Annotated in this window: 52 protein-coding genes, 1 tRNA gene, 2 pseudogenes and 1 other annotated feature (2 of these 56 running past the window's edge); of the genes and pseudogenes, 47 read left to right on the top strand and 8 right to left on the bottom strand. The window is 37.6% G+C overall.

The annotated features are described in order from the left end of the window. The 6 genes from IGL30_RS09565 to IGL30_RS09540 form a co-directional block, all read left to right on the top strand. Nucleotides 1-111: the 3' end of a malolactic enzyme gene (locus IGL30_RS09565; RefSeq protein WP_088745795.1), read on the top strand. It extends 1,530 nt beyond the left edge of the window; the window shows 111 of its 1,641 coding nt (coding positions 1,531-1,641); the start codon falls outside the window, past its left edge; the stop codon is at nt 109-111. Between the two features lie 218 nt (nt 112-329). Continuing rightward, nucleotides 330-1,652: a 2-hydroxycarboxylate transporter family protein gene (locus tag IGL30_RS09560; RefSeq protein ID WP_088745794.1), complete on the top strand. Its 1,323-nt coding sequence runs from the start codon at nt 330-332 to the stop codon at nt 1,650-1,652. A gap of 305 nt (nt 1,653-1,957) precedes the next feature. Continuing rightward, a complete protein-coding gene (locus IGL30_RS09555) occupies nt 1,958-2,353 on the top strand; it encodes a DUF1310 family protein (RefSeq protein WP_010718664.1) in 396 nt (131 codons plus the stop codon). 73 nt (nt 2,354-2,426) lie between these two features. Continuing rightward, nucleotides 2,427-3,569 (top strand): Mbeg1-like protein, encoded by a 1,143-nt coding sequence (locus tag IGL30_RS09550; RefSeq protein WP_260221345.1) that lies wholly within the window; start codon nt 2,427-2,429, stop codon nt 3,567-3,569. A gap of 16 nt (nt 3,570-3,585) precedes the next feature. Further along, nucleotides 3,586-3,903 (top strand): hypothetical protein, encoded by a 318-nt coding sequence (locus tag IGL30_RS09545; protein ID WP_088745793.1) that lies wholly within the window; start codon nt 3,586-3,588, stop codon nt 3,901-3,903. 23 nt (nt 3,904-3,926) lie between these two features. Further along, nucleotides 3,927-4,175: a hypothetical protein gene (locus tag IGL30_RS09540; RefSeq protein ID WP_088745792.1), complete on the top strand. Its 249-nt coding sequence runs from the start codon at nt 3,927-3,929 to the stop codon at nt 4,173-4,175. Nucleotides 4,176-4,356: 181 nt separating this feature from the next. Here IGL30_RS09540 and IGL30_RS09535 read toward each other — a convergent pair whose 3' ends face one another. Then, complete coding sequence (locus IGL30_RS09535; RefSeq protein ID WP_010738030.1) at nt 4,357-5,751, bottom strand: PLP-dependent aminotransferase family protein; 1,395 nt, start codon at nt 5,749-5,751, stop codon at nt 4,357-4,359. Between the two features lie 91 nt (nt 5,752-5,842). On the opposite strand from IGL30_RS09535, the gene IGL30_RS09530 reads away from it, so the two are divergent. The 8 genes from IGL30_RS09530 to IGL30_RS09495 all read left to right on the top strand — a co-directional run bounded on the left by IGL30_RS09530 (nt 5,843) and on the right by IGL30_RS09495 (nt 17,898). Next, the gene (locus IGL30_RS09530; RefSeq protein WP_123874620.1) at nt 5,843-6,808 is read left to right on the top strand and encodes an ornithine cyclodeaminase family protein; all 966 of its coding nucleotides are present in this window, start codon (nt 5,843-5,845) and stop codon (nt 6,806-6,808) included. Between the two features lies 1 nt (nt 6,809). Then, complete coding sequence (locus tag IGL30_RS09525) at nt 6,810-7,601, top strand: PhzF family phenazine biosynthesis protein (protein WP_123874621.1); 792 nt, start codon at nt 6,810-6,812, stop codon at nt 7,599-7,601. Nucleotides 7,602-7,909: 308 nt separating this feature from the next. Further along, nucleotides 7,910-9,016: an alpha-hydroxy-acid oxidizing protein gene (locus tag IGL30_RS09520; RefSeq protein ID WP_375371681.1), complete on the top strand. Its 1,107-nt coding sequence runs from the start codon at nt 7,910-7,912 to the stop codon at nt 9,014-9,016. 837 nt (nt 9,017-9,853) lie between these two features. Next, a complete protein-coding gene (locus tag IGL30_RS09515) occupies nt 9,854-10,924 on the top strand; it encodes an ABC transporter permease (RefSeq protein WP_123874622.1) in 1,071 nt (356 codons plus the stop codon). Between the two features lie 12 nt (nt 10,925-10,936). Then, a complete protein-coding gene (locus IGL30_RS09510; RefSeq protein WP_010718656.1) occupies nt 10,937-11,608 on the top strand; it encodes an ABC transporter ATP-binding protein in 672 nt (223 codons plus the stop codon). Nucleotides 11,609-11,629: 21 nt separating this feature from the next. Beyond that, a complete protein-coding gene (locus tag IGL30_RS09505) occupies nt 11,630-12,202 on the top strand; it encodes a TetR/AcrR family transcriptional regulator (protein ID WP_081128120.1) in 573 nt (190 codons plus the stop codon). A gap of 281 nt (nt 12,203-12,483) precedes the next feature. Then, nucleotides 12,484-15,129: a hypothetical protein gene (locus IGL30_RS09500; protein ID WP_430618196.1), complete on the top strand. Its 2,646-nt coding sequence runs from the start codon at nt 12,484-12,486 to the stop codon at nt 15,127-15,129. Between the two features lie 456 nt (nt 15,130-15,585). After that, the gene (locus tag IGL30_RS09495; protein ID WP_123874624.1) at nt 15,586-17,898 is read left to right on the top strand and encodes a glycosyl hydrolase family 18 protein; all 2,313 of its coding nucleotides are present in this window, start codon (nt 15,586-15,588) and stop codon (nt 17,896-17,898) included. A 266-nt stretch (nt 17,899-18,164) separates the two neighbouring features. Here IGL30_RS09495 and rnhC read toward each other — a convergent pair whose 3' ends face one another. Further along, nucleotides 18,165-19,079 (bottom strand): ribonuclease HIII, encoded by a 915-nt coding sequence (rnhC, locus tag IGL30_RS09490; protein WP_010718652.1) that lies wholly within the window; start codon nt 19,077-19,079, stop codon nt 18,165-18,167. A gap of 221 nt (nt 19,080-19,300) precedes the next feature. On the opposite strand from rnhC, the gene zapA reads away from it, so the two are divergent. The 7 genes from zapA (at nt 19,301) to IGL30_RS09455 (ending at nt 27,664) form a co-directional block, all read left to right on the top strand. Next, nucleotides 19,301-19,738 carry a cell division protein ZapA gene (gene zapA, locus IGL30_RS09485; protein ID WP_010718651.1) on the top strand — a complete coding sequence of 146 codons (438 nt, stop codon included), beginning with the start codon at nt 19,301-19,303 and terminating at the stop codon, nt 19,736-19,738. A 21-nt stretch (nt 19,739-19,759) separates the two neighbouring features. Further along, complete coding sequence (locus IGL30_RS09480) at nt 19,760-20,308, top strand: CvpA family protein (RefSeq protein WP_010718650.1); 549 nt, start codon at nt 19,760-19,762, stop codon at nt 20,306-20,308. Between the two features lie 130 nt (nt 20,309-20,438). After that, a complete protein-coding gene (locus tag IGL30_RS09475; RefSeq protein WP_123874625.1) occupies nt 20,439-22,799 on the top strand; it encodes an endonuclease MutS2 in 2,361 nt (786 codons plus the stop codon). Between the two features lie 85 nt (nt 22,800-22,884). Next, the gene (gene trxA, locus IGL30_RS09470; protein ID WP_088745699.1) at nt 22,885-23,199 is read left to right on the top strand and encodes a thioredoxin; all 315 of its coding nucleotides are present in this window, start codon (nt 22,885-22,887) and stop codon (nt 23,197-23,199) included. Between the two features lie 195 nt (nt 23,200-23,394). Continuing rightward, the gene (uvrC, locus tag IGL30_RS09465; RefSeq protein WP_053765715.1) at nt 23,395-25,173 is read left to right on the top strand and encodes an excinuclease ABC subunit UvrC; all 1,779 of its coding nucleotides are present in this window, start codon (nt 23,395-23,397) and stop codon (nt 25,171-25,173) included. 336 nt (nt 25,174-25,509) lie between these two features. After that, the gene (locus IGL30_RS09460) at nt 25,510-26,409 is read left to right on the top strand and encodes an ABC transporter ATP-binding protein (protein WP_010718646.1); all 900 of its coding nucleotides are present in this window, start codon (nt 25,510-25,512) and stop codon (nt 26,407-26,409) included. Then, nucleotides 26,402-27,664, top strand: a complete 1,263-nt coding sequence (locus tag IGL30_RS09455; protein WP_010738019.1) for an ABC transporter permease — start codon at nt 26,402-26,404, stop codon at nt 27,662-27,664. Before IGL30_RS09460 ends, IGL30_RS09455 begins: the two co-directional genes overlap by 8 nt. Nucleotides 27,665-27,810: 146 nt before the next feature. On the opposite strand, the gene IGL30_RS09450 is transcribed toward IGL30_RS09455, so the two are convergent. Then, nucleotides 27,811-28,530, bottom strand: a complete 720-nt coding sequence (locus IGL30_RS09450) for a gamma-glutamyl-gamma-aminobutyrate hydrolase family protein (protein WP_088745698.1) — start codon at nt 28,528-28,530, stop codon at nt 27,811-27,813. A 215-nt stretch (nt 28,531-28,745) separates the two neighbouring features. Continuing rightward, nucleotides 28,746-28,794: a sequence feature (sodium ion sensor (DUF1646 type); this cis-regulatory element may regulate processes involved in with the transportation of sodium ions), on the top strand. A gap of 107 nt (nt 28,795-28,901) precedes the next feature. Between IGL30_RS09450 and IGL30_RS09445 the strand changes: the two genes are divergently transcribed. The 10 genes from IGL30_RS09445 to IGL30_RS09400 all read left to right on the top strand — a co-directional run bounded on the left by IGL30_RS09445 (nt 28,902) and on the right by IGL30_RS09400 (nt 39,119). Then, the gene (locus IGL30_RS09445; RefSeq protein WP_192924300.1) at nt 28,902-29,255 is read left to right on the top strand and encodes an ATPase V; all 354 of its coding nucleotides are present in this window, start codon (nt 28,902-28,904) and stop codon (nt 29,253-29,255) included. Beyond that, nucleotides 29,242-31,236: a V-type ATP synthase subunit I gene (locus tag IGL30_RS09440; RefSeq protein WP_123874626.1), complete on the top strand. Its 1,995-nt coding sequence runs from the start codon at nt 29,242-29,244 to the stop codon at nt 31,234-31,236. The genes IGL30_RS09445 and IGL30_RS09440 overlap by 14 nt, the downstream gene beginning before the upstream one ends. A gap of 23 nt (nt 31,237-31,259) precedes the next feature. Next, nucleotides 31,260-31,730 (top strand): V-type ATP synthase subunit K, encoded by a 471-nt coding sequence (locus tag IGL30_RS09435; RefSeq protein ID WP_010738015.1) that lies wholly within the window; start codon nt 31,260-31,262, stop codon nt 31,728-31,730. 27 nt (nt 31,731-31,757) lie between these two features. After that, nucleotides 31,758-32,342 (top strand): V-type sodium ATPase subunit E, encoded by a 585-nt coding sequence (gene ntpE, locus IGL30_RS09430; protein WP_088745697.1) that lies wholly within the window; start codon nt 31,758-31,760, stop codon nt 32,340-32,342. A 14-nt stretch (nt 32,343-32,356) separates the two neighbouring features. Continuing rightward, nucleotides 32,357-33,343 (top strand): V-type ATPase subunit, encoded by a 987-nt coding sequence (locus tag IGL30_RS09425; RefSeq protein WP_088745696.1) that lies wholly within the window; start codon nt 32,357-32,359, stop codon nt 33,341-33,343. Continuing rightward, nucleotides 33,333-33,644 (top strand): V-type ATP synthase subunit F, encoded by a 312-nt coding sequence (locus IGL30_RS09420; protein WP_088745695.1) that lies wholly within the window; start codon nt 33,333-33,335, stop codon nt 33,642-33,644. The genes IGL30_RS09425 and IGL30_RS09420 overlap by 11 nt, the downstream gene beginning before the upstream one ends. A gap of 20 nt (nt 33,645-33,664) precedes the next feature. Next, the gene (locus IGL30_RS09415) at nt 33,665-35,446 is read left to right on the top strand and encodes a V-type ATP synthase subunit A (protein ID WP_088745694.1); all 1,782 of its coding nucleotides are present in this window, start codon (nt 33,665-33,667) and stop codon (nt 35,444-35,446) included. Further along, complete coding sequence (locus IGL30_RS09410) at nt 35,439-36,815, top strand: V-type ATP synthase subunit B (protein ID WP_430618194.1); 1,377 nt, start codon at nt 35,439-35,441, stop codon at nt 36,813-36,815. Before IGL30_RS09415 ends, IGL30_RS09410 begins: the two co-directional genes overlap by 8 nt. A 7-nt stretch (nt 36,816-36,822) precedes the next feature. Beyond that, the gene (locus tag IGL30_RS09405) at nt 36,823-37,455 is read left to right on the top strand and encodes a V-type ATP synthase subunit D (protein ID WP_088745693.1); all 633 of its coding nucleotides are present in this window, start codon (nt 36,823-36,825) and stop codon (nt 37,453-37,455) included. A gap of 317 nt (nt 37,456-37,772) precedes the next feature. Further along, on the top strand, nt 37,773-39,119 hold the full coding sequence (locus IGL30_RS09400; RefSeq protein ID WP_088745692.1) for a TrkH family potassium uptake protein: 1,347 nt from the start codon (nt 37,773-37,775) through the stop codon (nt 39,117-39,119). 86 nt (nt 39,120-39,205) lie between these two features. Here the strand turns inward: IGL30_RS09400 and gloA are convergent, their stop codons facing one another. Beyond that, nucleotides 39,206-39,577, bottom strand: coding sequence for a lactoylglutathione lyase (gene gloA / locus IGL30_RS09395; protein WP_010718633.1), 372 nt, complete (start codon nt 39,575-39,577; stop codon nt 39,206-39,208). A gap of 128 nt (nt 39,578-39,705) precedes the next feature. Between gloA and IGL30_RS09390 the strand changes: the two genes are divergently transcribed. Further along, nucleotides 39,706-40,143, top strand: a complete 438-nt coding sequence (locus IGL30_RS09390) for an NUDIX hydrolase (protein WP_034699102.1) — start codon at nt 39,706-39,708, stop codon at nt 40,141-40,143. Between the two features lie 90 nt (nt 40,144-40,233). On the opposite strand, the gene yidA is transcribed toward IGL30_RS09390, so the two are convergent. The 3 genes from yidA to IGL30_RS09375 are packed head-to-tail and all read right to left on the bottom strand — an operon-like array spanning nt 40,234 to nt 43,255. Beyond that, entirely contained in the window at nt 40,234-41,046 is an 813-nt protein-coding gene (gene yidA, locus IGL30_RS09385; RefSeq protein ID WP_010718630.1) for a sugar-phosphatase, read from the bottom strand. 24 nt (nt 41,047-41,070) lie between these two features. Continuing rightward, nucleotides 41,071-42,441, bottom strand: coding sequence for an HD domain-containing protein (locus IGL30_RS09380; RefSeq protein ID WP_123874627.1), 1,371 nt, complete (start codon nt 42,439-42,441; stop codon nt 41,071-41,073). After that, nucleotides 42,425-43,255, bottom strand: a complete 831-nt coding sequence (locus tag IGL30_RS09375) for a lipoate--protein ligase family protein (protein WP_123874628.1) — start codon at nt 43,253-43,255, stop codon at nt 42,425-42,427. Before IGL30_RS09375 ends, IGL30_RS09380 begins: the two co-directional genes overlap by 17 nt. 370 nt (nt 43,256-43,625) lie before the next feature. On the opposite strand from IGL30_RS09375, the gene IGL30_RS09370 reads away from it, so the two are divergent. The 11 genes and pseudogenes from IGL30_RS09370 (at nt 43,626) to IGL30_RS09320 (ending at nt 53,349) form a co-directional block, all read left to right on the top strand. Then, entirely contained in the window at nt 43,626-44,063 is a 438-nt protein-coding gene (locus IGL30_RS09370) for a DUF1934 domain-containing protein (protein ID WP_088745292.1), read from the top strand. A 75-nt stretch (nt 44,064-44,138) separates the two neighbouring features. Beyond that, entirely contained in the window at nt 44,139-44,750 is a 612-nt protein-coding gene (rpoE, locus tag IGL30_RS09365; protein ID WP_010718626.1) for a DNA-directed RNA polymerase subunit delta, read from the top strand. A 134-nt stretch (nt 44,751-44,884) separates the two neighbouring features. Then, nucleotides 44,885-45,397 carry an RNA polymerase sigma factor gene (locus tag IGL30_RS09360; protein WP_088745291.1) on the top strand — a complete coding sequence of 171 codons (513 nt, stop codon included), beginning with the start codon at nt 44,885-44,887 and terminating at the stop codon, nt 45,395-45,397. 27 nt (nt 45,398-45,424) lie between these two features. After that, nucleotides 45,425-46,318, top strand: coding sequence for an RsiV family protein (locus IGL30_RS09355; RefSeq protein WP_123874629.1), 894 nt, complete (start codon nt 45,425-45,427; stop codon nt 46,316-46,318). A 585-nt stretch (nt 46,319-46,903) separates the two neighbouring features. Next, nucleotides 46,904-47,629 (top strand): GntR family transcriptional regulator, LSA1692 subfamily, encoded by a 726-nt coding sequence (locus tag IGL30_RS09350; protein ID WP_010738003.1) that lies wholly within the window; start codon nt 46,904-46,906, stop codon nt 47,627-47,629. A gap of 19 nt (nt 47,630-47,648) precedes the next feature. Next, entirely contained in the window at nt 47,649-48,932 is a 1,284-nt protein-coding gene (locus IGL30_RS09345; protein ID WP_375371714.1) for a Sapep family Mn(2+)-dependent dipeptidase, read from the top strand. Nucleotides 48,933-49,076: 144 nt separating this feature from the next. Then, nucleotides 49,077-50,024 (top strand): N(4)-(beta-N-acetylglucosaminyl)-L-asparaginase, encoded by a 948-nt coding sequence (locus tag IGL30_RS09340; RefSeq protein ID WP_123874631.1) that lies wholly within the window; start codon nt 49,077-49,079, stop codon nt 50,022-50,024. 61 nt (nt 50,025-50,085) lie between these two features. Continuing rightward, nucleotides 50,086-50,415 carry a PTS sugar transporter subunit IIB gene (locus tag IGL30_RS09335; RefSeq protein ID WP_010718620.1) on the top strand — a complete coding sequence of 110 codons (330 nt, stop codon included), beginning with the start codon at nt 50,086-50,088 and terminating at the stop codon, nt 50,413-50,415. Nucleotides 50,416-50,467: 52 nt separating this feature from the next. Further along, nucleotides 50,468-51,823: pseudogene (gene celB, locus IGL30_RS09330) on the top strand (PTS cellobiose transporter subunit IIC). 14 nt (nt 51,824-51,837) lie between these two features. Beyond that, nucleotides 51,838-52,355: pseudogene (locus IGL30_RS09325) on the top strand (GrdB-related putative oxidoreductase). A 514-nt stretch (nt 52,356-52,869) separates the two neighbouring features. Next, nucleotides 52,870-53,349: a hypothetical protein gene (locus IGL30_RS09320; protein ID WP_317751704.1), complete on the top strand. Its 480-nt coding sequence runs from the start codon at nt 52,870-52,872 to the stop codon at nt 53,347-53,349. Nucleotides 53,350-53,563: 214 nt separating this feature from the next. Here IGL30_RS09320 and IGL30_RS09315 read toward each other — a convergent pair. Then, nucleotides 53,564-53,635: transfer RNA gene (locus tag IGL30_RS09315), tRNA-Arg, on the bottom strand. Between the two features lie 59 nt (nt 53,636-53,694). Between IGL30_RS09315 and rpoN the strand changes: the two genes are divergently transcribed. The 4 genes from rpoN to IGL30_RS09295 all read left to right on the top strand — a co-directional run. Further along, on the top strand, nt 53,695-55,026 hold the full coding sequence (rpoN, locus tag IGL30_RS09310) for an RNA polymerase factor sigma-54 (protein ID WP_034699130.1): 1,332 nt from the start codon (nt 53,695-53,697) through the stop codon (nt 55,024-55,026). Nucleotides 55,027-55,178: 152 nt separating this feature from the next. Further along, nucleotides 55,179-56,270, top strand: a complete 1,092-nt coding sequence (locus IGL30_RS09305; protein WP_430618191.1) for a sugar-binding transcriptional regulator — start codon at nt 55,179-55,181, stop codon at nt 56,268-56,270. Between the two features lie 40 nt (nt 56,271-56,310). Further along, nucleotides 56,311-57,312, top strand: a complete 1,002-nt coding sequence (gap, locus tag IGL30_RS09300) for a type I glyceraldehyde-3-phosphate dehydrogenase (RefSeq protein ID WP_010718614.1) — start codon at nt 56,311-56,313, stop codon at nt 57,310-57,312. A gap of 110 nt (nt 57,313-57,422) precedes the next feature. Beyond that, on the top strand, nt 57,423-57,671 hold the beginning of the coding sequence (locus IGL30_RS09295; protein WP_088745286.1) for a phosphoglycerate kinase. The gene runs 942 nt beyond the window's last position; only the first 249 of its 1,191 coding nucleotides appear in the window; the start codon lies at nt 57,423-57,425; its stop codon lies off the right edge, out of view.

Genomic DNA, 57,671 nt, shown 5'->3' with positions numbered 1-57,671 from the left:
GTAGCGAAATCTGTTGTTTCTCAAAAATTGAATCGTGAAGAAATCACTGATATCAAAGCAGCAGTGGAATCTGCTAAATGGGTACCAGAATACCAAGAGTTAGACAAATAAGCTTGACCAAATTTCTAAAACAAAGTGAATGAAGGATTAGTTGAGCACAATCATACACAGAGTACGTTAATCGGTGAAAGGAAAGCAGCTGATTAGATGCAACGAGGTGAAAAATGGGAGTCACCTGATGAAGAAGCTATAAAAATCAGATATTGAACTATTTTTCAACGTACCTCAGCCTTTCACCGTGCTTTTTTATTCAGAAAGGATCTGTATGAATGACACAAAGAGAAGAATCAACTACAAAAGTTGAAGAAAAAACAAAAGAAGGATTTTGGACAACTAAGATTACTGGAGTAAGTCTTCCTATCTATTTTGTTATGGTATTAGTCCTGATCGTTGCAATGGCACTTGGAAAATTACCAACGAATATGATTGGTCCGATCGCTGTTCTAGTGATATTCGGGAATTTATTTCATTTTATTGGTACAAAAATCCCAATCGTTAGAAGTTATCTAGGTGGAGGTTCCGTATTTGCGATCTTTGCCTCAGCTGCAATTGCGACTTTTGGTATATTACCAGAATACGTGGTGAAAGCTACTGAAAATTTTGTAAGTAACATGGGTTTCTTAGATTTTTATATCGCAGCTTTAATCACTGGGAGTATTTTAGGGATGAATCGTAATTTACTAATGAAAGCATCGGTACGTTTCATTCCAGTAGCACTTATTTCAATGATTGTCTCGTTTTTTGCTGTTGGTCTAGTTGGAATGTTAATTGGTAATGGGTTTGGACGTTCCGTACTGTATATCTCTTTACCAGCAATGGCTGGAGGAGTTGGAGCTGGCGCAGTTCCATTATCTACGATTTATGCGAACGTCTTAGGAACGAATGCTTCCTCTATTATTTCTCAATTACTCCCAGCTACAGCAATGACTAATGTCTTAGCCATCATTGGAGCAGCTTTGGTTGCTCGTGCAGGAAAATCAATGCCTAAATTGAATGGTGAAGGCAAACTTATGGTAAAAGGCGATCTTGGTGACGGTAAACCACGGAATGTGAAACCATCGATCCCTCAATTAGGTGTAGGTCTAATGGTGTCATTGACATTCTTTATTTTAGGACAAATCGGCAACTACTTTGTGCCAAAAATCCATGCGTATGCGTTCATGATTATCATTGTCGTGATTTGTAAAATTACAAATCTCTTACCTGATTATTATGAGGATGCAGCAATTATGTTCAATAATCTGATCGTTAAGAATTTAACAGCAGCTGTCCTTGCAGGAATAGGGATTGCGCTATTGAATCTAAATGTCTTAGCTTCAGCGTTAACTTGGCAATTCGTTGTTTTATGTTTGACAAGTGTTGTAGCAATCTCGCTCACTTCAGGATTCGTGGGCCGTTTATTCGGTTTGTACCCAGTTGAATCAACCATTACAGCTGGATTGTGTAACAACTCAATGGGTGGTACAGGGAACGTAGCAGTATTATCTGCGGCTAATCGAATGGAACTAATTGCTTTTGCGCAAATGGGAAATCGTTTAGGCGGTGCAATCGTCTTGATCATTTCAGGATTTTTGATGCAACTATTTTCTTAAGAAACGAAGACAATAATTTTTTTCCTACTTTAATCGATAAGAAAAACATAGATCTGGAACAATGTTTGTTCCAAATCTATGTTTTTTTGTTTACATTCTTCTAATTGAGCAGGAACTACCCATGATGAAAGTCATGAGTGTTCTTGGATAATCCATCAAACCAAAAGCATGAATCGTAAAAGAAACCAGATCAACAAAAAAATTGGGTTTATCTGACAAAAATCTTCAAGTACTTGCGTATCTCTATTATGAAAAGAGAATGACGAACGTGTTGGTCAAATAGATAGAAAACAGGAAGAGGATTTATGAAAAAACAAAAAATGTTGTATCGTTTAATGAAAATTTTAGGGATAGCAGTAATCATAATCGGAGGGATTGTGTACATGAAACAAAAGCAGCTTAATGAAGAAATGGTCAATATGATTAAGAGTGACCGAGTAGCGCAACTGATCGAATCTGAGTTAAAACGGTTAGATCCCAAAGCATTAGCAGCTGAAGGAATCGTCCATTCGTATGAAATTGATTACGAAAGTATTGAACCTAATCGTTTAGGAGGAATCAACGTTGAATTGATCATTAATCAAGATAAAGAGTTAACATTAGGATTGGTAGTCAATGAGCGCAGGAACCAATTAGTGAATGATGGATTAGTTCTCTCAGAAAAACTAGATAGGCTGATTGAGAGAGCGGATCAGTCATGAGTATGACTGATGAAGAGAGAATAAAAATGATAAGCCAAAGTTATATGAATCTCGAAGTGAACAAAAAATTTCAGTGAATCGTCAAACATATGGTTATGTATCAAAGATAATAGATAACAAAAAAAGTGGAGAAAAAAGTTTTATCATTACCGACGGAAATCCAAAAGTGCAAAAGCCAAAAGAAGTGAAACAGATAACTATCCTTTATCAAGGCTCGATAGGGATCAATAAAATACTGGTAAATCCTGGAGATGTATGGCGAGATTGGGGAGTAAACAATTTTCCTACGGCTGTCCAAGTGATCAATGCAGGAGGAGCAACTGCGATGCCGCAATTAAAGTCTGCTGCCCATACATTACAAGAAACCATGCAAATGTATCCCAATGCCAAAGTTTCAGTATATGGCCATTCTTTAGGTTCAATGAATGGACAATATGCTATTTCAGATTTGCCGACTGCTTTTCATGATCGGCTAGAGGGGGTATATCTCTACCAAGGCCCCAACATTTACAGTATTTTAAATCCCAGACAACAAGCAGCGGCAGATAAATTAACGAATGAAGGAAAGATTTTCAACTTTATTGACACAAGAGATTTAGTACCGATCGGGTATTCACTGACAAAAAAACAAGTGGGCACAGTAATTGAAGTAACATCTAAAAAAGTGAAGTTGGGCAAACAGCATATGTTGGGCGGTTATTTATTTGATCAAGATGGGAATCTAGTGACACAATCTAAAGGGATTATCCAATTAGCAAAACATCAAACAAACCAAGAGTTGGATCGGCTCGCTGAGATTCATCATCAATTTAGTCACAGCGGTAAAGGAATTTCTTCTTCACAAGAGATTTTTTTAGATGCGATGCAAGCGAGAAGGATTACCTTGGGATACAAACAAGCGATTCAATCTGAGATAGACACAGTGGTCAAGTGGCTAAACAAGGAGATTGAACAGGCTAATCTTCTTTGGAGCCAAACGAAACGGGATACGAACCGCTGGGGTGAACATTTGAATGATACCGAAAAAATGGCTATTCTGGCAGAAAATCAGGTGACAGAGTACACACTAGTCCGTCAGCCAGTGGCTACCTATGAACAACAACTAACCCTATTGCAAAAGGTCCAATGTGAATTAGATACGCTGCTGAAACAGATAGTAACCACCATTGAAGAACAGGTGAGGACAGATAAAACATTGTCCCAATATCTTTCATAAAATGGAGGGGTTATGGATGAAAAAAGGTGAAGGACAGTCTCAACCTATGGAAAAACAGTTATATTCAGAAAAAAAACAATTAGAAAATCAACTCGACCAACTAAAGAAAGAAAAAAGTAAATTTGATCATTACTTAGATCACTTAGCAGACCAGTTCCATGATTTTTTGTTTTTTGATGTTTCCCCCCACAGAAAACAGTTCTATCATCTGTTAAATGATAGTAAAGAAGAGGCGGAAGGGATTTTTCGCAGAGAGAAAAGAATGATCGAATGTCGCATTGAATGTCCATTAGTAGAGAAGTATTCTGCTTTAGAGAAAGAATCTAACAACTAATAAAAACGAAACGGAAGAAAAACATGTTTGAAGAATTACAAAGAACATTGGAGAAACAACTCATACGGCTTATTGTTGCAACACCAAGTCATGCCACATCGCAAAATAGAAAAAAGTTAACTAAGCTAACGCTTCAACAGAAGAAACAAACGTTGAAACAGCTGACTACAAGTTATGCAAGTCATTTAAGTCACGTTTCTAAAGGAACATGGGTCAAGACAGCTATCCAAGTGATCGAAAGAACGGCGAATCAATTTGAATGGCTTACTTAAGGAAGTAAAAAAGTTGAGCATGAAGTTGTGCTAAACTTTTTTACTACGAGTAAATGATCGATTCAATGATGAACCCCAATAACAAGAGAGGACGTTCTAAATCAAAGGAGTGATGGATCTTCTTTTGTTTGCCAGTGATTGAATGATTTTTTGAGTACACCTAAGAATAGAAACTAAAAAATCATAAATAAGCATCGATTTCTTCTTTAATGATCCGTAATCCTTTCTTTAAAATCTCCAAATGATTGGATGATAAGGCGATTCGGATAAAAGGATCAGCTTGTTGTTGACTAGTGAAGCGATTCGAGTGATAAATTCTTATCCCTTTGTTCAAAAAATGTTGTTCTACATCTAAGGGAGAAATATCGGCTCGGATCGGAATATTTCGATAATAAGGATAAGGATTCGAAGGACGAGGTAAATCAAAATACGCATCAAAGCAGTCATTTGCTTCGGCTGTTCGTTTTAATTTTGTTGTTAAGATTTTCTGGACTGTTTCTGGTGAGTGCAAGATTTGAGTGATGATTTCTGCATCTAAACCAGATGTTTTGACGTTTATATTAAAGATTGCACGTTCAATTCGTTCTCTTAAACGTTCTGGGAATACAAGATAGGCTACACGAAGACCTGAACAAATGAATTTGGTCATTCCTGACAAGTAAATGGTTTGGTCAGGTAGCAGCTGTTGAAACGGTGGCAAAACTTGTTGTTGAAAATGGGTCGTTAAAAAAGAATGAATATCGTCTTCAATAACTAATAACTTTTCTTTGGAAATAATAGCTTTCAATTCATTACGCCGTTGGAGAGACAGTTGAAAACCGATGGGGTTATTACAAGAAGGCATCAGATAAATCCCTTTTATTTTCTTTTTATGACACTCTTGTAGCAATAATTCAGGTTTCATTCCTTCTTGGTCGAAATCGATCGGAACTACTTCTAAGTGATACAAATGCGCTAACTCAATAAAATTGGAATAGGTATATCGATCAATAGCGATTCGATCTCCAGGAGAAAAAAAGGCGGCAAGTGTCACAGCAAGACCATTTTGAACACCAGAAACGATTGCGGTATGATGAATCGTTGTTTGAACCCCTTGAGTCTGTAACCATTCGACTGCCGTCTTTAATTGAAAATTGGTTCCCATAGGGTCACGATAATTCAATAAACCCACGATATTGGGGTTGAGACTGACTGAATGGATAAAAGGCAGGACAAGATGGTTGCAGTCTTCAAAAGAACTAACTAATCCAAAATCAATCACATGCTCAGCTACTTGATTAGTTGAAATCGTGATTGAAGTAAAAGCATTAGGGGAAACGAACGTACCACTTCCAATATTGGTGTACAAGAGACCTTTCTCAATACCATATTTATAGGCCTGACCGACAGTTGTAAAATTGATATCTAAATAGTCGGCTAATTCTCTCTGAGAAGGAAGTTGGGTATTTTTTTGTAACTTACTTGTAAGAATATCTTCTTCTAGCTGTTGGATCAGAGATTTATAGATGGGGCGTGTTAATTTTGTTTTATCAGGTCGCCAAGTGATCGGATAATCTTCATAAGAATTTATGGGCATTTTATTCACCTCTAAAATTGTATTCCATACAATTATATTATTGAATGTATATAATTCAATGATAATATATGGATGTGAAGGGGAGATTTTTATGAGAAAAATCGATTTTGAAGAAGCAGTATCACGATTAGATTTTCAAGAGGCAATTGAAGTAATGCGTCAGTGTTTTAGCGATTATGGCGAAGGAAAAATTAGTCAAAATACACGTATGGTAGAGATTTTGCCAGATGGTAAAAACAAAAATGTTTTTGCGATGATGCCTGCTTATCTTGGTAAAGATCGTTATTTTGGTGCAAAAATCATTACTGCATTTCCTGATAATCATTTACAAGGACTATCTTCACATTTGGGGGAAATTCTATTATTTGATTCTAAAAACGGTGTACCTGTAGCGCTAATCAACGCGAATGCAGTCACTTGGATTCGTACCGCTGCAGTTTCCGCTTTAGCCACTGATATATTGGCGAAAAAAGAAGCGGCATCATTAGCTTTAATCGGGGCTGGACAACAAGCAAGCTCGCATTTGAATGCGATCTGTGCTGTACGTTCAATCAATAAAGTATCTGTCTATGACTTGAGTAAAGAAAGAAGTCAACAATTTATTGAGGAAATGCAAACAGAATACCCAGAAATTGAATTTTCAAGTGGAGAAACACTTGCAGAAACAGTGGAACAAGCTGAGATCATTTGTACGCTAACACCTAGTAAAGAGGCGTTTTTGAAAAAAGAATGGCTTACTCCTGGTACGCATATCAATGCTATTGGTACGTTTACACCAGATACACGTGAAATCACTAGTGAGTTGATGAAAAGCAGTGCCATCTATGTCGATGATTATGAAGCTGCAATGAAAGAAAGTGGCGATCTACTGATTCCGATTGCTGAAGGAGAATTATCAGAATCAGCGATCTCAGGCTCGTTAAGTGAATTGGTTTCAGGAAAAAGATTATTAAAAGACCAACAAGAAATAATCACGATTTTTGATGCCGTTGGCTTAGCGATTGAAGATCTATGTTGTGCAGAATATATTTATCAAAAAGTTAAGGAGTCTGAATAAAATGAAGTTAAGTTATTATGTTGTTGATGCATTCACACAAGAAGTGTTTAAAGGGAATCCAGCAGCAGTTTATGTTTTAGAGAAGTGGTTACCAGATACAGTGATGCAAAAAATTGCTATTGAGAATAACTTATCTGAAACAGCATTTACTGTCAAAAAGGAGGAACACTATGAGTTACGTTGGTTTACTCCGGATCGTGAAATCGACTTATGTGGACATGCTACTTTAGCAACAGCGTTTGTTTTGTTCAATTATTATGGGGTAGAGGAAGAAATAATCAAATTTACTAGTCAAAGTGGCGAACTTCTTGTGACAAAACAACAAGAAACTTACTATATAGATTTTCCAAGTATCATGCCTAAAAAAGTAGCAATTTTACCTGAATACGAAAAAGCGATCGGTGCAAAAATCAAAGCTGCTTATTTAGCGCGAGATTTATTTTTTGAACTGACAGATGAAGAAACCGTAAAACAGTTGCAACCAAACTTTTCAGCTATTAAAAATTTTGATTTGGGCGTTGGCGTGATCGTGTCCGCACGTGGTCAGAAGGAAGATTTTGTTTCTCGTACATTTTTCCCGAAATTAACGATCAATGAAGATCCCGTTTGCGGTTCTGCTCATTCCAATCTTATTCCTTATTGGGCAAATAAATTAAGTAAGAAAAAAATGATTGCCCATCAGCTTTCACCAAGAGGTGGCTACCTTGATTGTGAGTTACGAGGGGAGCGGATCGTGATTGGTGGAGAAGCAGTGCTATTCGCTCAAGGAGAAGCTTATATTCCAGAAAAATAAGCATCGCAAATGAAGCAGGAGTTCCCTCTGACAATCTATACCTTTTTCTTCCAGGGCGTTTTCCAGAGGATAGAAGTAAGCCTGTTTTTAGAGATACTAGAAGAGGCTGAGGCAGGTTTTGGCTTAGTCTCTTCTTTTCAACCATAATATTGAAGCTTTCCTAGAAAATCTTTCTATTATTTTACTACTACTTTACTGCTAGAGTTCAAACAGATTATTTGCCTGTATCATTTTTGAGAGGTACGATAATAATGCAAACGCTATCATAAAATTCATGGTTCTTAATTCGAGAGAAAGAAGGCTTTATTATGGAAAAAGTTTATCAAGCTGGTACACATGAAGGGATGATTGATTTCATCAATATGGAAGATCTGGAATTAGCAGCTACTCAAGTAATCCCTAGTGGTGGATATGGCTATATCAGTAGTGGTGCAGGGGATTTGTTTACTTATCGAGAAAATCAAAAAGCCTTTAATCATCAATTGGTTATCCCTCATGTTTTGAAAGATGTGGAATTACCTGATACAACGACCTATTTTTCTGATGAAACATTAGCCGCACCAATCATTATGGCACCAGTAGCAGCGCATGGATTAGCCCATGAACAAGCTGAAAAAGCTTCGGCTAAAGGAGTATCAGAATTTGGAACGATCTATACAGCTAGTTCTTACGCTTCTTGTACCCTGGAAGAAATTAGAGCAGCTGGTGGTTCTGAAGCTCCTCAATGGTTTCAGTTTTATATGAGTAAGGACGATGGGATCAACTTGGATATCTTGGAAATGGCAAAAAGAAACGGAGCAAAGGCGGTTGTTTTAACAGCTGATGCAACAGTTGGCGGAAATCGTGAAACAGATCGGCGAAATGGTTTTACTTTTCCGTTGCCCATGCCAATCGTTCAAGCTTACCAATCGGGAGTCGGTCAAACGATGGATGCAGTCTATAAATCGTCTAAACAAAAATTAAGTCCAAAAGATATCGAATTTATTACGACCCATTCAGAGTTGCCGGTTTATGTCAAAGGGGTACAATCAGAAGATGATGTGTATCGTTCTCTTGATGCTGGTGCACAAGGGATTTGGGTCTCCAATCATGGTGGTAGACAGTTAGATGGTGGTCCAGCTTCTTTTGATTCATTACGCTATGTAGCTGAAGCTGTGGATAAACGTGTACCGATCGTATTTGATAGCGGTGTTAGACGAGGGCAACATGTCTTTAAAGCGATTGCTTCAGGAGCTGATTTAGTTGCCATTGGTAGACCAGCCATTTATGGACTTTCTTTAGGTGGAAGTACAGGAATCAAACAAGTATTTGATTTTTTCAAAACAGAACTTGAGATGGTCATGCAATTAGCTGGAACTCAAACTGTTGAAGACATCAAAAACACAAAATTGAGAGAAAATCGTTTCATGTGTTAAGACAAAAAATCGGTTTATCAATAGGGATTAATTAGCAAAATAGCTTGAACAGATAGTGACTTTGGATAGCATTTTTGAATGATCGTGCTTATTTTAGGAAAGAATATTTCAACAAGATATTAACCAGTTTTATAGCGATAATCAAACGAAGTTGAGACAAAAGTGTTCAGCAACAAGAAATAAGAAGAAATTTCCGAAAATTGACAAGAAACACAAAAACTAGTTTTTGATGTTGATTGTTACCTACTTGGTGCTTCTCAAATTTTCCGAAGATGCTACTTTTGTCTCACCGTGAACAAGAGGTCGTGAAAAGAGTGTTTTGACCTGAGCGCTCACCAAGTAAAAACTGCGACGAGTAATCGCAGGAGCATTAAGGATGGAAATCTCGAAACAGCTTCCCATGTTTTGAGATTTTTTGACTTATCGCCGAAGGTCAGCTCTTTGAACACCGTGAATCAGAGGTCGTGAAAACATCGGGTAGCTCTGATGACAATAAGAAAGAATTTTTTGAAACAGCTCCTCATGTTTTGAAAAATTCAGGCTTATTTCAAGGAGCTGATGTTTGAACACCGTTTAGCAAGAGGCTGTGAAAGAAGCGTTTAGCTCCGAGCGAATAAGAGAGGATTTTTTTAAATAGCTCCTCATATTTTAGAAAATCCCCTCTTATTGTTGAGGAGTTGCTTCTTGAACGCCGTTTATCCGTTTTTAGAGATACTAGAAGAGACTGAGACAACTTTTGTCTCAGTCCCGTTTTTTTGTGAGCAGATTATTCCTCTAAAAATTTATCAAGTGATAAACTTGTATTATTGTTTGATAAACTTTTAAAGGAGGAGTTAGATGTTTTTAGCATTAAATGAAATCATACATTCAAAATTACGCTATGCGTTGGTTGCTGGGGTGATGTTTTTAATTGCATATTTGGTCTTTTTTTTAACCGGTTTAGCGTATGGACTGGCACAAGATAACCGAACGGCTGTCGATAAGTGGGAGGCAGACTATATTGTACTGTCAAAAGATGCCAATACGAACTTAGGGATGTCAATGATCACGAAAAAGACAGCGCAAGAAGTAAAAGGGGATAAGGTGGCTTACTTAGCACAAACACCAGGGGTCGTAACCAGTAAAGACAACGATGAGGCAGGAAAAATCAATGTGAGTTTTTTTGGTATTGATCCAGAACAATTTATCATGCCTAATATTGTTGAAGGTAAGGCCTTTGTTGGGAACGATGAAGCAGTGGGTGATATTAGCTTAAAAGAAGAGTATGGTTTAGGAATTGGCGATACAGTTAAACTTTCTGGTAGTGACAAAACCTTTCGATTAACTGGATTTACCAAAAATGCGAAGTTCAATGTATCGCCAGTTTTATATACAACACTTGATGCTTACCAAGAAATTCGTTTTGAAAAAACAGATACAAGTGAGAATGCTCGAATCAACGCGGTGGTTGTTAGAGGGCAGATAGATGATTTACCAAATGATCTTGAAAAAATCAGCATTTCTAAATTTATCAATGAATTACCTGGCTATAGTGCGCAAGTACTCACTTTTGGTTTTATGATCGGCTTTTTGATCGTGATTGCAGCGATTGTAATCGGAATTTTCATTTATGTGTTGACCATGCAAAAAATCAATATTTTTGGTGTTTTGAAGGCGCAAGGAATGACAGGAGGGTTTATCGCTCGCTCAGTAGTGGCCCAAACTTTCTTACTCTCATTCTTTGGGATCGGTCTTGGTTTGTTGGGAACAGTGGGGACCTCGTTCCTTTTACCAGATACCGTACCTTTTCAAAGTAATTGGTTATTTTTCGGAGTTATCAGTGTTTTGATGTTAGTGGTCGCCATTTTAGGTGCGCTGTTTTCGGTACGAGCAATTGTAAAAATCGATCCGTTGAAGGCAATTGGTTAGGAGATGAAAAAAATGAAAGCAATCGAATTTAAAGATGTCGAAAAGAATTTCAAAGATGGTGATCAAATCGTCCACGCACTGAAAAAAACCAATGTTAGTGTAGATAAAGGCGAATTTGTTGCGATCATCGGTCCTTCTGGTTCAGGAAAAAGTACTTTCTTGACCATTGCAGGTGGCTTACAAACGCCTAGTAAAGGGTCTGTTTTGATCAATGGGCAAGAATTTAGTGCTCAACCTGAGAATCAGCGGGTAAAATTACGTTTTAAGGAAATCGGATTTATTTTACAAGCGTCTAATTTGGTTCCATTTTTATCGGTCAAAAAGCAATTGATATTAGTGGATAAAGTCAAACATGAGAATCGTCAGAAAGAAGCGAATGAACTATTTGAACAGTTAGGTGTTGCCGAATTGGTCAACAAATATCCAGAAGAATTATCAGGAGGAGAACGGCAAAGAGTCGCCATTGCTAGAGCGCTTTACAACGATCCGTCCATTATCTTAGCAGATGAACCAACAGCCAGTTTAGATTCAGAAAAAGCAAGAGAAGTCGTAGATATTTTAGCGAAAGAATCGAAAGAAAAAAATAAAGCCATCATTATGGTCACCCATGATACACGCCTGATTGACAAATGTGATAAAGTGTTTATGATGGAAGACGGTGTTTTTCAAGAAAAAACAGAATAAGCATAAAAAGAAGGTGTGTATGTGGTTCATCGCTATAACAAAGACACGCAAAAAAAGATTTTACATGAAGCCAATCATTTGTTTATGTCAAAAGGCTATCTCGGCACGTCTACTCGTGAAATTGCTAAGAACGCCGGGATTACCCAACCCAATCTTTATCATTATTTTAGTGACAAAGAAAAACTTTACCAGGCAGTTCTGGAACAACATTTGAAAACAGTAGGGGACGATTTGAGGAAGATCGCCGCAACGAGTGCCGATGATTTTCAACAAACGTTGACTAAGATGGCTGAATATCTTATCGAAACCCATCTCATTGATTTGTTTATGATGCTGCATGATTTGAAGCTCAATCTTTCAGCTGAAACAAGAAATCATTTGTTTTGTTTATGGAAAAAGAATTATCGGGAACCTTTTGAAAAGATTTTTGCCAATCATCAACAACTATTACGAAAAAACGTCACACAGGAACTGGCAGCGAAACATTTTTTCCTTTTGCTAGCCCCTTATATTACTGAATCTGGTCATTCAGAGGAACAGCCTTTTGATGTGGCGACTTTGATCGATCTTTACTTAAATGGGGTTATTGTTTAGCTTGAGACGAATAACGGTTGTGTAAGCTCCGTTCGATTGGATGGATCTGATGCTTTGGAGACACTATTTGTTGTCTCCAAAACATCAGATCCATTTCAAAGAACGAACACTTGCACGCCGTTTTTTTGTGTTAATGTTGCCGATGGGATTCATTCGTTAGTTGAAGCGGCTTTTCTATTAGGGGATTTCAATAAATTTTTTTTTTTGAAAAAAAAGGAATGTTTCTCCCTATTTTCCACTTTATACTTAAGCTCAATGAATAAACGAGAAGGGAAAGAGAAATGAAAAGAACTTTGTTCTATTTAGATAGGGATAGTTATGTTTGCTATTTATTAGAGAAAATCAAAGAGATAGATGAAAAACGAAGTATCGAACACCATTTATTAGTGGAAGGTGCAAATCGAAAGTCTATAGATACAGTCAGTCAAATCAAGAAGATGGATTTCTTACCAATATTTAAGGATAAAACCCAGCAAGAGATAGTTAACGAAGCCACTCAATACTGTCAATCGCTGCTAAATGTTTTTAATAGTGCGATAGGAAAAAAAGCTATTACAAATTATCTTGTGCTACATGACCTGAGTCCAGAATTGACTAAAGAAATTGTTGAAGGACTAGTTTTTAAGGGAACTGTGAACAAACATGGATTTTTTAAAAAGATAGAAAAGAAAAAACAATTACATAAAAAGTTCAATGAAACATTGGTCAAATATGGCACAAATGAAGGGATAAAAGCAATTGAAAATCAACTCATTTTAAATGAACTTCCTCGATCTGAATACAACAAAATAAGTGCAACAATTGGAGAATTTTTGTTTCCTACATGGGAGAATTCCAGATACTCTAAACAAATTACTTTGACGGCCAAAAGATGTAATGTTTTTTTAGAGGATTTCGGTGAGACAGAAGGATTATTAGCTGTTCAATATTATTTATTGTTGCAAAATACAACAGCAGACAGAGCGAAGGATATACTTAATGAAGTTCAATTACCCAAGACAATCAATCAAAAAGAGTATAAAGACCTTCTCGTTACAACGCTCTATTATAATAATATGGGGGCAACAGAAGTAGAAAATCGGCTAGTTCTACAAGGAGTAGATCGTAAATTTTTCAATCGGATAGGAGAAATTTTAAACATCAATTTATTGCCTTCCTTGAAAGATGAACCTTTATCAAAGGAGGAGAAAATAACTAAAGCAGTCAAATATTGCCAAAGTTTTTTAAATTACTGGTATCCAAACAAAGTAAATGGAGTTAAATCAGTCAATAATTACCTTATGTTGGAAGATTTCCCTCCTGCAATCAATATCGAAGTCATAGAGCGAATAAAAGATTCTATGAATGATGAGGATCGAAAAAATTTTCATTTTTGTTTAACTAGATATATAAAATATAGCCAATTTGTTCGAGAATTAGGATCAGAAATGGGCAGAAAAAAATTCGAGAATTATTTTATTTTAACTTATCCTAGTTTACAACAGCTTCATCAAATGAATGAATACATCGATCAATCAATATTCCCAATGATAGATATGACTAAAAGAGGGGCAATTAGCACATTAGTTGATCGGTGCAATTCTTTTTTAGAAGACTTAGGACCAAAAAGAGGCTTTGTAGCGATTCAAAAATACTTATTGTTACAAAATACAGCGCCCAAGTATGTTGATAAAATTTTTAGAGATCTAAGGTTTCCTAAAACTATCAATAAATTTTATTTACAGAAACAATTCGAGGAAGTGTACAAGTGCCAATCGATGTTGATAGGATCTGAGGGAACTGTTGGAAAGAAAAAATGTGAGGAATATCTTGTTTTACGAGGAATGAATCGAACGCAGATCGATCAATTGAGTAAGATACTAAATGTCACCTTGCTTCCTTCTTTGAAGATGAAGTCGTCTCAAAAACTCATTGACGAAGTAGTCCAACGTTGTGAACATTTTGAGCCATTGGCAACACGGAATTATCTCGTGCTTCAAGAGCTGCCTCCAGATGTTCTTGAGGAAATTTTTACAAAAATCCCTTCAAAAGTAAATGTTGTTCTTGATAATAGTTATTTGACTATCAAAGAAGAAGTAAGACTTGTTAAGGAGTGCCAAGCATCTTTTAATAAATTAGGGCTCATTGAGTGGAAAAAATCAAGTGAAAATGCCCTTGCCTTAAGGGGAGCGAATCAAGAATTAGTCACGTTGATCAATAACCATGTAAATGAAGAGTTATTCCCCAAAGCTGGACGTTTATCTGGACAGTTGAATCGTTGTCAATCTTTTTTAAAGGATTTAGGTAATGGAAAAGGAATGAAGGCTATTGTTCATTTTCTATTATTTACAGAGAGACCACTAAAGGAAACACTCCATGTGATTGATGCGTTTGATTTTCCTTTGCCCGTTTCTTCAGATGCATTAAAGGTGAGCATCATTGAGAAGTATTGTGATCATATCGTACAAAAAAAGGATGATTGGCTCTGGCAAAGGAAAGAAATAGAAAATACATTGATTTCCATAGGTGCAAGTAGAAGAATCAGTAATCGATTAAGTGATCGTTATGAGATTCCATTATTTCAACCGATTTTTGATGGCAAACTCTCAGCAGATGAGATCAACAAAGGGAAAAGGGACATAAGGAAACGTTGTGATGAGTTAATCAAAGAGAACCGATCCAAGGGGGGACATATACATGCGCTGGTCAATTACTTTTTCTTACAAAAAATGCCAGTCAAAATTGCAAAAGAAACCATCAAAAAGCTAAAGTTAGAGACCAACACTAAAGACGAGGTAAAAAGAGTCGTGTTAGCTAATTATTATACTTATCTTGGAGAAAAAAAACCACTAGCTGAACATTTAAAATTGGCTAAACGATACTTACTTACATTAAATTGTTTTAGAGAGCAGGAATCACAGATTAAATATGATCGTCAATTTCGTTGAAAAAGTTTTCAGTTAAATGTTAATGATGAAACGAAAAGAATCAGGAAGATCCAACTCTAAGAGGATACATTCAAAAATGAACAAATCATACATAAAAAGATTCGCAGCATTTTGTCCAATTTATTTTGGTGGAATGCTTTTTTTGTTCTTTTATAAATATAAAAATAAAAAATAAAAGTTATTTTAAATAAAGCAGTAAAAAAAGATGGAAAAGAGATAAGAGAATAGGGATATTTATTAGTTATTTTAGATAACTATAAATATATAAATGTTAATATGCAATACAAAAATATCAAATCATTTTATGCTTTGATAAGATAATGTTAACCTTATTTTGTAAGGGTTATCATTTTTTTGTTTTTTAGGAGGTTGGTTTATTAAAAATAACTGATTTATTTTATGGATAATAAGTTTTATTAGGGGAGTTCGTATAGGAAAAGAGGGGAAGGGTTAAAAATGAAAAAGTTTAAAAAAATTAGTTTGGCAGCAATGTTATTTTCTTCTGTTATTTCTCTGACAACGCCATTATTCAGCCACAAAGAACATGTGCATGCTGAAGAAGCACAGGAAATTACAAAAAAAGCGTCTTATCGTAATGTGATGTATTATGGTGATTGGTCGATTTGGGGAGGAGAACAAGAATTTTATCCTAAAGATATTGCCGCAGACCAATTGACGCATTTAAATTATGCCTTTTTAGATTTTGATAGTAATGGTGAGTTGAAATTTACAGATAAAGAAGCCGCTGTAGGTGTACCAGCAGGTGAAGCAGAAGTCGGATGGGGAAATGCTGCTTCTGGTTTGTTGAATGCGCTTCAAAATTTGCGTGGACAAAATAAAAACTTAAAAATTGGCGTGTCATTAGGTGGTTGGTCAAAATCGGGTGATTTTTCTGAAGTTGCAGCTAGTCCTGCGAAACGAAAAAAATTAGTGGAAAACATTACTAAATTCTTAAAATATACCAATATGGATTTCGTTGATATTGATTGGGAATATCCAGCAGATGTTCGTGAGCCTGATCGTGTCGACAACAAAAATGATGAAGGAACACCTAACGCAAAACCAGAGGATAAAGAAAATTATATTTTACTATTAAAAGATATTCGAGCGGCGATCGATAAACAAGGAGTGGAATTAGGTAAGACTTATGAACTTTCCGTAGCATTACCTGCATCTCAAGGAATGTTGGACAAGGGAATTGACATCAAACAACTATTTGAAGTAGTTGACTTTGCGAATATGATGACTTATGACATGAATGGTGCTTGGAGTGCAACAAGTGGTCATCATACTGCACTTTATGGTAATCCTAACGACCCGAACTATGCAAATGGGTTGTCCGTTGATCAGACCGTTCGCTTTTTGAAAGAACATGGGGCTCCTTCAGAAAAAATCGTTATTGGTGCAGCTTTCTATACTCGTGGGTGGAATGAAGTAGCTAAAGGGACAGACCAAAATACTCCTGGATTATTCCAACCTGCTGAAAAAAGCAATAAAGATGCAGACCAAACGCCGACATATGGTGCGGACAATGAACATTCTCTGGCACTTGGGGATGGTGGCCGAGCAGGTGGAGTTTGGTCCTACCGAAACATTGATGAATTAAAAACTAAAATCCCGACTCTAAAAGAATATTGGGATGATACAGCCAAAGCACCATTTTTATACAGCGAAGTTTCAAAAGAGTTCTTTACCTATGACAATGTAAAATCAATTAATTACAAAACGCAATATGTGAAAGAGCATGAATTAGGCGGTGTAATCTCTTGGATGCAGTCGCAAGATAAGCCAACAACGAGTACGAAAAGAGATGAACTGACCAAAGCAATCAAAAATGGGTTGTTTGGTACAGAAAAACTTCCAGAGCATAAAATTGTATCAAGTGATCTAAATGTCGAGGTAGGGATTTCTACTTATTCTGAAAACAGTTCAAAAGGGTATGAATTAGTCATCAAAAATAAAGAAACACTAAATGAAAATTCGGACGTTTTATCAGCTATTGAATCTTCTCACAAGACAATTAAATTACCACGATACACTTTAGCGTTGAATTCAAATGAGATTCTTAGTAGTGGTGATTACAAAGCAGGCGAGGTTTCAACCTCAAATGGAACGGTGACGATCGATTTAAGTGGGGTTTATGAAGGAAAAGAGCTTAAACCAGGGGAGACATATACGTTTAGATTAAAATCAAATGCAACTGATGTATCCGTTGATCATATTGCTTCTATAAATCTAGCACAAAGAATTACAAAAGCCGGTATAGATATCTCGCAACAAACGATTTATGGAGAGGATTCAACTAATCCAACACCAACGCCAACACCAGATCCAGAAGATAAAGAAGCACCATCTATTCCGACTGATCTGACAGCTTCAAATGTGACAGAGACAAGCGTGACGTTGAATTGGACCGCTTCGACGGATAATAAAGGAGTAGCAGGTTATTATGTTTATCGTGACGGACAACAAGTTGGTCAAACAGCTACTACCAATTATATTGACAAATATTTAATGGCTGGTTCAACGTACATTTATACTGTAAAAGCGTTTGATCATTCTGGTAATGTTTCAGAACACAGTCAACCTTTGAGTATAACAACATTAGCGAATGCCTCTTCATCAAAATATGAAGCATGGAGTGCTACAAATATTTACAAAGCTGGTGATAAGGTGTCTCATAAAGGGCAAAACTATCAAGCGAAATGGTGGACAAGCGGGGAAGAACCAGGTACTGAACAATGGGGACCTTGGGAGTTGATTGATTAAATTGCTGGTTATTAATGGGTAAAACATACTAAGTTTTAACGTTTGGGACTAATTAATTGGCTCCCATCGCAGTGGAAAAAAGTTCTATTCTACTGTGATGGGAGTTTTTATGCTATCTAAAAGATCAGGCTATGCTCTTAAGGTCAAATGACCAATTGGATAGCCTGTTTTAAGAGGTCTTATGACCGTTGCTTCAACACTTCATTCCTATAGAATGACTTCTGAAACAACGTTTATTATCTTTAGAATAAAGCGTTAAAGGGATATCATAAACTCATTTTTTTTGCTTTTTCAGTATTCGCAAAATGCAATTTTGCATAATTTGCTAACAAATCAACGCCACCTTGTTCAATGATTTTTGCAGCTATTCGATCCGACTTTGTTCCAGCGCCAGAAGGTAACTCTAGACCGATCTCTGCTGATTCTTTAGCTAATTCTTCTAGAAAACTTGCTCGGCTGATGATCGATGCCGCAGCTACCGCTAAGTGGTATTGTTCTCCTTTAGTCACAAAATAGAGTTTTTCTTGTACTTGATTTTTTTCCAAACGGACATACTTTTTATAATTGCTTTCTGGTGTAAACTGATCGATCAAGATTGCCTCTGGTTTGACAGGAGCAATTTTTTTCAGCAGTAGATGGATCGCTTGATTATGCAAAGCAACTTTCATACGCACAGCATTGTATTTCGGTTGAATCTCGTTATATTTTTTAGGCTCGAGTACTAAAAGTTGATAAGGGATCGTCTTCTTCAAGATACTAGCCAATTGAATGATTTGAGGATCTTTTAATTCTTTTGAATCACGAACGCCTAGTTTTTTTAGTTGTGTTAGTTGCTCCTTGGCCACGTAAGCAGCACAAACTGTCAATGGACCGAAGTAACTCCCATTTCCCACTTCATCACTTCCTAATACAGATAAAGATTCGATGTTCTTAGGCAAAGATGCAGCTGTTTTTCCAGCTTTGGGTTTTGCTGAAGCTGCCTTTCCCCATTGACTTGCTTCTTTTTCGGCATTTGCACCTTGGAACATGACTTTTCCTGAGGTGTATGCAGTGATGGTCGTGCCATTTTTTTTAGCAGCAAATACGGTATAAGGAATTTTTTTAGGTAAAAGATAAGAAAGATAAGCTTGTTTCATTTTTTCCATTTGGGCAGTCGTTACTTTGATGATAATATTACTCATTATGTACCTCCAGTTTAGTTAAATTAATAAATTTAGATGCTTGTTAGATGAAAGATCCCTCAATAGTTCCTTGTCGTTCAGTTGGGGACGAGACATAGCATTTTTTCAAAGTTTATCATATAATGATAAGGTAAATATAAGAAAATTTGTGTACAACTGTTAAATCATTAATTTCATGGTACACTAGATAATAATTTTATCAATAGGGGGAAATGATTCGGATGGCGCACGAAAAAACACGCTATAAAGCAGTGATTGCCGACCAAACTTACACGATTATTGGACGTGAAACAAAGCACCATATGGATATCGTGACAAATTTGATCAATGAACAACTAAAAGAATTGAAGGATTTGTCTCCGCAAATCGATAATGAACAAGCAGCGATCTTAATGGCTGTCAATGCGCTCTCGGATCAATTGAAGAAGCAAGAAAGAAATCTCGAACTTGAAAAAGAAGTAGCAGATTTAAAGAAAAAAATGATCAAATTTGTGGAAATGGAAAATCGAATCAAAAGAATTGAAGCGATTGAAAACGAAGCACGAGAAGTGTTGAAAGAAAACGGACAGGCAGATCGAGAAATCAAGAATCATGTGGAAGCCCAACAAATTTTAAATGAAAAAAGAAAAGGTCAAATCAAACAAAAATCTTCAAATTGATGAAAGAGAAAGGAACAAGACATGTTAAGTCTTTTGATTTTATTTATCTTGCTGCTTGCATTTTTTTCAGGTGCGCGACGAGGATTCTCTATGCAGGTCGTTTATACGATCGGTTATATCTTGTCTTTTATGGCAGCACAGCACTTTTATAAGGATCTAGCAAGTCGTCTGGAATTATATATTCCTTATCCTGCGGTAACATCTAATTCCCAAATGGTCTTTTTTGATCAGACATTTTCTTTCAGATTAGATGAAGCTTTTTATGCAGGAGTCGCCTTTTTGCTGATTTTATTTATCGGAGGATTGCTTACTCGTTTTATCGGGATTTTTGTTCATAGCTTGACCTATATTCCGATCCTAAAACAAGTCGATTGGCTTGCGGGAGGCATCTTATCTTTAATCGTTGCCTATGTCACGATATTTTTGCTCTTGAGTTTATTGACTTTTGTGCCAGTAGATATCGTTCAAAAACAATTTAGTGGAAATAGTCTTGCACGCTTTATCGTAGAGCAGACACCATTTCTAACCAATAAAATCCATGATTTATGGATAACGAATGTGATAAACTAATCAAAAATTTTTTGTAAAAGTGTAACAGTAAGTAGTGAAAGAAAAAAAACGAAGTTGTGACAGGACAGCAAAGACCAATGAGTCAATGCGAAATGTGACAACTTCTTTTAGTGAAAGTTAGGGTGATAACGTGAATAATCGAATCCTAGAAACATTAGAATTTGAAAAAGTGAAACAGCTTGTTCGTCAGTTTGTGGTAACCGCGCAAGGAACAGAAGAACTCGCAAAGTTAGTGCCGATCAACCAACAAGAGAAATTAACAGATTGGTTAGCAGAAACAGAAGATGGCTTAAAAGTTCAAAGGTTACGTGGGGGAATCCCTATTCCTAAGTTAGAAAATATTCGGCCACATATGAAACGAATTGAGATCGGTGCTGATTTAAATGGACTCGAATTAGCGCAAGTTGCACGTGTTTTATCGACTACAAGTGAATTAAAACGATTCTTTGCTGATTTAGCAGATAGCGAAATTGAATTTTTACGTCTTTATTTCTGGGCAGAACAATTGGTGACGATCCCCGAATTGAATCGACGTTTAAAAGAGTCGATCGATGAAGATGGGCGAGTAACAGATGATGCTTCCCCTGAATTAAAAATCATTCGTCAAAATATTCGTCGAAGTGAACAAACGGTGAGAGAACAACTAGATGGCATTGTTCGGGGGAAAAACGCCAAATACTTAAGTGATACGATCATTACCATGCGAAATGATCGCTATGTGATTCCTGTCAAGCAAGAATACCGGGGTGTCTTTGGTGGGGTAGTCCATGATCAAAGTGCTTCTGGGCAAACATTATTCGTTGAACCAAAGCAAATCGTTGAATTAAATAATCGCTTGAGACAGTATCAAATTGCAGAGCGTAATGAGATCCAACGTATTTTAAGTGAACTTTCTGCTGAACTGGTTCCTCATCGACATGAAATCATTCATAACGCATACGTGATCGGTAAACTAGATTTGATGAACGCCAAAGCACGTTTTGGGAAAGAACTGAAAGCCATCGTTCCTGCAATCAGTGTAGAAAATCATGTCATTTTAAAACAAGCAAGACATCCGTTGATTGATCAAGAAAAAGTGGTGGCTAATGATATCAGTATTGGGAAAGAGTACCAAGCGATCGTGATTACTGGTCCAAATACTGGAGGAAAGACGATCACTTTAAAAACTTTAGGATTGTTACAATTGATGGGGCAATCGGGTTTACCGATCCCTGTAGATGAAGAAAGTCAAATCGGTATTTTTGAGGAAGTATTTGCTGACATCGGTGATGAACAATCCATCGAGCAAAGTCTCTCAACATTTTCTTCCCATATGACAAACACCGTCGATATCTTGGCACATGTGAATGAAAAAAGTTTAGTCTTGTTTGATGAATTAGGCGCAGGAACAGATCCCCAAGAAGGGGCAGCTTTAGCGATTGCTATTTTAGACGATCTTGGAAAAAAATCGGCTTATGTGATGGCTACGACACACTATCCAGAACTAAAAGTTTATGGATACAATCGGGCGAATACAATCAATGCAAGTATGGAATTTGACGTTGATACACTTAGTCCAACGTATCGTCTGTTGATTGGTGTACCAGGGCGAAGTAACGCATTTGAAATTTCTAGCCGCTTAGGATTAGATCAATCAGTCATCAATGAAGCCAAACAGTTAATTAATGACGAAAGCCAAGATTTAAATGAAATGATCGCTGATTTAGAAAATCGACGAAAAATGGCTGAAACGGAGTATTTAGAAATGCGCCATTACGTTGATGAAGCACAAGAGTTATATGAAAATTTAAAAGAGGCGTATCGTTATTTCTTTGAAGAACGAGAAAAAGAAATCGAAAAAGCCAAGAAAAAAGCGAATGAATTAGTTTCTGAAGCACAAGAAAATGCGGAAAAAATCATTGCAGATATTCGTAAAATGCAACAACAAGTAGGCCAAGGAAATGTAAAAGAGCACCAATTGATTGATGCGAAAACCAAATTGGCAAACTTACATCAAGAAGAACAACTGAAAAAAAATAAAGTGTTGAAAAAAGCCAAAGAACAAAAAACATTGAAACCAGGCGACGAAGTTTTAGTGACAACTTATGGTCAAAGAGGAACCTTGTTACGTAAAAACGGGGAGCAATGGCAAGTGGAAATCGGGATTTTAAAAATGAATGTTTCTGAAAGTGAATTAACGCCCGTTGCACCACAAAAGGAACCAAAACAGCGGGTCATTCATGCTGTACGTTCTGAATCAGCTAGTCACGTGTCGAACCAACTAGATCTTCGTGGCAAACGCTATGAAGAAGCGTTGAGTGAGGTTGACCAATACCTTGATTCAGCGATCCTTGCTGGCTATCCCCAAGTAACGATCGTACATGGAAAAGGGACCGGAGCTTTGCGTCAAGGAATCACCGACTACTTGAAAAATCATCGAAGTGTCAAAAGTTTTGAATTTGCTCCTGCTAACCAAGGCGGTAATGGGGCGACGATCGTTAAATTTAAATAAAACTTACTAAATGTAAGCAGAAGGCTCGTCTCGAATCAAGAAAGGTGCTATAATGACTCTAGACTAAAAAATGGAGGTCTTTGATATGTCACAAGTAGTTACAGATACGACATTTAAGGAAGAAACAGATAAAGGCTTAGTATTAATCGACTTTTGGGCAACTTGGTGTGGACCTTGTCGCATGCAAGCACCAATTTTAGATCAGCTGTCAGAAGAATACGATGAAGATGAATTCCGAATCGTAAAAATGGATGTAGATGAAAACCCACAAACGCCTCAACAATTTGGGATTATGAGTATTCCAACATTATTGTTGAAAAAAGATGGGCAAGTCGTTGAAAAAGCGGTTGGTGTACATTCGAAAGAGCAATTACGTCAAATGATCGATCAATATTTATAAACATCTGGAATGTTACTGAGATATCAATCAATGGATTGATATCTCGGTTTTTTTGTCCTTAGCACAAATTTCAGTAAAACCTTTCTCTAGTTTATCTAAACCCTCAAACAAGTCTAGGAAACAAATGAGCCGATTACGATTCTTTTTGACAGACATGTTATAATTAATTCAATGAAATTTGAAAGGAAGTATTTCATGAACGAACGTATCAAAAATAAATTAGCCTTACTTCCTGATCAACCTGGCTGCTACTTGATGAAAGATAAAAATGGCACCATCATCTATGTTGGGAAAGCAAAGATTCTCAAAAATAGAGTCCGTTCCTACTTTACAGGTAGTCATAATACCAAAACCGAACGATTAGTTAGTGAGATCGAAGACTTTGAATATATCGTTACAGAATCCAATATCGAAGCTTTACTTTTAGAAATCAATTTGATCAAGAAAAATGATCCTAAATACAATATCATGTTGAAAGATGATAAAACGTATCCTTTTTTGAAAATCACAAACGAAAAGTACCCACGCTTAGTTATTACACGTAAAGTGTTAAAAGACAAAGCAGTTTATTTTGGACCATATCCAGATGTTGGCGCAGCCAACGAGACCAAAAAAATCCTTGATCGGTTGTTTCCGTTACGCAAGTGTAAACCTAGCCAAACGAAAGAACCGTGTTTGTATTATCACTTAGGACAATGCCTTTGTCCTTATTATTTTGATGTTGATCCACAAGTTTACACGAAAATCGTTGATGAAGTTAAAAGCTTTTTAAATGGTGGCTATGAAAAAGTTGAATCAGAAATCCACCAAAAAATGGTTCAAGCTGCTGAAAAGATGGAATTTGAAAAAGCGGCAGAATACCGCGATCAGATACGAGCCATTGAAACGATTATGACTCGTCAAAAAATGACCAATACAGATCTGGTGGATCGAGATGTTTTTGGTTATGCCATTGACAAAGGCTGGATGTGTGTCCAAGTATTCTTTGTCAGACAGGGGAAATTGATTGAACGGGATGTGTCGATGTTTCCTTTTTATAATGAAGCAGAAGAGGATTTTCTGACTTATATCGGGCAGTTTTATCAAGAAAATGAACATTTTATTCCTAAAGAAGTCTTGATTCCTAACACGATCGATCAACCGAGTGTGGAGGCATTGTTGTCCACAAAAGTTTTACAACCCAAACGTGGTGAAAAGAAAAAATTAGTAGAACTTGCGAATAAAAATGCTACGGTTGCATTGAATGAACGATTTGATTTGATTGCTAGAAAGCAAGAACGAACGATTGGGGCAGTGGAACGTTTAGGGAATGCCATGAATATTCCTACACCTGTTCGGATTGAATCCTTCGATAATTCGAATATCATGGGAACCAATCCAGTAGCGGCAATGGTGGTATTCATCGATGGAAAGCCAGCAAAAAAAGAATACCGCAAATATAAAATCAAAACGGTCACAGGACCAGATGATTATGCTTCGATGCGAGAAGTGATCTATCGAAGATATTCTCGTGTCATTCGAGAAGGGCTTCCTTTACCTGATTTGATTTTGATCGATGGTGGGAAAGGGCAAGTGGATGTCGCCAAAGATGTTTTAGAAAATCAACTTGGGATCGACATACCAGTGGCTGGTATGGCTAAAAATGATAAGCATAAAACGAATGAACTCCTTTTTGGAAATGAACTTTCGGTGGTTCCATTGGAAAGAAATTCACCCGAGTTCTTTTTACTTCAACGGGTCCAAGATGAGGTCCATCGGTTTGCGATCACATTCCATAGACAACTACGAAGTAAAAACAGTTTTGCTTCTAAGCTGGATGAAATTGAAGGATTAGGACCGAAAAGAAAAAAATTACTTCTTAAAGAATTTAAATCGTTAAAAAATGTTACGGCAGCAACGATGGAAGAGCTCCAACAAATTGGGCTACCAAAAAATGTTGCTCAAAATGTTTTTGATAAATTGCATGAGAACTAGCATAGGACACTTTACAAACCACGTAAAGTGTCCTATGATTTTTTGTATAACAAATGATGTAGAATTCGTTTTAGTTCGACGAGGCGGGAAGCGCTATGATGACTATTGGAAATGATTATAGCCAACCTAGATTGAATAAATGTCAAAATGGTCGTTGTTTCAATGAAAAAGTGGGAAAGAATGGTTTTCTTTTTAAACTATACATTTTTCAATAAACTTTGAACCTTTAATTGATAAAGAATCTCTGGACTATTTCATTTTTTGCATTTGTATGCGATTTAAGTTGTCTGAACTATCTGAATATGGTAGAAGAAATGGAGACGAAGGAGTGAGACGATGTTAGAAGTGAAAGATTTGGTTAAGACGTTTGGAGACTATACCGCTGTTGATCATGTGTCTTTTCAAATACCTGATGGAAAGATTATGGGGCTGATCGGACAAAACGGGGCAGGAAAAACCACAACTTTTCGATTGATCTTAGATTTTTTGACACAGGATCAAGGAGAAGTTTTATGGAATGGACAACCTTTGGGAGAAAAAGACTATGACATTATTGGCTATCTTCCTGAAGAACGTGGGTTGTATCCGAAAGTAACGATTCAAGAGCAATTGTTGTATTTTGCTGAATTGAGAGGCAAAAAAAGAAAAGAGATCGAACCAAAAATCGATTTTTGGATGGAAAAGTTCCAAGTAAAAGGAAAGAAAACCGATAAAGTAAAATCATTGTCTAAAGGAAATCAACAAAAAGTTCAATTGATTGCTACGTTGATCCATGAACCTAAATTAATCATATTGGATGAGCCGTTTAGTGGGCTTGACCCAGTCAATGCAGAATTGCTGAAAGACGGGATCATTGAGTTAAAAGAACATGGATCATGTGTTATTTTCTCCAGTCACAATATGGATAATGTTGAAAAAATCTGTGATCATTTAATTATGTTGCGTAATGGAAAAATGGTGTTAAGTGGGAAAGTCCATGAAATCAGAAATTCTTTTGGACGTACAAAGTTATTCTTAGAATCTGGCTTGTCCCAGCAGGAAGTTGCAATGATCGAAGGAGTCGAAAAAGTCGTCACTCATGAAGATCAAACGCTTGAAATCACTTTAAACGATCCTGATGTAGGAAAAGAAATCTTTACCCGAGCAACACAATTTGGCTATATTCCAATGTTCAATCAACAACCGCCTACCTTAGAAGAGATATTCAAAATGAAAGCAGGTGAGATTGATGCGTAAATTTTGGATCATTACAAAAGATGTCTATTTAAAAAATGTCAAATCCATCTCTTTCTTGATTATGATCTTAGTGCCATTCATTATGATAGGGATCGTTTATTTAGCAGGCAATTTTGCTCAGCAAAACAGTGAGATTAATAAAATTGGTGTATTGTCCGAAAATCAACAAGTAACGCAACAGCTTGAACAAGTAAAAACCGATGAGTTCAGCTTTCAAGCGGTTGATTCGCAAACACAAGCTCAAAAAGAATTAGCCGATGAAAAAATTGATGCCTATTTAGTCGTCACAGTCGAAAACGATCAGCTAAAAGGTCAACTTTACAGTGAAAATTCGTTAGGACAAAGTACACAATTGTTGATCCAACAGCAATTAACTGGGTTGCAATCACTATTGCGAGCTAGCCAACTGGGACTTTCTCCTGAAGAAGTAGCTAGTCTTAGTCAACCAGCAAGTTTGACTAGACAAAAAGTAAGTTTTGATAGTAATAACAAAATGAAAGTTGGAGAAGATAATTCTGGCGTACAATATGCGATTAGTTATGCAGCAACCATTATCTTATTTATCATTATCCTGACTTATTCACAAATCATCGCGCAAGAAATTGCTTCTGAAAAGGGAACTCGAATCATGGAAGTCATTTTATCAAGTACGACAGCTCAAAAACATTTTTATGGTAAATTGACTGGTGTCTTGTTAGTTGCTTTAACGCAGATGGCTCTATACGGTGTGATCTTGACTGTGGGATTCCAACAATTTAAACATATGGATTTTGTAAAAAGTATCATAGAGAATATTTCACTAGATAAGATCATCGGTCCATTTTTATGGTACGCATTGTTGTTTATGTTCTTTGGTATCTTGATCTTCTCCGTTTTAGCGGCATTATGTGGATCATTAGTCAACAAAGCAGAAGATACAGCAAAAGCGATTTTACCAGTTACTTATCTTTCTTTAGGTGGCTATATGCTTGGGTTGATCTTAGGCGCATCTGATCCCAACAATATCGTGATTCGGATCACGTCCTATATTCCGTTCCTTTCTTCTTATATTATGCCGATTCGATTGGCGAATGAGACAGTGGGAATGACTAGTGTATTGATTTCACTTGTAGTGTTAATCATTGTCACATTCCTGCTAATGTTCTTCTCAGCGAATATGTATAAATCAAATGTTCTTGTTTATAGTGAAGGTGGCTTATGGAGTTCGTTGAAACAGTCACTTTCAATTATGAGAAATGAACGTAAAAAATCCTAACCGACTGACTATTAAAAGTAGTATCGGCACAAGAAAATGGTAAATGAAAAACTAAATGCTGGCGTTATTTCGGTTGATCTACGAAATAACGCCAGCATTTTTTAGGATATTCTAAAGGGAAAAATCGTTGTTCAATCCCTTAAGGACTAAAATTCTTGAACAAAAAAATCAAATAATCCTTGATCAGTGGGATTGCTTGAATGTGTCAGCTCTGGATGCCATTGTACACCAAATAATCGAACATCCTTATCGAGACTTTCAATCCCTTCCACTAGACCATCAGGTGAAAAGGCTGTGGCTTTTAATGAAGGTGCCAGCTCTTTCAACGCCTGATGATGATAAGAGTTTACCAAATAAGTATCAGGTAGTAGCTGATGTAATAGAGTGTCAGGTAAAATCTCTACTTCATGAGTAGCAAATTGTGGGGCGGTTGGATGCTGTTCATGTTTGACTGACCACTTAGGATAAGTGGTTAAATCTTGATACAAACTACCCCCAAGCACGACATTTAAGAGTTGCATTCCACGACAAACAGCAAAAATTGGTTTGTTTTGCTTCAGAGCCTCGCTGATAAGTGCCGCTTCAAAGAGATCTCTTTGAAGATTGGTTTCTACAAGTTTTGGATGGGGAGGTTCATGATACAGTTGTGGGGAAATATCCTGTCCACCGGCTAAGATCAGTTTATCGATTTGGTCAATATAAGCAGAAGCAGTCTTAGGGGATGAGATCGGTAAAACGATCGGTAAACCATTCGCCTGCTGTACAGCATTGACAAAGCCTTGGGGAGTATAGGTTACTTGATTTCCTTGAAAAATATCTGTCGCTCGGATCAACTGATTTCCAGCAATTCCAATAATGGGTAACATAAACATTCCTCCAAATCGTCTATTCGTTCTATTCTATCAAGAATAAAAAAATTTTAAAACTATTTGAAATAGGTCTAGTTTGGGAATACATATGAAGAAAAAATTTTTTTCATGAGAATTTCTTATAAAAAAACAGAGTTACCGAGGAAAAATATGGTGTTCTTATTGAATTTTTTCGTCATTTTGGTACAATAGAATTAAATCACGAATAAAATGGTTGGGCATAATGCTTCAAGGATCGCGTTCTTCAAGGGGTGAGAAGAACATATTGAAGGGCTCAGCATCATTAGTCAACTAAAGGGCACATACTTTCAATGTAACGAGAGCATGTGTCCTTTTTTAATCGAAAGGGGGAAGTGATTGTGACAGAAATGGCACGAATTTTGACAAGAATCAAAGAAGCAGAAGAGAATAATCAGAAAAAAGAAGAGCAGGTCAAAGCTGAACTTGCTCAATATGAACAATTAAAAAATAACGAATTAATCGATTTGAATAAAGAATTCCAAGAACGATTAACCAAGCTGATGAAAGAAAAAAGAAAAAATGAAGAGGAAGTAACTGAAGACGAACAGCACAAACTGGAATTGATTTTAGAACAATTTCGTCAAAAAGTTCTTGAAATAGAAAAAACATATTTAGAAAAAGAAGAAGAGGAAATAGCGAAGAAAAAGAACTTAACGAATGAGATCATTGAAAGGATGAAACAAAAAAATGGCTGTCACTAAAATGGAAAAAGTGACTCTCATTTCAGATAAGAAAAATCGTGAAATCTTGTTGCAAGCAGTTCAAGGACTCCATGCAGTAGAAATCCGTGATCTGTTCCAAGAATCTGAAAACAATCAATGGGTAGAGACGTTTTTTTCTGAACCAGAGATGATCGATAAGGACAAGGAACTTGCGAAATTATCCTATAAATTAACGGATATTCGTACAGCTATCCAATTTATCGAACATCATGGCGAAAAAAGTCAGAAAAAACAACACTTAAAAAGGCGTGAACTTTCGTTAGATACCTTGGAAAAAAATTATTCAGAAGAAGCTTTTTCGAAAAAGCTGGAAGAAGTCTTACTTTTGAAAGAACAATGGGAGCAACTGGTAGACGAACGCCAACAATTGGAAGACCAAGAGAATTGGTTGCTCAATTGGCAAAATCTGGATCTGGCACCTAAAGCATTTGATAGTCAAATGACCAAGCTAGTCATTGGAACGGTCAATGCTAAAAATGCTGAATCTTTTAAAGCTGAAGTTGCTGAGATAAACGAAGCCTATTTAGAAGAAATCAACTCTTCACCAACAACGACTTACTTTGCCTACATTGTTTTACGAGCTGACGAGTCACGCATGGAAGAAATCGCCAGTCGTTATGGATTTGTTAAAGAAGACTATCTGTATGAGGGGACACCACAGCAACAGTTAGTTGCTGCAAAACAAAGTTTACAGGAAATCAAGGACCAACAAAAAAAACTCTCTTCAGCCATTGGAGCTTGTAGTGGGTATATCAAAGATTTCGAATGGACGGAAGAAATCTTCTTGGCTCGCTCTGAACGAGAAGCAATCAAGGACCGGATCATTCATACTCCTTATCTGATTCTGATTCAAGGTTGGGTGGATCATGAAGAAAAACAAGAATTGATCCACATGCTACAAAATGTCTTAGCAAGTGAAGAAGTCTATTTGACCTTTGACGAGCCAACGGACAATGAAATTGCTGAAGAAGTACCGACCAAACTAAAAAATCACCCGATCGTCGCTCCTTTTGAGATGTTAACGGAGATGTATAGTTTACCAAAGTATGAAGAAGTTGATCCAACGCCGTGGATGATGCCGTTTTACCTCGTCTTTTTTGGCATGATGGTGGCGGATATCGGGTATGGGTTACTGATGTTTTTAGGGGCATTTTTACTCCAAAAATTAGTGGTATTGCCACGGGGAATGCAACGTTTTGCAAAATTCTTTGAGATTCTAGCAATCCCTTCGATTATCTGGGGATTTATCTACAGCTCATTTTTTGGGGCGGCATTGCCTAAAGAAATTTTTGGTATTCATTTACCATTTCCGATTTTGTCTACTACAGATGATGTCAACACGATCTTGATTTTATCCGTAATTTTTGGTTTGATCCAAATATTAGTCGGACTATTTATTGCTGCTAAGGAACATATCAAACGAAAAGCATATGTCGATGCCGTGAATGATGGGTTTGCTTGGCAAGGGATCTTGCTTGGTATCATTCTGATTTTATTGGGAACGATGATCCTTAAAAACAACGCCTTTGTTTATTTAGGCGGTGCATTAGCTGTTCTTTCAGCCGTATGTATTTTGATCATTCCTGTTTTCCAATCTTCATCAAAAGCCAAGGGGATCGCCAAAGGTGCGTATAATTTATATGGTCTAACTGGCTATATCGGAGACTTAGTCAGCTATACACGACTAATGGCACTGGGAATCTCTGGAGGAAGTATTGCCGCAGCTTTCAACATGTTAGTTGCTTTTATGCCTCCAGCTGCTCGTTTTAGTGTCGGAATTTTATTGATCATTGTCCTACAGGCTTTGAATATGTTCTTAACACTTTTGAGTGCCTATGTACATGGCGCAAGATTACAATATGTAGAATTTTTTGGAAAGTTTTACACTGGAGGAGGGCGTTCCTTCAAACCACTAAAAACGGTGGAGAAATACGTCAACATCAATCATAAGAAAAAATAGAAATATTGGAGGAATTTGATACAATGATGGATTATTTGATTACTCAAAATGGTGGAATGGTATTTGCAGTATTAGCGATGGCAACAGCAACGATTTTTTCAGGAATCGGGTCTGCTAAAGGCGTTGGAATGACTGGGGAAGCGGCAGCAGCATTGACGACCAGTCAACCAGAAAAATTCGGACAAGCGTTAATTTTACAATTACTTCCAGGTACCCAAGGCTTATACGGTTTCGTTATCGCCTTCTTGATTTTTATCAACTTAGGCAGTGATATGTCTGTCGTTCAAGGATTGAACTTCTTAGGGGCTTCCTTACCGATTGCCTTTACTGGTTTATTCTCAGGGATCGCTCAAGGGAAGGTTGCAGCAGCTGGTATTCAAATTCTAGCGAAAAAACCTGAGCATGCAACGAAAGGGATCATTTTTGCTGCGATGGTTGAAACATATGCCATCTTAGGTTTCGTTATTTCTTTCTTACTGGTCTTAAATGCGTAATAGCCTAGCTTATAAGGAGGAATGACGGTGGATGCGATTGATAAAATCATCACTCAAATAAATGAAACAGCACAACTCGAACGTGCATCATTCGAAGAAATGAAGCGAAAAGAAATCGATCAAAACTTCGAAGTGAAAAAGTGGCAGATCGAAGCAGATTTTCAGAAAGAAAAAGCAAGTAAACTGGAAGAAATTGAACGAAGTTATCGCCAGTTGAGAAACAAGCAAAAAATGCAAGTGAAACAAGAAATCTTAAATGTGAAACAAGAAGTTTTACAGCGTTTATTCACGGAAGCAACGCTTCAGTTAGAAAATGAACCAAAAGAAGAACAACTTGCGTTGATGAAGCAAATGATCCAAACATTACCGATCAATGGCACAGCTCGCTTGATCCCAGGAGAAAAATCAGCGGATATCTTAACACCTGCGGTCATCGCTGAATGGAATGAAGAACTTCCTTTTGAATTAATCCGGGAAGACTTTACTGAAAAAGCACAAGCAGGGTTGATCATTGATGATGCTGGTATCCAATATAACTTTTTATTTAGTCACTTGATCAAGGAAATTCAAGAGACGATGAGTGCTGAAATTGCCAAAGAATTATTTGACTAAGGAGGGATTGTTAAATGGAGTATCATGAATTAAATCCCTTGATACGTGGTAGAGAATTAGAGTTGATTTCAAAAGACACGTTTGAGCAAATGATCCAAACCGATTCGATCGATTCACTTGGAGAAATCTTACAATCCACGATCTATCAGCCATATATCTATGAGGGCTTTGATAAGGAGTTTGAAGTCAATCTCTCTCAGGAACGCAGCAAATTATTCCAGTGGTTGAAAGAATCTGCACCAGAACCAGAAATCGTTTGGATCTATACGATGCGTTACACTTTCCATAATTTGAAAGTATTGACAAAGGCTGAGATCACAGGGCAAAACCTTGATCACCTTTACATCCATGATGGATTTTATTCGCTGGAAGTGTTGAAAGATGCGATTCACACGCAAGTGTCGGTGGAATTGCCAGACAGTCTCATGGATTATATTCGAGAAGTTCATGAATACTGCGAAGAATCGACTATTTTACAAGGGATCGATGTGATTTATGACCGTTGTTTTCTAACCGAACAACGTCGCTTAGGGGAACAGCTTGGTTACCCTGAACTATTAGAAGAGATCATTGCTTTTATCGATTTAACGAATATCACCACGACAGCAAGAGGGATCTTGCAGCATCGTTCTGCAGGTTTTATGACAACAGTTATTTCAAGTTCAGGAAGTATTCCGAAAGACACATTACTTTCCTTTGTTCGTGGGGAAATGGCATCTTTTACTCAGTTTTTACTGACAACAGATTACAGTGATCTATTAAAGCAAGTCATCCATGAAGAACAGATTGATTTAGTCAGTTTGGAACAATTGAAAGATGATTATTTAAGTTCTTTTTATCAAGTAGCACAGACACAAGCGTTTGGCCCGTTACCATTACTAGCTTTTTTGAACGCAAAAGAAGTCGAAAGTAAAAATCTGCGCCTTTTGATCATTGGCAAACGAAATCACTTTTCACTGGAACAACTAAAAGAAAGGATGAGACAGGTCTATGACTTATAAAATCGGAGTAGTAGGTGACAAGGATTCTGTCTCGCCTTTTCGATTATTTGGCTTTGATGTACAGCATGGTACGACAAAGCCTGAAATAAGAAAAACAATCGATGAGATGGCTAAGAATGAATATGGTGTGATCTATATCACCGAACAATGTGCAAATCTGGTCCCTGAAACGATTGAGCGCTATAAAGGACAATTGACACCTGCGATCATTTTGATTCCTAGTCATCAAGGAACCCTTGGTATCGGTTTAGAAGAGATCCAAAATAGTGTGGAAAAAGCTGTTGGACAAAATATTTTATAATAGGAAAAGGAGATAGTCATTTGCAAATTGGAAAAATCATAAAAGTCTCCGGTCCTCTCGTTATGGCAGAAAATATGTCAGAAGCAAGTATTCAAGACATGTGTTTAGTGGGAGATTTAGGAGTCATCGGCGAAATCATTGAGATGCGTCAAGATGTGGCGTCTATTCAAGTATATGAAGAAACTTCAGGAATTGGTCCCGGAGAACCTGTTCGTTCAACTGGGGAAGCACTATCTGTTGAGCTAGGACCAGGAATCATTTCACAAATGTTTGACGGGATTCAAAGGCCACTGGATACATTTATGGAAGTGACTCAAAGTAACTTCTTAGGACGTGGGGTCCAATTACCAGCTTTAGATCATGAGAAACAATGGTGGTTTGAAGCAACAATCGAAGAAGGAACAGAAGTAAGTGCTGGAGACATCATTGGGTACGTGGATGAAACGAAGATCATTCAGCACAAAATCATGGTCCCTAATGGTATCAAAGGAACTGTACAAAAAATTGAATCTGGATCATTTACGATCGATGATCCGATTTGTGTGATCGAAACGGAACAAGGCTTAAAAGAGCTGACGATGATGCAAAAATGGCCAGTACGTCGTGGTCGACCAATCAAACAAAAATTAAATCCAGATGTACCGATGATCACCGGTCAAAGGGTCATTGACACGTTTTTCCCAGTAACTAAAGGAGGAGCGGCAGCCGTTCCAGGTCCGTTTGGTGCAGGGAAGACAGTTGTGCAACACCAGATTGCTAAGTGGTCGGACGTAGATCTAGTGGTTTACGTTGGTTGTGGGGAACGAGGAAATGAAATGACGGATGTCGTCAATGAATTTCCTGAACTGATCGATCCAAATACGGGCGAGTCTTTGATGGAACGAACTGTGTTGATCGCTAATACATCGAACATGCCAGTAGCTGCTCGAGAAGCTTCTATTTATACGGGAATCACGATTGCCGAGTACTTCCGTGACATGGGGTATGATGTAGCAATCATGGCAGATTCCACTTCTCGTTGGGCAGAAGCACTGCGTGAAATGAGCGGACGTTTAGAAGAAATGCCTGGTGATGAAGGTTATCCCGCTTATCTGGGCTCTCGTCTAGCTGAATACTATGAACGTTCAGGACGTGTCATTGCTCTAGGCTCTGACCAACGTGAGGGCAGTATCACTGCCATCAGTGCGGTTTCTCCTTCTGGTGGAGATATCTCTGAACCAGTGACTCAAAATACCTTACGAGTGGTAAAGGTTTTCTGGGGATTAGATTCTAGTCTTGCTCAAAAAAGACATTTTCCATCGATTAACTGGATCCAAAGTTACTCATTGTATTCAACAGAAGTTGGCAGATATATGGATCAAATCTTACAACAGGATTGGTCTGATATGGTAACTGAAGGCATGCGGATCTTGCAAGAAGAAGAACAATTAAATGAAATCGTGCGCTTGGTAGGGATCGATTCACTTTCTGATAACGATCGCTTGACCCTTGAAGTAGCAAAATCGATTCGAGAAGACTATTTACAACAAAATGCTTTTGATGATGTAGATACGTTTACTTCAAGAGAAAAGCAATTCAACATGTTGAAAGTTATTTTGACTTTTGGGAAAGAGGCACGAAAAGCTTTATCGCTGGGAGCGTACTTCAATGAAATCATGGAAGGTACGGTAGCGGTCAGAGAACACATTAGCCGGAGCAAGTATATTCCAGAAGAAGAGTTAGCCAAAATTAGTAGTATAAATGAAGAAATCAAAGAAACGATCCAATTGATTGTTTCAGAAGGAGGGATGACCGATGATTAAAGAATATCGTACAATCAAAGAAGTGGTCGGCCCTTTGATGGCAGTCGAAAAAGTTTCGGGAGTCAAATATGAAGAATTGATTGAAGTTCGGATGCAAAACGGCGAGATTCGTCGTGGACAAGTACTAGAAGTCCAAGAAGACAAAGCAATGGTTCAGATCTTTGAAGGAACCAGTGGAATCAATCTAAAAAATTCTTCCGTACGTTTTTTAGGACACCCTTTACAATTAGGGGTATCAGAAGACATGATCGGTCGGGTTTTTGATGGTCTTGGTCGACCAAAAGACAATGGACCTGAAATCTTGCCAGAAAAATATTTAGATATCAATGGCGAAGTAATCAATCCAATTGCCAGAGATTATCCCGATGAATTTATCCAAACAGGGATTTCAGCAATCGATCATTTGAATACATTAGTCCGTGGGCAAAAATTGCCGGTTTTTTCTGGCTCAGGTTTACCACACAAAGAGTTGGCTGCCCAAATTGCTCGCCAAGCAACTGTTTTGGATTCTTCCGATGATTTTGCTGTGGTTTTTGCTGCCATCGGTATTACTTTTGAAGAAGCCGAGTTTTTTATGGAAGATTTTAGACAAACAGGTGCGATTGATCGCTCTGTTATGTTTATGAATTTAGCTAATGATCCAGCAATCGAACGAATCGCCACACCAAGAATGGCATTGACGGCCGCTGAATATTTAGCTTATGAAAAAGGCATGCACGTCTTAGTCATCATGACCGATATGACTAACTATGCAGAAGCGCTCAGAGAAATTTCGGCCGCACGTCGAGAAGTTCCTGGTCGTCGTGGTTATCCAGGCTATCTTTACACAAACTTAGCTACCTTATTTGAACGGGCTGGACGGATTAGAGGATTGAAAGGTTCTGTAACTCAAATTCCGATTTTGACGATGCCAGAAGATGATAAGACTCATCCGATTCCCGATTTGACGGGCTATATCACAGAAGGTCAGATCATTTTAACGAGAGAGCTTTATAAGAGTGGGATTCAACCACCGATCGATGTCTTGCTTTCTCTTTCACGGTTGAAGGACAAAGGAACAGGTGCCGGTAAAACGAGAGAAGACCACGCAGCAACGATGAACCAATTGTTTGCCGCCTATGCGCAAGGAAAACAAGCGAAGGAACTAGCTGTCGTTTTAGGTGAATCTGCCTTGTCAGATATTGATAAAATCTATGCAAAATTTGCGGAACGATTTGAAAACGAATATGTCAACCAAGGATTTTACACCAATCGGACGATCACAGAAACGCTTGACTTAGGTTGGGAACTGTTGGCGATGCTTCCAAGAACCGAGTTAAAACGAATCAAGGATGATTTACTGGATAAGTATTTGCCAGAAGGGAAGTGAGTTCCTTATGCGATTAAACGTCAATCCTACGAGAATGGAGCTAACTCGTTTAAAGAAACAATTAACGACAGCGACAAGGGGACACAAACTTTTAAAGGATAAACAAGATGAATTGATGCGTCAATTTATTTTACTGATCCGTAAAAATAATGAGTTACGCCAAGCAATAGAAAAAGAAACCCAAACCGCAATGAAAGATTTTGTCTTAGCAAAGTCAACAGTCGAAGAAGCTTTTATTGACGAACTTTTAGCATTACCAGCGGAAAACGTCTCACTTTCTGTAGTTGAGAAAAATGTTATGAGTGTCAAAGTTCCCCTCATGAATTTTCAATACGATGAAACATTGAATGAGACACCATTAGAGTATGGTTATCTTCATTCTAATGCAGAGTTGGATCGTTCGATCGATGGTTTTACGCAGCTTTTACCAAAGCTTTTGAAGCTGGCAGAAGTTGAAAAAACATGTCAACTCATGGCTGAAGAGATCGAGAAAACCAGAAGAAGGGTCAATGCGTTGGAATATATGACGATCCCTCAATTGGAAGAAACGATTTATTATATTAAAATGAAGCTGGAAGAAAACGAACGAGCAGAAGTAACTCGCCTGATCAAAGTGAAAAATATGGGAACAGAAGAGTAAGGCTGATCCAATTCAGCATTCTAATGGCTTTTTTTCATGATCGAAACAAATCGAATTTAGCGTAAGAAGAAAAAGTAGTAATTTATTTTTCTTCTTGCGCTCGTTTGCTTATAATGGAAAGAGGTCGTGAAAGAAGCGGTCAGCTCCGAGCGAATAAGAGAGGATTTTTTAAAATAGCTTCTCCTATTTTAGAAAATCATCGCTTATTGCCGAGTAATTGCTTCACGCCAATGATTCATTTTGTACCTATTTATGATTGCAGAACAAAATGTCGTTCTGAGATCTTAGATAAAAATTAAGCATAAGGAATGACTATCATGAAAAAAAGAGTAAGAAAACGATTATCACCTGTCCAGCTAATTGCTGCTGGTTTTTTTATCTTGATCCTGTTTGGAGGTAGCTTACTGACGTTACCATTTTTTAGCCGCAGCGGAGAAAGCACCCATTTTATTGATGCCTTATTCACTGCAACCTCAGCTGTTTGCGTGACTGGTTTGACGACACTGAATACTGCGGAGCATTGGAATAGTGCAGGACAGTTTTTGATCATGACCTTGATTGAAATCGGTGGGTTAGGCTTTATGATGATCCCGATCCTCTTTTTTGCTATTGCGAAGAAAAAAATCAGTTTTAGTATGCGGATTGTACTAAAGGAAGCCTTAAACCTTGAAGAGATGTCGGGTGTAATTAAGTTAATGATCTATATCTTAAAATTTGCGGTGGTGATCCAAGTAATCGGGGCCGTTGCTTTGAGTGTAGTTTTTATTCCTGAATTTGGTTGGGTTAAAGGAATCTGGTTTAGTATCTTTCATGCCGTTTCTAGTTTTTGTAATGCAGGATTTGATTTATTAGGAGACAGTCTACTCGCGGATCAAACAAATGTTTATCTGATCATGGTCGTTTCAGCGTTGATCATTGCAGGTGGATTAGGTTTTATTGTCTGGCGTGATATTCTAAGTTATCATCGGGTCAAAAAAATCACACTACATTCAAAAGTCGCCTTATCTGTAACTGCACTCTTATTAATTGGTGGATTTATTTTATTTTTCATCACTGAAAGAAATGGACTGACTTTAGTTAAAGGTACGTTTACAGAAAGATTAGCGAATACATTTTTTATGAGTGTGACACCAAGAACAGCAGGCTATTACTCTATTGATTATTTACAGATGAGTCATGCAGGATTGATTTTAACGATGTTTTTGATGTACATCGGAGGAACTTCTGGTTCGACAGCTGGAGGACTGAAAACTACGACATTAGGAATTTTATTGATCCAAATGCATGCCATGTTTAAAGGAAAGACACGAGCAGAAGCCTTCGGTCGAACCATTCGCCAAGCAGCCGTACTACGTGCATTGACTCTTTTCTTTGTAACTCTCTCTTTATGTGTTGTTGCGATCATGGTCCTATCTGTGACGGAGACGATTCCCAAAACGTCAGGAATCGAATATATTGCGTTTGAAGTCTTTTCCGCTTTTGGGACAGTTGGATTGACGATGGGGTTGACCCCGGATTTGACATTGATCGGAAAACTAGTCATTATTTCTTTGATGTATATCGGTCGAGTAGGAATCATGACAGTCGTTTTTTCACTACTAGTAAAAGCGAACAGGGCAGAAGCCAATTACAAATACCCAGAAGAAAGCATTATGCTTGGGTAGTTGTGAAGGTATCGGGGAGTTCTGATGATAATAAAAAAGAAACGCTCAAAACAAGAGAAGCTGTTTTGAGCGTTTTTTTAACAACCTTATCCCCGAATAACTTCGATTTTATATCCGTCAGGGTCAACAACGAAATAATAAGAAGGAGCTGTTCCTGGAAGTCCTTTTAGGTCTGTCACATTGAATCCTTCTGCTTGGTGTTTTTCGTGAAGTGCTTCTAAATCATCAGCAGCAATAGCAATGTGTCCATAGCCATTCCCTAGATCATAGCCTTCATGATCATAGTTATAAGTTAATTCTAGTTCGTAGTCATCTCCTGGTAAAGTTAAATAAACAAGGGTGAATTTGTTTTCTGGAAAATCACGGCGACGACTTTCTTCAAAGCCAAACGCTTTTTGGTAAAATTCTAATGAAGCGTCAAGATCTTTCACTCGAACGCAAGTATGAGCCATTTTCATAAATAACTACTTCCTTTCCTTTTTTTTCATCATAACAAAAAAAGAAAGAGCAATAGAAGATTTGCGCTTGTTTATGAGAAAACTCTCATGTAAAATAAAAAGTAAATAAGCTTAAGGTGGACAAAATGATGGATAAACCAGTATTTGGTGAAAAAGAAGCAGGGGTCCAGTATTCCCCACGATATGCTGCCTATATCATCGTGGAAGAAAAGAACAAACTAGCTTTGATTGAAGCTCCAAATGGTGCTTATTTTTTACCTGGTGGAGAGATCGAAGCGATGGAAACAAAAGAAGCAGCTCTTAAGAGAGAACTCCTTGAGGAAATGGGGATCGTCGCAGAAATTGCGACTTATCTAGGGGAAGCGGATGAGTATTTTTATTCCAATTACCGTCAGACCTATTACTATAACCCAGGCTACTTTTACGTGGCAAACGGCTGGCAACAAGTGGCAGAACCAACTGAAAAGACGAATACTATTTGGTGGGTCACACCACAAGAAGCCATTGAAAAATTAAAACGAGGTAGCCACAAGTGGGCGGTTGAAAAATGGTTATTGAACAATTAAAACAATTAAATCAAGAAAAAATCCAAAACCAGCGTACAGTCAGTGACGAACTGGTTTTGGATTTTTATTTAGTAGCAAGGGTTATTTTTATTATGATAAAACATACGTTTTGATCGCTTCTGCCACGCCATGTTCTTCATTTGTTTTAGTGACCACGTTGGCAGCTTCTTTAACTAGCGGAACAGCATTACCCATCGCAACGCCTAAGCCAGCATATTCAATCATCGATAAGTCATTTTCGTTGTCACCAATCGCCATGATCTCATCCTGATCGATTCCAAGATGTTGCGCTAAGTTCGCAACGGCTGCGCCTTTGCTTGCTTCTTTGTTTAATACTTCAAAGTAATAAGGCGCACTTTTCACTGTCGTGTATTTTTCACGGAATGTTTGTGGTAAACGCGCAATCGCAGCATCTAAGATATCAGGTTCGTCGATCATCATCATTTTAACCAAATTGATATCTGGTGTCATTTCTTCAGGTGTGCGGTATTTCAACGGCATATGAACTAAGCTGGCTTCATGGATCGTATACGCACTGATATCACGATTAGAGGTGTAAATCGCCTGATCATCAATGGAGTGTAGATGACTGCCAACTCGACGAGCCATCACTTCGATTTCTAAATAATCTTCATGTGTCAAACCATGTCGTGCGATGATTTTTCCTGATTTTGTTTGTTGGACAAGTGCGCCATTGTAGGTGATCACGTAGTCATTTTCTTGGAATAAATCGAGTTCATTCAACTGTTCTTGGACACCAGGCAACGGTCTGCCGGTACACAAGACGATAGCTACTCCTTTAGCGACAGCCTGAGCAATCGCTTCTTTGACGTCTGCTGTAATTTCTCTTTTCTCATTTAATAAGGTTCCATCGATGTCGATGGCGACTAACTTGATAGACATAATTTCCTCCAGTGATCGTGTGTTTTAGTTTGTTTGGGTAATCAGTGAACCATTGCGGATATGGCTTGCAAATTCTTGATAGGTTTCGTCAAATAGATCGTAGTGATTTCTTAAAGACGGATCAACCATTTCTTTTGGAAAGAAAAATCGTTCATCTCCTTGTTCTTGTCCAGCAAGAGCAGCCACAAGTTGGCTCACCTCTGATAATTCTACCAAAGTTCCATCATTTCGCAAGATTTCGATTTGTGTTCGATGGCGTCCTTCTTCGGGGCGATAAAAATCATAAGGCAAATCATAACTGGAATTGATGGCAGTATAGTAAACAGGATTGTAGCCAACTTTTTCCACAAGAGCAGTCATTTCCTCGATCAAGGAAGAAGAGCGATCCCCAGAAAAAGTTGCCGATTTTAACGGTTTACGGTATAAGAAACGTTTAGCTAAATCACTTAAGATTGGATCAGAAAATTCCGTCCATTGGGTAAAATAAGTTCCTAAAACGCCATCGTCTAATTTTAAATACTCATACAGTGTAAAGTTTTCGTCAAGAAACGGTAAGAGTAGTTGAGAATGGGATTCAAACACATTGGGATCTTCTCGATACAACTCATGCGCCCGATGTAACAAGTGTTCTAAAATTACTTCCATGCCACGAGACACAGGGTGGAAATAAACTTGAACGTACATTTGATAGCGGCTCACAATATAATCTTCGACTGCGTGCATCCCATTCATCGAAAAGGCGATCCCGCCTTTATAGGGACGAATGACACGTAAAATTCGTGTTAAATCAAACGTACCGTATTCTGTCCCAGTGTAATAGGCATCTCGCAACAAGTAATCCATTCGATCAGCATCGATCTGACTGGAAATCATTTGGACGACTTGGGGATTAGGATACGTTTTTTGAATCACACTGGCAACTTTTTCTGGAAATCCTTCTTCCACACGATTCAAAATTTGATAAACTTCCGTTTCGGGAGAAGTAATGATCTCAACAGTGATCGCTTCATGATTCGTATGGAAAATATGCTCAAATGTATGAGAATAAGGACCGTGACCAACATCGTGAAGCAATGCTGCGCACAATGTAACCAAACGTTCTCGATCATCCCAGCCGTCAGCGCCAATTTTTTCTTGAGGGAAATTGCGGGAAAAGATATCACAGATCCGTCTTGAAATTTCATAGACCCCTAATGAATGAGTGAACCGACTATGTTCAGCGCCGTGAAAAGTAAAGGAAGAAGTGCCTAACTGTTTGATACGGCGCAATCGTTGGACTTCTTTTGAATTGATCAAGTCTAAAATGACTTGGTGTTGGACATGGATATAGTTATGGACCGGGTCACGAAAGACCTTTTCGATCGGTAATAATTGATATTTATAAGGAATAGTCATCAGCAAGCTCCTTTAATTTATTTCGTTCTTCCATTCGATTGATTTGATTCGTCCACTGTTCAGAAGTGACATGTGCCTCTTTCCAACATAACGCATCAACTGAACGACTCTCTCCATAGAGTTGTGTGAGTGCCAATTGGAATTGTTGTTTTACATCCTCAATGGTTAAAGGCGTTTCAAGTAAATCAGCTAAGGTTGCCATACTTTCAGGAACGACCGCCGGGTAACCATCCGTGCCGAAATCCTCTTTCAGCGCTTCTTGATAGAATCGTTTCATCGCTTGACCTCTGGTTTGTTGTGCGCCATTGACACTAACATACATCATCACAGAAATCCCGTTTTTTATGCGACGTTGGGCGATCCCCGCAAACTTTTTACCGTTGATACTCAGGTCATACGTACCAGGACAATAAGAATGAGTCACTTCAAAAGCTTCGATTGATACGGTTGGAAAAGCCAGACGAGTCAATGTGAGCATTTTTTCATAGGCAGCATCAATCGATATCTTCTCCTGTTCGTTTTGAGGGAAAATCAATGAGAGATTTAAAACCCCTTGATCAGAAATGATCCCTAATCCACCAGCGTTGCGAACGATTGGCTGATAGCCTGCTTTTCTTAGCTCCTGAATGCCTTCATGGAAGTAGGGCGTTCGAGTATCTTTCATTCCTAAGATCACCGTTTGTTCATATTGCCAAAAATGGAGAAAGTTTTGGTTGTTTTTTTTTGAATACTCGGTTAAGATATCCGTCAGAGCAAAAGGGGTAAAATCATTGTTTTGATAAATTTTTTGATCCAATATAATTGTTGGATTCATTACATTCGCTCCTTTATATAATTAATCATCGATTGACATTCCAATGATTCACGTTTGTCATCGTTTCATGGGACTTTCTCTCATTATTATACTATACTCTAACATACTCTAAAAAAAGAATTTATTGAGTCTGGGACAAAACTTGGCTCAGTCTCTTCTGGTAGCTCTAAAAACGAATAAACGGTGTTCAAGCATCAGCTCCTTGAAATAAGAAAGAATTTTTCAAAATATGAGAAGCTATTTTAAAAAATTCTTTCTTATTGTCATCGGAGCTCCCCGATGCTTTCACAACCTCTTCGATGACGAGTTGTTTGACAAATAGACGAAAACTAGGAACAATGTACCTATATGAAGTAAAGGAGAAGGTAAAATGGCACAATCGCAAGGAACACCCATTTCAATCAAATTACGGACGAAAGTCATGCAAAATGGGGAGCATCAAGACTTTTTCTTTGATCTGAAAGGTCAAATGGTCAAAATTGGGGATACGTTATACATACGATACCAGGAAATTCAGGAAAATACAGCAGAAGAAATCCCTGTAACGATCAAATTGATGCCCGATGGACAGGTTCAACTGATTCGTGCGGGAGAAACACGGATGCGACTAAAATTCGGGTATCGTGAACGTTTGGAAACAACGTATCGGACACCTTATGGCATGCTTCAAATTGAAACGTATACCAAAGAATTACATGTTAGTCTGAAAGACCGACCAACCGCTGGGAAAGTAATGATTGAATACGACTTGCTAATGGGACAAGAAAAATTAGGGGAATATTATTTAACTTTAGATTTTACTGCTTAAATCGCAAAGAAACGTTTGATTTTTTACGTATGATTTTGTATGATAAGGAGTAGACTGTGAAAGGACGTGTCCTGATTGGAAATTAGTGTATTTGAAGGTGCAAACAAAAACGAATTATCAATGATCGAAGTAGCACATGCGATCTTAGAACAACGTGGCGATGTGATGGATTTTTCTGATTTAGCCAACCAAATCCAAACCTATCTTGGAAAATCAGACAGTGAGATTCGTGATTCACTGGCACAATTTTATACTGACTTAAATATTGATGGTAGCTTTATTTCATTAGGTGACAATCGTTGGGGCTTGCGTTCATGGTATGCGATCGATTCGATCGATGAAGAAGTAAACCATGGAATTGACGAAGAAGATGAAGATACACCTCGTCGACGCAAACGTAAAAAAGTCAATGCCTTTATCAACGATGATGAAGATGCGATCGATTATAATGATGATGACCCAGAAGATACTGACTTGTCTGACGAAGATGACGATGATCTTTTTGAAGATGATGATGACGATGATGAAGAAATCGCTGCTTATAACTCTGACCTGCAAGAAATCGGTGCAGACGACACAAGTGACGATGAAGAAGAATTACCAGGCAACATCGAAGAAGATCTAAGCATTATTGAAGATGACGATGAAGACGAAGACTACGAGGACGAAGAGTTCACCGAAGAATAGACTTTCGGATTCATAGCTGCAGATCCCCCAATAAGGGATCTGCAGTTTTTTTGTATTGATTTTTTACATAAATTAAAAAATAATTGAAACTTTTTGGTTTGTTTGATCGTCATAGTAAGTGAGAGGGAAAGGAGATGGGTCCGATTTTTAATCGTTACAAGAAAAAGAAGCAAATCGAAAAATCAAAGAACTTATTAAGTGAATTGATCCAAGAGGAATATGAGAAAATGTTTCGGATCACAATGAATTATGTTCATAACAAAGAAGAAGCATTGGACGTAATGCAAGACAGTTTTCATAAAGCGTTAGCTGCTATTGAACAAGGGAAAGAGATTGAACGATTTTCAGCTTGGTTTTATCGTATTTTGATACGAACAGCGATCGATGCTTGGCGTAAGCAAAAACGAAATCAATCGGAAACATTGGAAGAAGAAACGATTCAACTCGCTCATACAATGGACGATTCATTGACTGATTTACATGGAATCATTGAAGGAATTGATAGCCCCGAAAAGGAAATTTTGATTTTACATTTTTTTGAAGGCTTTCGTTTAAAAGAAATTGCAGAGATTCTTGATTTTAATGAAAACACCGTCAAAACCAAAATGTATCGTACGTTAAATCAGCTAAGAAAAATCTTACAGTAAAAATCACAATAAAGGAGAGAAAGACGGATGTACTCAGCTCAGAAAGAATTAGAACAACTGAAACAAGTCTATCAACAACAAGAAATCCCTCGTGGTATCAAAAATGAGATGATCAAGCGCTACTCACTAGAAGAACAAAGGTTTAACCAACGAGTGAAACGAAAAAAACAAGTGAAAGGACTTATTCTATCTTTTGCTATTATTGCGATGATGTTCAGCAGTGTTTTTTTTAACAATCAAATTCGTAGTTTTGCTGAAGATTTACCCTTGATTGGCCCAGTCGTGAAATTAATTTTAGGGAAAACACTGTCTGATGAAGCAATCGAGATCCGAGTGCCGCAAATCAGTACAAAAGATAAAGAAAATAGTCAGACGATTGCTGGACTGAACAAAAAGTACTTTCGTGAAGGACAAGAAAACTTTGAAAAAGCAAAAGTACAGTACCAAGACTTTAAAACAAATCATTTTCAAGTTACGGGAGATTATCAGAAACTGTTGGATGATCCGCGTTTTTTAGTGATTGAACGAAAGATGACACAAACTGCCGCAGACAGCTATACGGAAAAGCGTTATGATACGATTGATAAAAAAAGCGGAGTAGTCCTATCTTTACCACTTTTATTCAAAGATGATCAGTATCTTTCCGTTTTGACAAATGAAGTCAAAGAGCAAATGCAAAAAAATAGCAAAGAAAACCCTGATCAGTATTATTGGACAGATGATGATTTTAAAGATGGACTAATCAAAAAAACGCCATTAGTTACTAAAGACACATCTTTTTATATCAATAAAAATCACGAGCTAGTCTTAGTTTACGATCAATTTTCGATCGCACCTGGCTATATGGGCACACCAACCTTTGTGATACCTAAAGAAGTGACACGTTCACTTTTAGCTTCTCCAGATTACTTAAATGAGTAAGCTCAACCTAAAAAATAAATAACTGATCCTTTGCGCTATCATAAGAGTTGATTTGATTTTGGAAAAATACTTCAAATAGTTCAATTATACATGGTTATAATATATACAAAATGTCTAGGACAGCCATTGTTGGATAAATAGCTGTTTAAGAGAGATTGAGACAAAAGTATTTCGCATCAAGAAATAAGAAGGAATTTCCGAAAATTGACAAGAAACGCAAACACTGGTTTTTGCTGTTGATTGTTACCTACTTGGTGCTTCACAATTTTTTGGTCAATTTCGACAAATTTTTTGAAGATGCTACTTTTTTCTCACCGTGAACAAGAGGTCAGCTCTTTGAACATCATTTATTCGTTTTTAGAGATACTAGAAGAGACTGAAGCAAGTTTTGTTTCAGTCCCTTTTATTTTAGAGAACTATCCAAATTTCGTCCTAGAATTTTTTGTGCAAATATCGTAAATGATGTGAAAGTATATACTTTTTAGTATATACTTATTGTTGGATAAAAATATTTTCTCATTATTGTTGGTTCTGCTAATAAGTAAAGCTAGCAGAAAGTTTGGAGAATATTTTAGGAGGAATCTCGTGAAAAAACAACCAAAATTTCAAGAAATTGCGAATGAAATTGAGAAGCGAATCATGGAAGGAATTTACGTTTCTAGTCAAAAATTACCTTCAGAATATGATTTAGCAGACGAGTTTCAATGTAGTCGTTTAACTGTTCGTAAAGCAATCGAATTATTGATCAGCCAAAATAAGTTGATCAAAGAAAAAAGTAAAGGCACGTATGTCATGAAACAACCTAAGATCCAAAGTGGCTCTGGAGGATTGCAAAGCTTTACCGAAACTGCTCGAATCCAAGGGAAAAAGACAAAAACGCAAGTCTTAGAATGCGAAGTTACTGAACAACTACCAACGAATGTTAAACAAGCTTTTGGTGAATCGATTTCTGAGCCAATCGTTCATTTGAGACGATTACGTTATTTTGATGACGAACCAATGACGGTTGAAAATCTTTATATTTTAAAACGTTATCTGGGAGAAGTCTCTCAAGAAGAATTAAGTGGGTCACTCTATCAAGTGATCGAAAAAAACGTGGAGATCGCTTATTCTCACCAAGAAATCGAAGCAGTGAAAGCGACGGCTGACGTGGCAAAACTCTTGCAAGTAGCTGTGGATGAACCGATGTTGTTTGTCCATTCAATGACATATTCGCCAGCAGCCAAACCAATCTTATATGACTGCTCGTATTATCGTGCAGATAAATATACATTTAAAAATACGTTGATTCGTCAAAAAAGGAGTGAATAAATTGAAAAAAAGCAAGTCGATGATTGATGAACATTGGGAGGAATTTCTTGAATTTCTTCAAACAGTTATGAAAGTACCAAGTGTGAAAAGGGAGCCGGAAGATCATGCTCCGTTTGGGAAAGCACCTCGAGAAGTGTTGGACCTTGTACTTAAAAAAGGAAAAGAAGTAGGGTTTAAGACCAAAGTGATTGATGATGCGATCGGGTACGTCCAATGGGGAGAAGATGATGAGGACTATATTGGGATCATTGGTCATTTAGATGTGGTTCCAGCAGGATCGGGATGGGATTTTCCACCCTTTGATTTAAGCGAAAAAGATGGACGCTTTTATGGACGAGGGATTTTAGATAATAAAGGGCCGATCATTAGTTGTTTTTATGCTCTGATCCTGTTGAAAAAAATGGGAGCGGTTCCTAAAAAAACGATCCGCATTATTTTTGGGACTGACGAAGAAAGTGGGATGTCTGATGTGGCTCATTATTTACAGGCTGAAGTTCCGCCATCATTTGGTTTTACGCCAGATTGTAAATATCCAGTTGTTTACGGAGAAAGAGGAGTAGTCAACCTAACGATTCATTTCCCATTAGTTAAAGAAGAAGTTATTCAAATCAGTGATTTTGCAGGGGATCAATATCGAGATCATGTGCCAGACCAGCTGAGTGTTTCGATTAATGAGAAAAAATTTGATGTGGAAGGAAAACGTTCTCCAAGTAATGCCCCAGAATTAGGAGAGAATGCGATTACGCTGCTTGCCGAAAAAATCAAAGCAGATTCAGCTGTTCCAGAACAAATACGAGCTTATTTTGATTGGATCTGGCAAGCTTTCCACAATAAACATTATGGAGAAGGAATCGATCTTGCTTTGTCTGATGAAGATTCAGGCAGGTTGATTCTTACACCTGTGAATTTGCAAAAAAACACTAACGGGTTAGATTTAGAAGTTGCTTTTCGTTACCCTGTTTCAGTCACAGAAGAGGAAGTCGTGAGTGGGTTGGCTAAACAGTTGCCCGAGAAAGCGACTTTTACAATCAATCGCAGTATTCCAGGGATCTGTCAGAAAAAAGATTCGCCTGAAATCAAAAAACTATCTCAAATTTATGGCGAGATTACTGGGAACGACCCTACACCAGTGACGACAACGGGTGCTACTTATGCCAGAAAGATTCCTAATGTATTAGCGTTTGGTCCCTCTTTTCCTGGACAGAAAGGGATTGCACATAACAAAAACGAGTATATGGAAGTAACAGATCTGCGTATGAATTTAGAGATATATCTGCGAAGCATTCAAGCATTGATCGAATAAACAGTTATATATTTTTAAAAAAAAGATTATCAGAGACTTCTCTTATAAATCAATTAGATTTTAAGAAAAGTCTCTTTTTAGTATAGACATAATAGTATATACTAAATAAAATAGATGTAAGCGCTATATATAGGAGGAGTAAACATGTGGGGAATTATCGCAACGTGGCATATGGCACATGATGGTGTGTTAGCTGCCAAAGAATTATTAGAACAGGAAGGAACATGCGGAGATGCTGTGGAAACGTCAATCAAATGTGTAGAAGACTATCCATTTTACAAATCAGTTGGCTATGGTGGCTTGCCAAACGAACGAGGCATTGTAGAAATGGATGCGGCTTTTATGGATGGGGATACGTTCAAAATTGGGGCAGTGGCTGGGATCGTAGATATTGCGAATCCAATATCAGTTGCCAGAAAATTAAGTAATGAAAAATTCAATAGTTTTCGCGTAGGACAAGGAGCCACTGAATATGCAATGCTAGCAGGATTCGAACGGAAAAACATGCTAACGCCAAGAGCTAAAAAAATTTGGCAAAAACGAGTGGCAGAAGTGGCGAAAACGAATCTAAGCCCCTATGACGGACATGATACGGTGGGCGTGGTTTCTTTGGATCAACACACTGGCATGGCTGCAGGAACGTCTAGTTCTGGATTATTTATGAAAAAGCAAGGTCGTGTGGGAGATTCCCCTTTATCTGGTTCTGGTTTTTACGTCGACAGTCAAATCGGTGGTGCGACAGCAACTGGTCTAGGAGAAGATCTAATGAAAGGCTGTCTAGCTTATGAAATTGTTCGCTTGATGGGAGAAGGAGTCACTCCACAAAAAGCCTGTGATCAAGCTGTGTATTCTTTTACTGATTTATTAAAAGAACGGTATGGCAAAGCAGGTGCTTTTTCATTAGTTGCTATGAATAAAGCAGGTGAATGGGGAGTTGCGACCAATGTCGAATTTACGTTTACTGTTGCAACTGAAAAGGAGCAACCAGCTATCTACTTAGCTAATCCAGGAGTTGATCAGACAACGTTCATTGAACCAATCACCAAAGAATGGCTGGATGCTTATGAAAAACGCATCAAAGCCCCAGTTTGATCCCAGTATCGAAGTCATTTAGCTGATAATCAGCATATGTATATATAAGGAGGAGAAAAAAATGGCAACAAAAAAAATCTATTTATTCTGTGAAGCAGGTATGTCAACGAGTATTATGGTCAATAAAATGATGGAAGTAGTCACAAAACATCAGATGCCACTAGAAATCCATGCGTTCCCAGCAATCCATGCAGAGGAAAAAGTTGAACAAGAGAAACCGGTAGCCATCTTATTAGGACCACAAGTTCGTCATTTAAGTGACAAAATGAAAAAAACGTTTGAGCCGTTAGGCATTCCTGTAGGCACAATTGCCACAGAAGCATATGGCATGATGGATGGCGAACGTGCGATGAAAGATGTCCTGAAAATGATCAAAGAAAGTAGAAAATGAGTTTTTGTAAACGGAAACAGTTGGAGTCAACAAAAAGATCGGGGGAAAAAAGATGCAAAAATTTTTGAATTGGTTAGAAAAAGTTTTGACACCAATGGCAAAAACGGTTGGAGAAAATAAATATTTGATTGCTATACGAGATGGCTTTTTACTTTCTACACCGTTATTGATCGTGGGGTCATTGTTTCTAGTATTGACCAACTTTCCAATACCAAATTGGAATGAATGGATGGCTGGATTTTTAGGGGAAAATTGGGCAGTCATGTTGAATAAGCCTGCTACCGCCAGTTTTGATATCATGACGATTTTAGCAGTTGGGGGCATCGGTTATAGTTTAGCAAAGCAATTTAAAGTGGATGCGATGCAAGCGGCAATTATTTCTTTAGTTTCATTCTTTATCGTAACGCCTTTTACCACATTATTTACGCCAGAAGGTTCGACTGAAGTATTTGAAGTCGGAAGTCTTCCTTTACGTTGGATGGGATCAAGTGGTTTATTTTTAGGGATGGTAGTTGTTTTAGTAGCGACTCGTATGTTCGTTGCCTTGATTCGTACAGGGTGGACAATCAAAATGCCAGATGGCGTGCCGCCTACAGTTGTTAAATCGTTTGAAGCATTGATTCCAAGTTTCGTCATCTTAACGTTCTTTATGGTGGCGAATTGGATAGCGAGTTTAACCACATATGGGAATTTACAAGAAATCCTGTTTAAATTCTTATAAACACCATTGTTAAGTTTAGGGAATACTTTAGGTGCTATGATCATTGCGTACTTATTTTTACATTTTTTCTGGTTTTTCGGAATCAACGGTTCAAGTGTCGTAGGTGCAGTTTTCAATCCAGTTCTTCGTGCTTTATCGATTGAAAATCTAAATGCGTTCAAAGACGGACATGAAATTCCTAATATCATTACAGGTCAATTTCAAGATATGTTTGCAACATTTGGTGGGGGCGGTTCTACCTTATCATTGATTTTGATTATGATTCTTGTATGTAAAAGTCAGCGAGTGAAAAAACTTTCACAATTATCGCTTGTACCAGGAATTTTCGGGATCAATGAACCGATCATCTTTGGTTTACCGATCGTATTAAATCCAATCATTTTGATCCCATTTGCTTTAGTACCGACGATCAATATCATTATTGCTTATTTTTGTATGGACCTAGGGTTAGTTGCTTACACCAATGGGATTCAACTTCCATGGACAACGCCACCGATCATTTCCGGCTTTTTAGTCAGTGGTTGGCAAGCTTCTGTCCTTCAGGGATTACTTATTTTATTAGGAATGGCAGTTTATTATCCATTCATCAAAGTGTTAGACACTCAATATCTGAAAGAAGAGCTTGAGGCAGAAGAATCAACAGCAGAAGAAATCAATTTTGATGACTTTGATTTTGATACCTTATAAAAAGGAGTAGGAGCATGAAAAAAATCATTTTGATCCTCAACCATGTGACCGCAGGTATGGGAAGTGACGAACAAGCACAATTGCCTCCAGGTGGAAAAAAACAGCTCTAGGACCGGGAGAAACATTAGCGCCATTGTTTAAAGAAAAAAAGGCAGAGATTATTGCTACTTTATACTGCGGTGATCGTTATTATTCAAGTCATCCAGAAGAAGTTAAACAAAAATTTATCGGATTCGCCAAAAAGTTTGGAGCAGATGCGATATTATGTGGACCAGCTATGCATTATCCTAATTTTGGAGAGATGGCAGGCGGGTTAGTCGAAGCTTTTAACAAAGAAGGCATTCCTGCTGCCGCTGCAATGTCTGTTGAAAATCCTGCTGTAGCAAAATATCAGCAAGTGATCCCCATCGTTAAAATGCCAAAAAAAGGTGGGATCGGACTAAATCAATCCTATAAAAATATGGCAACAATCGTGACACAGTTAGCGAAAGGGGAAGAACGAACTTCCTCAGAACAAGAAATGATCTTTTGAATCAAAAGTGAATAAACGGAGCATAATGACTTTTCTTAAGTTGAAAAGCTGTTTCGATAGATGACGGAAAAAAGCCAATCATTACGTATGTTTTGATTGGCTTTTTGTGTGAAGAAGGTTGCAAAGAATAGTTTGCCACAAGCAGGATCAGGGGAGATGAGGAACACGTAAGGCTTTGATCAATGTCAATGTTTGGGTAGAAAGATTCGATCAATTAGCTAACTGAATTTCACCGTTTGCCAGCTTGCTCCTTCTCTTTATTGATTTGTTCTTTCTCTTTATTAAAAAGTAGAGTGAAAAAATAGACTTGAATCTCAATGGATCGTCCAATAAACTACTTATTGTAAGCGATTTATTATTAATTGAAGAAAAGTGGTGATGTATGAACAAAGTAAAGATACTCATGACCTTGTTTGTTAACTCTATACTTCTATTGTTGGTTTCTCATCCCCAAGAAATAGCGGTAACTACAAGCAAGTCTAATGTAGGAACACATGCAACATTTTCCAAAGTAATGACTTATGATCAAATGATTGAGCAACTCACAAACGATCTTCAGCTTTCATCAACAAAAGCAAGGCAAAAACTCGAATCTTCGGACAAGATTGTTCACACAGTTACTCGAAATAGAGCAACCTTTCGAGTACTGTCGCATACTGTGATGGTAAATAAGGCGTACAAGCCAACGATGCGGTTTTATTGTGAAACGAGTGAAAGTGGTCATTTTAGAGCGATTAAACGAATAGTAGCAATAAATTTGGTTAGAGAAGACCAGGAAGTGGCAAAAGCCTTTTCCGGAACTGTCTATGTCAACTTAGAAGAAGCCAATCGTATCTATTATATCGTGAATGGTGACTTCTTTAATCAAGGCACGACTTCATGGCAAATCGGATCAACGAGTGGTGTAGACAGTGCGCTAGATCTAAGGTTTACTACAAAGGATGCCGGGAGCCATTACCAATACAGTTATAGTGAACACCGAATCACTTTTTGATTTGCAGGCGGGTAAGGAAGTGGACAGCGATCGCTAACCATTGCTGAATAATAGTGAATGGTTAAAGAAAAGTGATGGGAGAGATATGGGTGGCTCGTAAAACTTAGTTTACACAAAAAATAACGAAAAAAGCTGATCCATACATGCGGATCAGCTTTTTATCTTTTAAATTTAGAAAGCAAAACATTCCCAAATATGCTAAGATAGCAATAGACGCGTCCTGAGGGAATCGAACCCCCGTCTCAAGAACCGGAATCTTACGTGATATCCACTACACTAAGGACGCAAGTACAGACACAATTGTAACGAAACTAAAAAAAAATTACAAGGGGAATGGACAAAAAAATGAAATTTCAACAAAACTTTTCACAAAAACAACAGCAAACACAAAAATTAGCCATGACACAACATCTGCAACAGTCCATCCAGGTATTGCAATATAACAGTGAAGAGCTCTTGGCATTTGTTGAAAATCAAGCATTAGAAAATCCATTGATAGAAGTAGTGGAACCAGAATGGCAATCTGACTATCAGAAGATCAGATCAGCCAATGATAATGAAGAAACCAACTACTTAAATCAAATTCCCGATACCAGTGTTTCCTTATTTGAATCATTGATCGAACAGATCCATTTGAACTATCGGCAGACCTTCTTACGTCAGTTAGTTCTTTATTTAGTCGAGTACATTGATTTAAATGGATTTTTGACGATTGATTTAAAAGAGGCACAAGAACAAACAAATGCAACTTCGATTGAGATCCTTGATGCACTAACGCTGGTCCAACAACTTGAACCAGCAGGTGTGGGGGCACGAAGTTTACAAGAGTGTTTGATGTTACAAACGGAAAGAGATGACTTTGCACCAGAGTTAGCGTATATCGTTTTGGAAGAGTGTTTTGAGTTGCTGGTTGATCGCAAATGGAAAGAGATCGCTCAACGCTTTTCAATCGAACTTAGTGAAGTACAACGAATCTTTGATTACATCCAAACACTTAGCCCAAGCCCTGGACGGATTTTTGATCGAAGCAGTGAATTATATATCATTCCTGATGTCAAAGTGATGGTTGATAAGGACCAAAAAGTGTCTGTCCTTTCTAGACGAGGAAATCAACCAGATGTTCGTTTCCAAGAACATTATTTTAATCAGATGCTTAAAAAAGCAGACAAAGAAACGCAAGCGTACTTGAAAGAACGGAAACAAGAATTTGACTGGTTGAAAAAAACGATTCTACAACGTGGGGATACGATTTTACGGGTGGCTCAAATCATTGTTTCCCATCAACAAGCCTTTTTCACAAATAAAGAACGACCAATTAAACCGCTGACATTAAAAGAAGTGGCAAAAGAGTTGGAAGTACATGAATCCACTGTCAGCCGTGCCGTCAATGGAAAATACCTGGAAACTGAATTTGGGGTTTTCGAGCTTAAGAAATTCTTTACAACTAGACTACAGCAAAGTGGGACAGATACTGAGACCGATCTCTCAGCTGATACTGCACAAAAGAAAATCCAAGAACTTGTAGATCAAGAAGACAAAATCAAACCACTTTCTGATCAAAAGATCGTAGAATTATTAAAAAAAGATGAAATATTGATTTCAAGAAGGACGGTTGCAAAATATCGTGACCTGCTGGGAATCCCAAGTTCATCGAAAAGAAAACGTTATGATAGATAATGTGAATCTCGACTAGAAAAAAATGAAAAGTTTTTTCTAGTCTTTTTTTATTGAAAAAAACGGGTAAAACTGTTAGACTTACATTCGTGAGGTTGAGATTTTCCTTTTAAATACTTAGTAGTAGGAAAGTCGCTTTTCTTTTTTTATCGTACATGGGTCGTTTTGAGTCTACATTGGACAAATATCGTCCAACTAAGGAGATCGCTATGCTTGATGAATTGAAAATGATTGAATCTGTTGCACCGGATATTATCGAGGTTTTACAGGAAAGATATAAAATTTTACGTAATATTTATTGGATGCAGCCAATAGGTCGTCGTAGTTTATCAGAGAGTATGGGCATCACAGAACGCGTATTACGAACAGAAACAGATCTATTGAAACAGTTAGATTTGATCAACACCTCTAAAAGCGGTATGACTTTGACCAAAAAAGGAGAAGAAGTTTATCAAAGTCTTGAGAACTTCATGGATCAACTTTTAGGAATGCATCAGACAGAAAAAAAACTGGCTGAGTATTTTGGGAATCAACGTTGTATCGTGGTATCAGGAAACACTGAAGAACAGCCTAAAGTGGCGGATGCTTTTGGTGAAGCATTAAATGAAGCTTTAGATTTGTTACTACCGGAGGGCAATAATATCATTGCTGTAATGGGCGGAACAACGATGGCTGTAGTAGCTGAACAACTGACAAATTTGGAAAACAATCAGCGACATAATCTATTTGTGCCAGCTCGTGGTGGTATCGGAGAGGCTGTGACTGTACAAGCAAATTCCGTAAGTGCTAGAATGGCTACAAAAGCAAGTGGAAATCATCGTGCATTGTATGTTCCAGAACAATTAAGTTTAGCAACGTACAATTCCTTGCTCAATGAACCCTCTATTCAAGAAGTGTTAAACTTGATTAGTCAGGCAAATTGTGTTATTCATAGTATTGGACGCGCACTCCATATGGCAGCACGTCGAAAAATGACTGAAAAGGAATTAGTCATGCTGAAACAGGCGAATGCGGTGGCGGAATCTTTCGGCTATTTTTTCAATGAAAATGGCGAAGTCGTATATAAAGTTCCTCGCATCGGAATCGAATTGAAAGATTTGGCAAATGTACCCATCATTCTTGCGATTGCTGGGGGAAAGTCAAAAGCAAAAGCGATTCGCGCCTATATGAAAAATGCACCAAAACAAACGTGGCTCATCACTGATGAAGCTGCAGCAAAAGAGATTTTAAAAGGGGTATCCCTTTAAAATAAATATTTTTTTGATTTTCATAAGGAGGAAATCTTAAATGACAGTTAAAGTAGGTATTAATGGTTTTGGACGTATCGGACGTCTAGCATTCCGTCGTATCCAAGATGTAGATGGAATCGAAGTAGTAGCAATCAACGACTTAACAGATGCTAAAATGTTAGCACACTTGTTAAAATATGACACAACTCAAGGACGTTTCAACGGAACAGTTGAAGTTCACGAAGGTTCATTCAACGTTAACGGAAAAGAAGTTAAAGTTTTAGCTAACCGTAACCCTGAAGAATTACCTTGGGGCGAACTAGGTGTTGACATCGTTCTAGAATGTACTGGTTTCTTCACTTCAAAAGCAGCTGCTGAAAAACATTTAACAGCTGGTGCTAAACGTGTTGTTATCTCAGCTCCTGGTGGAAATGACGTTCCAACAATCGTTTATAACACAAACCACGAAACATTAACTGGTAAAGAAACAGTTATCTCAGGTGCTTCATGTACTACTAACTGTTTAGCTCCTATGGCTAAAACATTAAACGACAAATTTGGTGTTGTTGAAGGATTAATGACAACTATCCACGCTTACACAGGTGACCAAATGACTCTAGACGGACCTCATCCTAAAGGTGACTTCCGCCGTGCACGCGCTGCTGCTGCAAACATCGTTCCTAACTCAACAGGTGCTGCTAAAGCTATCGGTTTAGTAATCCCTGAATTGAACGGTAAATTAGACGGAGCTGCTCAACGTGTTCCTGTACCAACAGGTTCATTAACTGAATTAGTTACAGTTCTTGAAAAAGAAGTAACTGTTGACGAAATCAACGCAGCAATGAAAGAAGCTTCAAACGAATCTTACGGATACAACACAGACGAAATCGTTTCTTCTGATATCGTTGGTATGACTTTCGGTTCATTATTTGACGCTACACAAACTAAAGTAATGACTGTTGGCGACAAACAATTAGTTAAAACTGTTGCTTGGTATGACAACGAAATGTCTTACACTGCACAATTAGTACGTACTTTAGAATACTTCGCTAACTTATAAGATAGACCAAACGTACAAGTGTAATTTATAAGCATGTACACTTAAAAGCGGGGAAGCAATCGCGCTTCTTCCGCTTTTTTTGATAGTAAGTTTATTTAGGAGGAAATAAAATGGCTAAGAAAACAGTGAAAGATATTGATTTAAAAGATAAAAAAGTTCTTGTCCGTGTTGACTTTAATGTTCCTTTGAAAGATGGCGTGATCACAGATGACACACGTATCAAAGCAGCATTACCAACAATCAACTACGTATTAGAACAAGGCGGAAAAGCAATTCTTTTCTCTCACTTAGGACGTGTAAAAACGGAAGAAGATAAAGAAGGTAAATCTTTAGCTCCCGTTGCAAAACGTTTAGGCGAA

Origin of the sequence: Enterococcus sp. DIV1089c (assembly GCF_050530965.1) — a bacterium.
GTDB classification, from domain to species: Bacteria; Bacillota; Bacilli; order Lactobacillales; family Enterococcaceae; genus Enterococcus_B; species Enterococcus_B hirae.
This window is presented reverse-complemented; position numbering and strand designations above follow the sequence as displayed.

Bases quoted from the DNA above. Each gene is read 5' to 3' on its own strand.
- IGL30_RS09435 (WP_010738015.1), top strand. From the start codon at position 31,260: ATGATGGATTATTTGATTACTCAAAATGGTGGAATGGTATTTGCAGTA.
- zapA (WP_010718651.1), top strand. From the start codon at position 19,301: ATGGCGCACGAAAAAACACGCTATAAAGCAGTGATTGCCGACCAAACT.
- IGL30_RS09380 (WP_123874627.1), bottom strand. From the start codon at position 42,441: ATGACTATTCCTTATAAATATCAATTATTACCGATCGAAAAGGTCTTT.
- IGL30_RS09370 (WP_088745292.1), top strand. From the start codon at position 43,626: ATGGCACAATCGCAAGGAACACCCATTTCAATCAAATTACGGACGAAA.
- IGL30_RS09345 (WP_375371714.1), top strand. From the start codon at position 47,649: ATGATTGATGAACATTGGGAGGAATTTCTTGAATTTCTTCAAACAGTT.
- IGL30_RS09510 (WP_010718656.1), top strand. From the start codon at position 10,937: ATGAAAGCAATCGAATTTAAAGATGTCGAAAAGAATTTCAAAGATGGT.
- yidA (WP_010718630.1), bottom strand. From the start codon at position 41,046: ATGTCTATCAAGTTAGTCGCCATCGACATCGATGGAACCTTATTAAAT.
- IGL30_RS09425 (WP_088745696.1), top strand. From the start codon at position 32,357: ATGGAGTATCATGAATTAAATCCCTTGATACGTGGTAGAGAATTAGAG.
- IGL30_RS09305 (WP_430618191.1), top strand. From the start codon at position 55,179: ATGGGTCGTTTTGAGTCTACATTGGACAAATATCGTCCAACTAAGGAG.
- trxA (WP_088745699.1), top strand. From the start codon at position 22,885: ATGTCACAAGTAGTTACAGATACGACATTTAAGGAAGAAACAGATAAA.
- IGL30_RS09445 (WP_192924300.1), top strand. From the start codon at position 28,902: ATGGCACGAATTTTGACAAGAATCAAAGAAGCAGAAGAGAATAATCAG.
- IGL30_RS09340 (WP_123874631.1), top strand. From the start codon at position 49,077: ATGTGGGGAATTATCGCAACGTGGCATATGGCACATGATGGTGTGTTA.
- IGL30_RS09360 (WP_088745291.1), top strand. From the start codon at position 44,885: ATGGGTCCGATTTTTAATCGTTACAAGAAAAAGAAGCAAATCGAAAAA.
- IGL30_RS09450 (WP_088745698.1), bottom strand. From the start codon at position 28,530: ATGTTACCCATTATTGGAATTGCTGGAAATCAGTTGATCCGAGCGACA.
- IGL30_RS09390 (WP_034699102.1), top strand. From the start codon at position 39,706: ATGGATAAACCAGTATTTGGTGAAAAAGAAGCAGGGGTCCAGTATTCC.
- rnhC (WP_010718652.1), bottom strand. From the start codon at position 19,079: ATGAGTAATATTATCATCAAAGTAACGACTGCCCAAATGGAAAAAATG.
- IGL30_RS09355 (WP_123874629.1), top strand. From the start codon at position 45,425: ATGTACTCAGCTCAGAAAGAATTAGAACAACTGAAACAAGTCTATCAA.
- IGL30_RS09335 (WP_010718620.1), top strand. From the start codon at position 50,086: ATGGCAACAAAAAAAATCTATTTATTCTGTGAAGCAGGTATGTCAACG.
- IGL30_RS09540 (WP_088745792.1), top strand. From the start codon at position 3,927: ATGTTTGAAGAATTACAAAGAACATTGGAGAAACAACTCATACGGCTT.
- IGL30_RS09420 (WP_088745695.1), top strand. From the start codon at position 33,333: ATGACTTATAAAATCGGAGTAGTAGGTGACAAGGATTCTGTCTCGCCT.
- IGL30_RS09500 (WP_430618196.1), top strand. From the start codon at position 12,484: ATGAAAAGAACTTTGTTCTATTTAGATAGGGATAGTTATGTTTGCTAT.
- IGL30_RS09405 (WP_088745693.1), top strand. From the start codon at position 36,823: ATGCGATTAAACGTCAATCCTACGAGAATGGAGCTAACTCGTTTAAAG.
- rpoN (WP_034699130.1), top strand. From the start codon at position 53,695: ATGAAATTTCAACAAAACTTTTCACAAAAACAACAGCAAACACAAAAA.
- gloA (WP_010718633.1), bottom strand. From the start codon at position 39,577: ATGAAAATGGCTCATACTTGCGTTCGAGTGAAAGATCTTGACGCTTCA.
- IGL30_RS09460 (WP_010718646.1), top strand. From the start codon at position 25,510: ATGTTAGAAGTGAAAGATTTGGTTAAGACGTTTGGAGACTATACCGCT.
- IGL30_RS09515 (WP_123874622.1), top strand. From the start codon at position 9,854: ATGTTTTTAGCATTAAATGAAATCATACATTCAAAATTACGCTATGCG.
- IGL30_RS09320 (WP_317751704.1), top strand. From the start codon at position 52,870: ATGACTTATGATCAAATGATTGAGCAACTCACAAACGATCTTCAGCTT.
- IGL30_RS09520 (WP_375371681.1), top strand. From the start codon at position 7,910: ATGGAAAAAGTTTATCAAGCTGGTACACATGAAGGGATGATTGATTTC.
- IGL30_RS09535 (WP_010738030.1), bottom strand. From the start codon at position 5,751: ATGCCCATAAATTCTTATGAAGATTATCCGATCACTTGGCGACCTGAT.
- IGL30_RS09560 (WP_088745794.1), top strand. From the start codon at position 330: ATGACACAAAGAGAAGAATCAACTACAAAAGTTGAAGAAAAAACAAAA.
- IGL30_RS09400 (WP_088745692.1), top strand. From the start codon at position 37,773: ATGAAAAAAAGAGTAAGAAAACGATTATCACCTGTCCAGCTAATTGCT.
- IGL30_RS09530 (WP_123874620.1), top strand. From the start codon at position 5,843: ATGAGAAAAATCGATTTTGAAGAAGCAGTATCACGATTAGATTTTCAA.
- gap (WP_010718614.1), top strand. From the start codon at position 56,311: ATGACAGTTAAAGTAGGTATTAATGGTTTTGGACGTATCGGACGTCTA.
- IGL30_RS09480 (WP_010718650.1), top strand. From the start codon at position 19,760: ATGTTAAGTCTTTTGATTTTATTTATCTTGCTGCTTGCATTTTTTTCA.
- IGL30_RS09375 (WP_123874628.1), bottom strand. From the start codon at position 43,255: ATGAATCCAACAATTATATTGGATCAAAAAATTTATCAAAACAATGAT.
- IGL30_RS09525 (WP_123874621.1), top strand. From the start codon at position 6,810: ATGAAGTTAAGTTATTATGTTGTTGATGCATTCACACAAGAAGTGTTT.
- IGL30_RS09440 (WP_123874626.1), top strand. From the start codon at position 29,242: ATGGCTGTCACTAAAATGGAAAAAGTGACTCTCATTTCAGATAAGAAA.
- IGL30_RS09555 (WP_010718664.1), top strand. From the start codon at position 1,958: ATGAAAAAACAAAAAATGTTGTATCGTTTAATGAAAATTTTAGGGATA.
- IGL30_RS09495 (WP_123874624.1), top strand. From the start codon at position 15,586: ATGAAAAAGTTTAAAAAAATTAGTTTGGCAGCAATGTTATTTTCTTCT.
- IGL30_RS09545 (WP_088745793.1), top strand. From the start codon at position 3,586: ATGAAAAAAGGTGAAGGACAGTCTCAACCTATGGAAAAACAGTTATAT.
- IGL30_RS09410 (WP_430618194.1), top strand. From the start codon at position 35,439: ATGATTAAAGAATATCGTACAATCAAAGAAGTGGTCGGCCCTTTGATG.
- uvrC (WP_053765715.1), top strand. From the start codon at position 23,395: ATGAACGAACGTATCAAAAATAAATTAGCCTTACTTCCTGATCAACCT.
- IGL30_RS09455 (WP_010738019.1), top strand. From the start codon at position 26,402: ATGCGTAAATTTTGGATCATTACAAAAGATGTCTATTTAAAAAATGTC.